Genomic DNA, 56,596 nt, shown 5'->3' on the forward strand with positions numbered 1-56,596 from the left:
ATTAAATAGCGTAAGTGAAAACATGTGGCAACGTAATGCGTATCAGCGCGTTTATTGGACCGGTGTTGCGTTTTTTATTGAAGCTGAATCTCAGTTGAAAGCGCAAGATAAACCTGACTTAGTGTCACTAATTAAGCAGTATCAAATGTGCTGTCGTGAAAACGAACAATATGCAAGTGATCAGCAAGCCAAACAGTTTTTGCAATCGCTCGATAGATTATCACGCTCAGGTATTTTTACGTCGCTTTACCGTCGTTATCAAACACGAGAAGATTTTCCGGTAATTTCCAAATCTCAAATAGCCTCGCTAATTACGCCTTTTACACCTAAATCGCAATTGCAATAAGTAAGTTCATTTAAGGTTAACTTTTAACCTGCTAATTTTTCTTTTGAAAGTGTGTAAATACAAAGCGTTTTAGGAAAACTAAGGTGAATATGCAATTAAGCCGTGAAGAATTAACCATGTTATTGGGTGATAACAATCATGTTGATACTGTGAATGTTGAGCAAAATGACGAACTGTCATCCCTTATCTCACGCTTTGAGGGGTTACAGTTGGAGTTACACAATCTGTTGTGTTGCAACGTTGAAAAAGGCGATAAAGCTGCATTGTTACAACAACTCAATCGCCTAACAACATTAAATAATGAATTTATAAATGAACTTAATCACTAACTATTTAGCGAGTACTTCAGTCATTTGTGAACTCGTTTGATAATCATTTTGGTGTACGCTTGATAGTAAATGCCATTCGCTATGCGCTTTTTCAGCGGTAAATGTTACTGTCATAAAACCACGCTGATGGATATTGGCATATTCAAGGTCGTCTACTAACAATTTAAGTGCTTCCGCAAATTGTAATGCCATTTGCTCCGGTAATTGCAGGTAGTATTCAAGTCCTGGCGAGCTTACAGAGCTTGTTGCAAACTCATAGCCACACACATTACCTTTCCCGTCTTTTAGTTGTCCACCCCACGCGTTGTGAGTATCACCTGCAAGCGCAATTAAATTCTTATTAAATTCATTGGCGGTTTGTAAAATTAACTCGCGTTCAACTGGGTAGCCATCCCACGCATCTAGATTGTATGGTGCTACAGTGGTAACGCGGGCTTTTTCCATTTCTGTTAGGGTAGGATCGCCTGCCAATAATCGACCTTTAATTTGCGCAAGTTCTGTTAGTGTTTGAGCTGTTTGTGCACTTGGGTTAGCCAGTTCTGCAAGTAACTCTGCTGGAATATGCATACGATTCATTAATACTTGCTGGCCAAGCACTTGCCATGTTGCGTTTGAGTTAATCATGCCATCTTGCAGCCAAATTAATTGGTCAGTACCAATTAGTTTTTGCGTTGGCTCGATTAAATCTAAGATAAAGCGGTTACTATCAATTTGACCTGTTACTGGATCAATGTAGTTTGCATAATCTAACGGTTTTGCGCGACTTTCATGACGGGTGTCTAGCATATAAAGCGATACCAGATCACCATATTCAAATTGGCGATACAAACTTTCAGTTTGCCCCTTTACATAAGGACGAATTGGCATCCATTCAAAATAGGCTTGTAATGCGGCAAGCTTACGTGCTGTAAAATCACCTTCACCATCGTTGTGGTTTTCTGCACCGCTTTTAAATGAATCGTTGGCAACTTCATGGTCATCCCATACCGCAATAAATGGGCTATTGGCATGAAGCTGTTGTAATGACGTATCACTGCGATAAAGAGCGTAACGTTTACGGTAGTCTTCTAGGGTGATAATTTCGCCCGCATTATCGTCAGCTAGTTCACGGCCAAGTGCTTGTGCATTTTCTGTGGCATAGCCGCCCATACCGTATTCGTATATGTAGTCGCCAAGGTGTAATACTGCGTCAATATCCGTTAACTTAGCCGCTTCTGCGTAGGCGTGGAAATAACCTGCAGGGTAGTTTGCACATGACATTACAGCAAATTTAACCGAATCAACCGAACCTTGTGGCAGGGTTTTGAATTGACCTGTTGGTGATACTTCATTTTCGGTGACAAAACGATAATAGTATTTACTACCTGCGTTAAGGCCTGCAAAATCAATTTTTACTGTGTAGTCGTTTGATGCCAAAGCAACTACAGTTTGTTGCACTCGGTTAATGTCAAAATTTACGTCATCAGCGATTTGCAGCGTTAAATTAACCCCCTGCGGTGCGCCACTTGGGGTAACGCGTGTCCAAAGGATTATTGCATCACTAAGTGGGTCGCCGCTGGCAACACCATGATTAAAATTAATCGCAAAATCGTTTTCAGCAAGCTTGTTATCGTCGTCGCTGTTACAACCAGTAAGTGACATCGCAATTGTCGCGGCGCCAAGACCATACATAGAGGCTTTTAAAAAATTTCGGCGTGAGAAGTTGTGACTCATAAGGTGACCTTTTGTTTTTTTTATTATCATAGCTACCATATATGACAAAATTAGGTCTGGTCAAACCTCCAACCACCTCATTGTTAATGGATGTAACAATTTTATTATAAAATTCCTTAGCTTATTGAGATAACAATTTTTAAAACAACAGTTAGAACGATAACTTTTTGATGTGTCGTCAACTATAAAATTATATTACGTTGCACGTTATTTAGCGTTTCTCTGGTAAAACAGTTTATAAAACTTCGTTTACTTTATCGCTGCGAATAGTAACCAAATACGCTTAACCCAATAAGCAGCTCTCATTATACCTTTAACTTTATTTATACGGTTTGGGGGTAACAGCAGACAACGTTACCTAGCCAATGAATTGACTACAGTTCAAAGAACAAAACTAGTGGCCAATAGCGTCTATCTGTTTTAATTGCTTTCTTATAATTGAATTCAGCGCCAAACATTTCTTGTACGCCATATGGGGCATATTCAGATGAACGCCATAATAGTACGCTTAAGTGTTTTACTCTTAATTATAAATACGAATTTTGTTCAGTTTTTCTATATGATTCATTAAGTTAGGTAATTTAATGGTCGACAAGTAGGCATTTGGATATAGAAGTACGTACTGTAATTTCTAAGTTCCCACTTATACCTTTAGCTATTTAGGAAAGTAATACTAGGGCGGGCGTACCCTTAAAGCTGCTCAAAGCAAAAGGAAGTGAATATGTTTTACAAACCAAGCAAGGTTGGTATTTCCCTACACATAATAAAATATCTTACAGTAGTTATGTCGCTTGTGTTTTTATCAGCATGTGGCGTTACTTCACATGATAAAGGGGAACCGTTAAGTACTGAATCAAATAATAGATTGCCGTCTGTTAGTGCAGGGCCAGACCAAACAGTTAAAGTTCAATCAAACATTACGCTTAGCGGTAGCGGTTCTGATAGTGATGGCTCGATAGTAAGTTACCAATGGACGCAAACATCAGGCAAAGCGGTTATTATTGATAATCCAAATCGTCCAGATATTACATTTCGTGCTCCAAAAGGCATTACCGAGCAGCAAATTACTTTACAACTTACCGTAACGGATAATGAGGGTGCGACTAACTCGGATTCATTAATTATTACTGTTGTACCAATGACTCCAGAAGAAGCGGGGTTAGCACTTAGAAAGGCGCTTAAGAACGCCGGCTATTTAGCAAAAGTTGTCACCTTACCGCCTAAACCTGACAGAGAGCTGGCAATAGTCACAGTTGAAGGCATAGACACCAATAATAATGGCACCAGAGATGATTTAGAACATATCACCTATCAGGGTTTGAATATGTTAAAAGGGGTTAATTTAGATACATATAACCACATGATATCTATTATAAATATGATACAGCCGCCAGCTGTAGCAGTGGAAAATAGTATTAATAAAGTGGCCGTTTTTTGTTCTTACCAAGCGTTGCCCGAAAATGTAAAAAAGAAAATGCCTTTAAGGTTTGTGTATATGATCGTACTTAATACACAAGCCAGAAAAACAGCGCATGCCCGTTCGGTGATGTCAGCGCCGCGGAATTTAGGCCCTGAATTATGTGAACCAGCGGAATAAAGCGCTTTTATAGAAATTGAAAGCTTAGTTATTAAAAAAGGTTATATCGAGGCGTACCCTTAAAGGTGCTCAAAGCAAAAGGAAGTGAATATGTTTTACAAATCAAGCAAGGTTGGTATTTCCCCACAGGTTATAAAAAGTCTTGCGGTCACAGCAATGTTCGGCTTTTTGATTGCGTGTGACACGAGCTTAATTGATACAAAATTTAATAGTAAATTACCGTCTGTTAATGCAGGTCCAGATCAAACTGCAACAGAGCTATCAACTATCACACTTAGTGGCAGTGGTTCTGACAGTGATGGCTCGATCGTGAGTTACCAATGGACACAAACATCAGGCAAAGCCGTTGTTATTGAAAACCCAAGTAGTCCAGAAGTCTCATTTCGTGCACCAAAAGCAACGAATGAGCATCAAATCACCTTACAACTTACCGTTACGGATAAAAACGGTTGGGTTGATTCTGATTCATTAGTTATTACTGTTGTGCCAATGACAGAAGAAGAAGCGGCAGTTGCGCTTAGAAAGGCGCTTAAAGAGATCGGTAATTTAGCAAAAAAAGTCGCCTTACCGCCTAAACCTGATAGAGAGTTGGCAATAGCAACAGTTGAAGGAATAGACACGAATAATAATGGCACCAGGGACGATTTAGAACGTATCGCATACCAGGCGATGAATTTGCAAGATGGCGTTACATTAGATACATATAACCAGATGATATCTATTATGAATATGATTCAGCCACCGGCTGAAGCAGTGAAGAATAGCATTAATAAAGTGGCCATTTTTTGTTCTTACCAAGCATTGCCCGAAAATGTAAAAGAGAAGATGCCGTTAAGGTTTGTATATATGCTTGTACTTAATACGCAAGCCCGAAAAACAGCGCATGCCCGTTCGGTGATTTCAGCACCGCGGAATTTAGGCCCTGAATTATGTGCATCAGCGTAATAAAGCGCTTTTACGTTTTTATTTTTGCATCATGGCTCACGTTTAACACCGAGAAAATGGAAGATACGTTTAAGAGTGCAAACGCAAGCATATAGGGTTTAGCGCAATTGTGGTGTTTGTAGATTGATGATCAATTAACTGGAGTATACGTAACGGACCATAATATGGTCTACCGCTAGAACTTTCAGTTTAAAAGCGCACTTTTATAAACGTGCGCTTTTATTGATAACGTTACGACGATTATTCAATTACAAAATCGTAATTACTTGGTCTTTTGCTAAACGTGATTTTGGTAACGTGGCGTTGTAATCTTCGCTTTCTTCATGGTAACCAATCGCAAGCGCAACTTCACATACGTAACCGTTTAATTCATCGGCAAATAATTCGCTGATCATTTCTTTATCAACGCCTTCCATTGGTGTTGAATCAATACCTAAACGCGCTACTGTGTGCATTGTATTACCCAGTGCAATGTAAGTTTGCGCCTTAGTCCAATGCGCGTTGTTACCATGTTCGTCCGTATTTAAATCAACAAATGCAAACGCACCGAACGCTTGTTCTTTATTTTCAGCTAATGTACGGCCATTCTTTATATCAGTATCAATCACCTTTTCATAATCGCTGCGGGCATATTTAGGGTTATAAGCGAATAGTAAGGTATGAGACGCGGCCTTGATGTGCGGCTGATTAAACTGGAACTTGTTAACAAATGTTTGATGCATGCGCTGTTTCGCTTCATCAGAACTAATCACAATAATTTTCCAAGGCTGTGAGTTAATTGACGATGGTGATAAGCGAATAGCTTCTAAAATGATATCTAAATCTGATTGTGAAATTTTTTTACTCGCATCGTAACGTTTACTTGTATAACGACGATTTAGGTCAGTAATAATTGGGTGTGTCATTGATTGCTCCTAACAAACAAGGTGCTGTTAAACTTGAGCCTATTGTAAAACTTGATTATTTAAATAAAAACACGGTAATGTTTGAATCATTATCAAAAACTATTAGTTAATATGTTAATAGCCGATTTAAAACTCATTTTAAAAATTGCTGAACTTAACAGTATTTCTGGTGCGGCAGTATCCCTTGATATGCAGGCGGCAACAGCCAGTGCCGCGTTAAAACGTGTTGAGGCTGAGCTTGGTGTGGAACTGTTTGTTCGTACTACCCGTCATTTGAGGCTGTCAAACTCCGGTGAGCGGTTTTTACCGCAATGTCAAGAAGCAATAAATTTACTCTCTATCGCCAAACAGAATATTAAAGCTGATAATAAAGACATAGAAGGCGAATTATGCGTTGCTTTATCGTCCGATTTAGGGCGAAACATTGTAATACCTTGGCTCGATGAGCTACTTGATAGTTACCCAAATTTACGTTTGCGCAGTCATATAAGTGATAGCAATATCGATTTTTATCGTGACTCAGTTGATTTGGCGCTTCGTTATGGCAAGCCAAGCGATACAAACTTATATGGTTTTAAAATTTGTAATATTCCAAAGCTACTGTGCGCAACGCCCGAATATTTAAGCCAAAATGGCGAACCAATTAAACCGTCAGATTTACAAGCGCATCAAGGGCTTTTTTATCAGCTACAAGATCGCATCAACGACACTTGGGAGTTTTTAGATAACGACAAGGTAATAAAAGTAAAAATGAAAGGTCGACGTGCGGCTAACGACGGAGATTTGGTGAGACGATGGTGTTTAAAAGGCAAAGGCCTTGCTGTTAAATCAGCGATAGATATTGCCGACGACCTGATTGAGGGCAGAGCAGTGACATTAATGCCTAAATTCCCCCATAAAAGTACCGAGTTGTGGCTTATTTGCCCAAGTAGACAATCAATTACCCCTGCAGTGCGATTAGTGCGAGATGAGTGCAGAAAACGCACTAAAGTACTACTGCAAAAACTGATAGATAAAGGAATATTGACGAAAAGCGTACTTGATTAGTTATTTGAGTTAAAAAGAAAATTACGTTTAAACCTTTTTGATGGTGTGCTGCGACAAATAAAGTCAAAAGGGAGAATTACAATGAACAAATTAGTACACGCAATTTTGTTAACCTTATCTTTGTCGGCATGTGCAGAACAAGCCGTAGACTGTTCGGTATTTGAAGAACAAGCAAAATCAAAATACATCTTGCCATTTAAAAAAGGGTAATCCTACAAAGTGGAAGTGGCGACAGGCCATTACCGAGCAAGTAATGGGGGCGTAGGGTTGTATGCAGTTGATTTTAACATGCCTATAGGTACAACAATTGTTGCGGCCAGAGCGGGTGAGGTTGTAGCCGTTCGCGAGCAATTTGAAGATTGGAACGGGAAAGATTTAGCTGAAAATTTTGTCTTTATTAAGCATGCTGATGGCACTGTAGCGCGTTATTTTCACCTAACTTATTTAGGTGCCCTGGTAGAGGAAGGTGAGCAGGTAAAACAAGGTCAGATCATTGCTAAAAGTGGTAACACTGGGCAATCGGGTGGGCCACATTTACATTTTGATGTGCAAACATGCGGGCCAAATTTACCACCACACTATAACCAAAAACCATGTGGACAAACGTTACCCGTCGTTTTTGAAAATACCAAGCCCCATCAATGCGGTATTGAAGCTGGAAACGTATACAAAGCGATATAGTACGTAATAAAAATGAATAACCACAACCTTGTGGCTGTGGTTATTAATAAGTGGAGTTTAGTTAAATTAGTCTATTTGTGCCGCAATAACAGATACTTCCACTAATAACTCAGGGCGCGCCATTGCAGCTTCAACGCAAGCTCTAGCAGGTGCATGACCTTCTGGCACCCATGCATCCCATACTTCGTTCATTTCTTTGAAATACTGCATGTCTTTAATGTATACAGTTGCGCTTAACATATGTTCGCGACTGCTACCTGACTCAATAAGTAATTCATCAACTTTATCGAGCATGGTTTGCGTTTGTTCTTTAATGCCTTTAGTGGCATCTGCGCATACCTGACCACATAAATAGACTGTTTTATTGTGAATTACGATGCGGCTCATGCGCTGTTTTGTTTGCATGCGTTGAATGGTCATATTGGTTCCTAAACCTTGGTGATAAAAATTGGCAAAACTGTAGCAAAACAAACAGGTAATTAGTATTGAAAACGCAATGAAAGTTATAAAACATGGGTGTAGCTTATAACTGAATTGTTGTATATTAGTGGCTCAAATTAATAAGGCTAACTTAATGAAATTAAAATTTATCTTACTGTTTATTTTTACAACTTTGTGCTTTGGGGCTTTTGCAAATGAATCAAAACCAATGACAGAGCAACAGCAAGAAAAGGCAATAAAAGAACTCAACGAACCGCTGTATCGTCCGCTTTTGGAGCGTTACGTATTAGACGAGCTTAAATCGTTACGACAAGACCAGCAAAAGCTGCGTGAAGACACAACAAAACAAATTACCCATACGGAATTAAGTGCAGCAGACAGAGCGCTTGATTATACTAATGACACCATAAACAATGTGATGTTTATTATTACTGCAACCGCGACAATTTTGATTTTGGTTGGTTGGAATTCGTTGCGCGATGTGAAAAACAAAGTAGAAAGCATTGTTAACGAACGGGTGAAAAGTATTACCGAAGAGTATGAAAGCCGTTTAGGTGTGCTTGAAAGTGAATTAAAAGAACGCTCAGAAGAGATCATTAATAACCATCGGAAAATTACCATTACCAATGAAGTACATTCGCTATGGATGCGTGCAACACTAGAAAGCGATGTTAATTCGAAAATTGAAATTTACGATGAAATTTTAAAGCGTAAGCCTGATGATGTAGAAGCGATTACCTACAAAGCTGATGCATTATTAGAGCAAGGTAAAACGGTTAAAGCAATTGCGCTTTGCAATCAAGCAATTGAAGAAGAAGAAGATTATGGCTATGCCTATTGGCAGCGTGCGTGTGCCTATGCACAAGAAAATCGTTTAAGTGATTCAATGGATGATTTGCATATGGCGCTTAAGCTATCACCAAATTTAAAGAACGAGCTAGTAAACGAAGTTGCGTTTGAAAACTTACAAGTATTACCTGCATTCTTGAAATTATTGGACGACGCCGGTGTAAAACTGGGTGAATAATCGCAATTAGCATTCGCTTATTGACGCGATATCAATTTGGGAAATTGTTAATCTGATATCGCGTTAGCCGATAAAACTGCTCAAAAATCTGAGCCTACTTTATCTCACTTTGTTAGCTAGGTTGAATACTTACGACCATCATTGCAATTGGGCAAACTAGGCCAATAAGCCATACGCTTGAACGTAACACATGCCAATTTACGTAGTAACACACACAGTATAAAACCCGTGCAATCAAATAAATAATTGCCAGCGTTTCAGTTGTAGCTGTGATGGTGTTAGAGGCAAAAACAACAACTAGTGCAATAGTAAAAATAAGTAATGACTCAAAGCTGTTCTGATGTGCCGCTAATGCGCGTGCACCAAATCCGGTAAGCTTACTTTGTTGTGCGCGTGGATGACGGTTGTCATAGCCATCGAGCTTGTTCATTGCAATTGCGACAGGTGCTTTTGCTAAATAGGGAAGTAAGGCGGCAATAATGGCGCAAACGATGAGTGTATTCATAGTTACTCTTTAATAAATGTGATGTTAGTGACACCCAGCTTTCTAAAGTACTCATCTCTAAAGTTACGAATTGCCGCTTGGTCTTTAGCGTACAACGTTACTTGATGCTCCATTTTGGAATACTCCGCAATATCGAATCCTTCTGCCGCGGCGATTGCCTCAAACATTGAATTATATTTGTCTTGTGCGAAGTTAATTAACTTTTGCTGCTGGTTATATGTGTATTGAATTTTCTTAGCCATGTTAAACCTAAGGAATAAATTTACCTTCATTGTACTTAACAGGTAAACGGGTTGATATACGTACGCGCTAATTTAATCGATTAATTGCATTTAAGTTTATTTGCTAACGCTTGATACGCATGTAACGCGACTAGTGCGTCTTGATTGTTTCGGCTTACGTTTTGATAGTGCTTTATCAAGCGCATGAGGTACTGCGCTTTTTCGCATTGTTCAGCGCGATGCCATAGCTTGTCGCCAATAGGGGATATTGCTACACCTTGGCGCTTATTGCGTGTTACGTGAATAATTTCGTAAAACCGTTTGTTTTCAGAAATAAGCGATTCATCTATTAATGAGTAGTTTAATGCAATTAATTGCTGACGAAGTGTAAACGTATGATGCACTGGGCAAATGATAAATTCGAGCGCTACATCACCAAATCGCGCCGTTAATTGTTGAATAAATTCCGCCGCTAAATCACCGCCCACGCCCGCAATAATTATCAGGTGACAACCTTGGTATTGATCAAGTGGAAGATCGTTAACACTTATTGTATGGCACTGCCAATTTTTATAAGGCAACTGCTGAGAGTCAGGCTGCGTACTTAGCCCATTTTCCACGCCTTTCATAATGTGCGCAGAAATATCAACAAAGTGTATGGTGCTAGATGGGTAAGTCGCGAGTAAAGACATGCCTAAGTAACCGTGATCACAACATGTATCCCAAATATGGTGATACGGATTTTTGATTGTATTGGCGATGGATTGCAGGCGGTAAGATAATGGCATAACTAAATTAGGCGAAAATAATAAATTTAAACAGCTGCATTTTAACAAGTTCTCATTTATAAATCACAACCCTGTGTGTATATTGTATCCAAGCTTGGTGTTGGAGTTAATATGAATATAGTGATTGTTAGTGGAAGCGGTCGACCAAATTCAAATAGTTTGGAGTTAGCAAACAAGATAAGCGAACACCTTGTACGATTAGACATTGAATGTGATTTAGTCGATTTAAGCGAAATGACGCGACTACTGCATCATTACGAAGCGAATGATGATGAAGTACTTAACAAGCAAAAAGCGCTACTTCTTGAAAAATTATATTCAAGTGATGGCATTGTGATTGTGGCACCGGAGTGGGGCGGTATGTTACCGCCGGTGCTACATAATTTTTTATTGCTCAGTGCTTATGGCTCTGCTTCTGGCTTTCCGCTCGGTCATAAGCCTGCGTTAGCCATTGGAATATCAACGTCAGGCGGTGGGCACAATCCAGTTAGTTTATTAAAAGGCTATAGTGCTAAAAATTCACACTTGGTTTGGTTGCCATTCCACGTGATCATTAACAATGTCGATGAGTTTATTGTGAGTTTTACTGAAAAAAATAACGCGCTTTGCAGCAGGCAAAAAAGCATATTTTCGCGTTTAGAAGTTTGCTTACAAGCGCTAGTAATCTATGCAAAACAGCTCGCCCCAATTCGACATGAGCTCACTCAGCTTTCGATTAAACACCCATTTGGTCAATGAGTTAATAAGGGCTGTATACACGCAATAAATGCTTGTTCAAATGTTCTGCCATGACAGATATTGAGTTGTTTTAGTCGACTATCTTGCAGTGCACAGTTATGCGGCCTGCTTGCAACTTGACTTGGCTCGTTTATTGGCGAAAGTGTTGTTTCATCGATTTCAAGTTGCTTTGCTACTATACATGCTATTTGATACTTGGTGTATGCTTGATTATCTGAAACGTGGAATATGCCGCCAATGTTTATGTTGGTTACTTGGCATAAATCAACAAGCGTTAAGGCAATGTCGTCAACATGGGTGGGATAACGAATCGCCCAATTGTCATGTGCATGGTTTGATCGTTGTTTAACTTGGTGTGCGATAACCGTTAGTGCTGACTCACTCAAGGTTTCAACTTGCCCATAAAGCACAGGCACACGAATAACGGTATGTGTTTTACACGTGTTTAAAACTATTTGCTCCCCCTGTGCTTTAGTTTCACCATAAAAATTAAGCGGGTTTAGCGTATCAGTTTCAGTGTATGGCGGCGTTTTTCCGTCAAATACGTAGTCAGTACTGATAAAAAAGAATTGTGCGTTTAAACGAGCCGCTTCGTGAGATAGATGCTCGGTTACTGAAAGGTTAAGGGCTTTGGTATGGGCGTGGTTATTTTCGCATACATCTGGTTTTCGCTCAGCTGCCGCGTGAATAATAATATCGGGTTTAGTTTCATCAAGAAATTGCGTTACCGTTAGATGCTGCGTTAAATCTAACTTAACAATTGGGCTTTGTGCACGACTAAATCCTGTGCCGATTACGTCAAAGCCGTTTTCATTAAATATACGCATCAGCGCTCTACCAAGTAGGCCAGTTGCACCTGTTATCAATACTTTTTTCATGAATTTCCTAACACTCTTTTGGGGCAACTAGTGTAAAACAAAGCGCAGTTTAACCCCATTTTTTAAGCAAAACTTAATGTATTATTTTGTTAAAAGGCGGTTAAAATTCGTAACCTAGGCTTACAACAAACCGATAATCGTTTTTATCTGGGGTCGATGTGTCGGTCGGTTTCGGATTTTCGATACGATCTAAATAGAATGTGAGGTCTAAATCAAAGTCGCCAATCAGATCTACTTCAAAGCCAGCTTTAAGGCGATGAATATATTCACCAGCTTCTTCACTTACAATTTTAACTTGGTAATCTGCGTCAAATTCAATGTCTTTGGTTATATCCCACTGAACGGCGGTACCTAAGTTTAATACACCGGATGTTTCTTTGTCGTCTTCGCCGGCTTCAACGGTAATGTAACGAGTAGATTGATAGCTAGGACCTGCACTTATTTCCCAAACAAAATTACCGGTATCAAGCACCTCATAACCAACACCAAAACCCAATGTATGACGGTTATCTATGTTGCCGAGTTCATCAGCGAAATATTCATAATCGGCGACGCGAATAAAGGTTTTGGGAGAGAAAAACCAATCGAAACTAGTTGAGAGCCTTTGGTCGTTAGTGGTTTGTTCTTTTTTACCGGTATCTTGACTTACTCTTTCGCTAAAATTACTAACAAACTCGCCAGATAAGCGCGTTGTTGCGGTACGCCTTTGTGCTTCACCGCTTAATGTGTAGTCAGATTGCTCGGAATTACCTCGGCGAAAGTTAGTGCCAAAGTTAATTTCGCCGTCCCAATAATCACGTTCGTTACCATTTGCAGAAGCGATTGATAAAAGATTATTTACTGCAATTTGTTGCTTTTCCTGACCATTGGTTAGCGTTAGAAGTTTGTTTTGAATTACTAGCTTGCCAGTTAACACCGTGCCATCGTTTAAACGAATACTTTGCTTGCCTTTAGTATAAAGCTCAGCAACATCATCGATATCGATTGTTTGTATGCCGAATTCATCTGAATCAAATTCGATGTCTTCATCATACAGGGTAATTAAGTCGCCTTTTAACCACTCACCTGAGGCGGTTTTAAGCCAATCATACTTTTGCTTAAAGTCGCCGCTTTTTGGTTTCCAAACAGGGGTTTGATTTGCTGACGAGACAATCGGGAATAAAAGCGATGTGGTTAATAATAAAAGCGAAATAGATTTCATAAAAACATCCTGTTAACTATTATCCATATTATAAGTGCATATTTATTGTGTAGTGGTCAATCATCAACACGCAGTTAGCTTGCAGCCGATAAAGGTAATTCCATAAAAACACTGAGCGGGTTATCACGATAACGACCAAAGCATTCGCAACGTTCAAAACCAAGGCTTTCGTAAAGGTTAATGGATTCGGTTTGCTTACTACCGGTTTCCAAACGTAGTAATGGGATCTGCGCTTGGCCGGCCCAGTACATTAAGTTTTGCATAATACGACGAGATAAGCCTTTACCACGGTGTGTTGGTTTAACATAAACACGCTTAATTTCGCCATACAGGCTTGATTCAAATTTCTTTACAATCGCACCGCAGGCGATAATGCCTTCATCTGTTAACAAACCAATCGCATGTACATTAGGTTGGTTTAATTCAGATAAAGGTAAGGATTGGTCACTTGCAATTGGGTAGAGTGAATTCATAAGGCGGTCTATTTCAGCAAATAGACTAATTACATGTGGGTCGTTGGCATCTAACGAAACTAACTGCATAGTGTCCTCTAACAACTTTATTATTGTGCTTTAGATACGTTGGGGCAAATAATTAAAAATCAAGTTAACAAAAAATACAAGTTTGATTTTCATCATTATGTATTTACTAACAGAGCATATTTTTGTAGGGTCTGCATAAATTGACACAATGAGAATTAGAAATGCCTAAAGCAAGTGAAATTAAAAAGCATGCAGCCATTGAATACAACGGTCGAGTGATGATTGTACGTGATATCGAACGTTCAGTTCCTCAAGGGCGTGCAGGCGGCAGTTTATACCGCATGCGTATGTATGATGTCGTAAATGGCGGTAAAGTTGATGAAACGTTTAAAGCAGACGAAATGTTAAACTTCGCTGATTTAAATCGTCGCCCAGCGGTGTTTTCGTACGTTGATGGTGAAGAATATGTGTTTATGGATGAAGAAGATTACACACCATACAACTTAAACAAAGAGTCAATTGCTGAGCAACTTTTGTTCATCGATGAAAATACCAAAGGTTTATTGGTCGTAGTGGTTGAAGGTAGCCCAGTATCGATTGACTTACCGTCAAGTGTAGAGCTGGTAATTGAAGACACCTCACCTTCAATTAAAGGTGCTTCAGCAAGTGCACGTACAAAACCTGCAACAATGACAACAGGTTTAATCATTCAAGTGCCAGAGCATATTTCAGCCGGTGATAAAGTAAAAATTAACACCTCTGAGCAAAAATTTATGGGTCGCGCTGAATAATTCGGTTTGGTTTTGTAAAAAGGCTTAGCAAATTTGCTAAGCCTTTTTTGTTTATATGGTGGTATGGCAACATAATACGTTAACTATCTTATTGTATTTTAATCGAAACGTGTTTGCGTGATTGACATTTCGTAATTAAAATTAGGGTATTAAATTTTATGCGCAATACACTTCTCAATCTCTATTACTGTGGAAACGACCCGATTTGGGCATTAAAGGATAACAATGAACATTACGATCGCAGGTACTGGCTACGTTGGACTATCAAACGCGGTTTTATTAGCGCAACATAACTCAGTAATCGCTTATGATATTATCGATACAAAAGTTGACCTGATTAATCAAAAAAAATCCCCCATTGCCGATCCTGAAATAGAACATTTCCTTGCAAATAAAAAGTTAGATTTAGTTGCGACAAGCGACAGCAACAAGGCGTTTCAAAACGCAGATTACGTTATTATCGCAACACCTACGGATTATGACGAGGTAACAAATAAATTTAATACATCGTCGGTAGAGGCGGTTATTCATGAAGTTAACAAAGTCAATCCTTCAGCAATAATGGTAATAAAATCAACTGTGCCGGTTGGTTTTACTAAACGCATTAAGCAAAAGTTATGTACTAGCAATATTATATTTTCGCCTGAATTTTTACGTGAAGGTAAAGCGCTATTTGATAATTTACACCCGTCGCGCATTATTGTTGGTGAGAAATCAGAGCGGGCACAAAAATTCGCTGAGTTATTGGCACAGGGCGCGTTGAAAGAGGACATTGATATTCTCTTAACAGGTTCTACAGAAGCTGAGGCGGTTAAACTTTTCTCTAACACTTACTTAGCAATGCGTGTGTCATATTTTAATGAACTTGATACTTACGCTGAAAGTCACGGATTAGATACAAGAGAAATTATTGAGGGCGTAAGTTTAGACCCTCGAATAGGCAACCACTATAACAACCCATCGTTTGGTTATGGCGGTTATTGTTTACCAAAGGACACCAAGCAGCTTCGCGCAAATTTTGAAGATGTGCCAAATACACTGATTAATTCAATCGTTGAATCTAACACTGTACGAAAAGATCATATCGCATTTTCAATTATTAATAAGCAACCAAAAGTAGTCGGTATTCACCGTCTGATTATGAAAAGCGGTTCCGATAATTTCAGAGCGTCTTCGGTACAAGGCATTATGAAGCGCATTAAAGCAAAAGGAATTGAAGTTGTGGTGTATGAGCCTGTGATGCAAGAAGACTCCTTTTTTAACTCACGCGTAATAAAAGACCTTGAAGAGTTTAAACAAATATCGGACGTAATCGTATCAAACCGAATGGAGCCATGTCTTAAGGATGTTGCTGACAAAGTCTATACACGGGACCTCTTCGGTAGCGATTAAGCTTTATATCGTAACGCTTTTAAACTTGGCTTTTATGATTTTGAACTAGCGAAATAACGCTAGTTCAGATAGCATTAGCGTTTTTGCTCTCTCGGATAATTCATGGCTCAGCTGTACTTTTATTACTCTGCAATGAACGCAGGTAAATCAACCACGTTATTACAATCTGCTTTTAACTACAAAGAACGTGGAATGGAGCCATTAATTTATACCGCAGCAATTGATACACGCTATGGTGAAGGTAAAGTAAGTTCGCGTATCGGCTTAGCCGCAGATGCATCTTTGTTCTCGCCTGAATCTAATTTATCCGACGAAATTGCCACGCAGCATGCAGTTAAAAAAGTTGATTGTGTACTTATTGACGAGGCCCAGTTTTTAACTAAAAAACAAGTAGAAGAACTGTGTATTGTTGTTGATAGGCTAAATATTCCAGTCTTGTGTTATGGATTACGTACCGACTTTCTCGGCGAATTATTTGTTGGTGCCCAGTATTTACTGGCGTGGGCAGATAAGCTAATTGAATTAAAAACTGTGTGTCATTGCGGGCGAAAAGCCAATATGGTGCTTCGTACCAATGAACAGGGTGTACCAATTACCCAAGGTGAGCAGGTTGAAATTGGTGGTAACGACCGATATGTGTCAGTGTGCAGAAAGCACTATTTTGAAGGGCTTGAAAATCAGGTAGCAATACCGAATTAGCATTAACTATCTTAAGTTAGTTACCCAAAAGGCTTGTGAATGTATCGCAAGCCTTTTTTTGTTTTACACCAATACGCTTAGGTAGGTGAGTTGTTAAAACGCCAGCACAACACGTGCATTACTTTTTGGCCGTGGGCTAATGGCATTACTTTAACCTCAGATTTAGCAAAGCGTGTTAATTGCGATTTAAGCTTTGGCAAGTTCTCTTTTTTTGATACTAGCGATGTAAACCAACCTACTTGGTCTTGATAGTCAACGCTTTCGTTAATCATTGTCGTAAGAAACGCGATTTCACCGCCTTCACACCACAACTCAGCTTTTTGACCTGAAAAATTAAACCCTTTGTTTTCGTGTGAGAGGTTTTTCCATTTTCGTTGGTTAGCTTTTTCAGCGTGATCTAACGAACTATGAAAGGGCGGGTTGCAGCAGGTGATATCAAAAAAGTCGTTTGCGTTAATCACACCGTGAAATATGTTGTCAGTTGATTTTTGCTGACGCAATTTTACGGGCAGCTTATTAAATTGCGCTAAGTTCTTAGCTTGTTTAATGGAGTTTTCATCAATATCGGTCGCTACTGCTTTCCAACCATAAATCTTGTTGGCTAAAATAGGGTAGATAAGTGATGCGCCCGTACCAATATCGAGTAATTGCGTGTTTTTTCCGGTCGGTACATCACCGTTATTTTGTTCGGCGAGTAAATCTGCGAGCGTGTGAATTAAATCAGCGCGGCCAGGTACGGCAGGGCATAAATTTGTTTCTGGAATATCCCATACGAGTAACTGATAATCTACAACCAAAAGCGCTTGGTTAAGTGCCTTTACTGCTTTTGAATCGCTAAAATCAATCGTCGTGTTACCAAATTCATTTTTGATTAAGTATGGTGTAAGTGTCGGGCTAAATTTCGCTAGTTTTGCTAAATCATAACCATTGAGGTGAATATTTCGCGAGTGATGTTTTTTTTCCATCGTTATGGGGCAATTCAAAAGTGTTACATAACGCTGATTTTAACATGCTAGCCTTTGAACGCTTGTATTTATTCATTTTTGTTTTTAGTATCGTTCTGGTACGACCAGCTCAAAGGCAATACTTATGATTACGCAAGCCTCACATTTCGTTCCTTTAAAAAATGGCGACAAAGTTCATTTGCGCCAAATTTACAAAGACCAAAACGGTCCCATTGTCTTTTTTATGCATGGTGCTGTTGAAAATGGCCGCATTTTTTATACCCAATCAAACAAAGGATTAGCGCCGTTTTTAGCAGACGCGGGTTTTTATTGTTTTGTTGCTGACTTGCGTGGCCGCGGGTTAAGTGAACCAAAAATCTCCAAACATAGCAGCACAGGGCAAAGGGATTCCATTGTTGAAGAGATCCCAGCGATGTTGGAATATATTAAAGACTATTCTAAACAGCCTATTGTCTATTTTTGCGCACATTCATGGGGTGGGGTATTACTTAACTCTGTATTGGCACGCTTCCCAACTTACCTAGATGATTTAAAAGCGTGTGTTTATTTTGCTTCTAAACGGACAATATATAACCGTCACCCATCAAAATATATTCAAGCAAATTTAGTGTGGTACTTAATTTCCCCATTGCTAATTAAAAGATATGGCTATTTACCTGCAAAACGCTTTAAGTTTGGCTCGGATGATGAAACTCGTTTGTCACATAAAGAAGGGGTTGAATGGGTTAAGAAAAATCCTTGGGTATGTCCATTTGATCAGTTCGATTACGGTAAAGCACTTGAAGACATTGCACTTCCGCCTGTTTTACATATTGGCGCAGTAAATGACAAAGCGCTAGCACAAAAAATAGATATAGAAGCATTTATCAAAGAGAGCGGAAGCGGTGAACAAGTACTAAATATGTATGGTAAACGCTACAACCATAAAATTGATTATGACCATATAAATATTCTCACGTCGCCGTTTGCTAAAAAAGAAACTTACCTAGATACATTAAATTGGTTTAATCGATTTGAATAAGCCAAATAAAGGCATCGGAGCAGTCTAAAACGGAGAGACAATTAAAAGCAGTCTACTCGCCGTACTCAAGGTGAGTTCCGCTTATTCCTGATTTTTCAATACAAACAACTTTTTACAGATTTCGCTTATACCTTTTCTGATTGTTGTGCGAAAATGTAATTATGCGTACGATGAAATATTTCCATAAAGCCCCTGTTCGGGTGCTTAAAATCAAACAGCAACGAAGTCGCTTGAAAGTGCGCCGTCAGATGCTGCAAGTTAAGCATGCGCTTGCACAAGAAAAGCAAGAAACCATCGATATGCTGATCACCTACCGCAACTACACCCAAGGCAAAGCAAATAAGGCAGAATTAAAACAAGCAAATCAACAGTTTCTTGATGTACTTAAAGGCGTAGGTTTAGGTATTTTTGCAATTTTACCGTTTGCGCCTATTACCATTCCATTAATTGTAAAACTCGGAAAACTTGTTGGTGTTGAAGTATTGCCCAGTGCTTTTAACAAAACTGATAATAAATAATCTTTAACATTGCCTTTATTGCGCCGATATAACAGGCGCTATCCTATTAAATTCTATCGCGAATGTAAGACAACACGAACCATAGTTTGTTATGCTATAGCCAAAGTGTGTAAATTATAAAGGCCAAAATATGACGCAAGCCCTAGTTAATAAATCTGAGGGGATCCCGCTTAGCATTAAATCAAGTTCAGAATTTGACGCGTGGCAAGAAAAACAATCTGACGTAATTAAAAACTGGCTTAAATCACTAAGCTTTGAAGGCCGTGGTGTGTTGTTAGTGCCAAATTTTGAAAGTGGCACATTAAGCGAAGCCGTGTTCTTTTGTAACGATACTAACGAACTTTGGTCATGTGGCGACCTCGCTTCGCAGTTACCAGCGGGTACTTATTTACTCAATAATGATGCAAACACAAACAAGTTGGTAGCAACCAGCTTTGCGTTAGGTGCTTATGACTTCACACCCTACAAAGAATCTAAACCAGTAAGCGTAAAACTCGCTATTGCTGATAAAGCCTTGTTTGATGAAGTTACAACGTATGTAAAAGGTGTTTCAATTGTTCGCGACCTTGTGAACATGCCTGCAGGTGACATGATGCCACAACACCTTGCAGAAATAATGTCTGATATGGCTGATGAGTTTTCCGGCGAGTTTTCTCAAATCGTTGGCGATGAATTATTAGAGCAAAATTACCCAACAATTCACGCAGTAGGCCGAGCAAGTGCAAACAAACCACGTTTACTTGATTTACGTTGGGGTGATAAAAATGCGCCGAAAGTAACCTTAGTGGGTAAAGGCGTGTGTTTCGATTCAGGCGGGTTAGACTTAAAACCAGCATCAGGCATGCGTTTAATGAAAAAAGACATGGGTGGCGCTGCACACGTACTTGGTTTAGCGCATATGATTATGGCGTTTAACTTACCAATTAATTTACGTGTGATGATCCCTGCGGTTGAAAATGCAGTGTCGGATAATGCATTACGTCCGGGCGATGTTATTAAAACACGTAAAGGCATTACCGTTGAAATTGACAATACCGATGCAGAAGGGCGCTTAGTGTTATGTGATGCACTCGCTGAAGCGGTAACAGAAAAGCCAGATACGCTCATTGACTTTGCAACGCTTACCGGTGCATGCCGTATTGCCCTTGGCACAGAGTTACCGGGCTTTTTCAGTGATGATAAATCACTTGTTGAGGGGCTAGAATTAGCTGCAGATGACGTACAAGATCCGGTATGGCATTTACCACTACATAAAGCCTACAAAGATTTGTTAAACAGCACGGTTGCAGATATGACAAACTGCGCGTCAGGCCCATTTGGTGGTGCGATCACCGCTGCACTTTACTTACAAGAATTTGTTGAACAAGATATTTCATGGGTGCATTTTGATGTAATGGCGTGGAATATCCGTAAGTTACCTGGCCGACCTGTTGGTGGTGAGGCATTTGGTGTACGTGCGGTTCTGAAGTATTTACAAAATAAATATAGCTAACGCGAGATTACTTGGCGCCGATATGATCTAACAGTGAATCAATCGTTAGATCATCACCTTCGGCAAGTTCTGCAATTAATAAGCGCAGAATATAAGATTTAGATAACCCTGATTGCTTTGATAGCGCATCGAGCTGTTTAATGTGATCAGGAGAAAGGGTGAAAGTAGCATTTTTGTACTTTCGCCCTTTTTTTATGTGGCGTGATTTATCAAGGGTTGCGTCTTTACCTTGTGCATAAAGGTTTGCTTGCTCAATAAATTCATCAACCGAAATCTTTTTCTTTCGGTTGTTACCATGTCCTTTTTTTAAATCAATTAAACTCATGACCGTGAACCACTTCCATCGTTAGTAACTCATCAACAATGGCTTTAATTTCGAGCGCAGCTTTACCATCAGGTTCAATTTCAATCACAGATTTACCGTTTTCTTCGCTGTCATCGTAGATGTTTCTGCTGTGGGTTATTGAATTAAGTACCGGTATACCATATGACGCACACACTTCTTTCGCTTCTAAAATACGCGACGCCTGATTAGGCAACGAAGGGCACTGGGTAATAACAAACGCGGCTTAAGTTTTGGGTTAACCATTTTGCAGGTTGTAAGTATATCTTCCATATGGGGAACTGTTTTTAAATCCCTGCGCTTTGGCCTGAGTGGAATAAGTGTGTGATCAGCAACCGACATCGCAGCGCGTAGCGCTAAGTTATCTTGCCCACCACAATCGACGATAACATAATCATAGTGGTTTTCAAGACTTAGCAGGTCATTGCGGATTTTACCGTACAGTTGCACACAATTAATCAGTGGCAATTGTGGATTCGTATTACGAGCTTGTATCCAATCTGATGAAGTTCGCTGTGGATCACAATCTACAATCAAAACGGTATAATTTTGTAGGGTAAGGTATACAGCTACATTTTGCGCAAGACAGCTTTTACCGCTACCGCCTTTTTCACCGCCAACAAGAATAATCATTTATCCTCTCCTTGTTCGACAAATACCATAGCTACATCATACCAATCGTGAACTTCGCTCTCGCGTAACACTGTTGCATAAAAATGATTCGAAGCACCCAATTTATCGCGAAACGTGACTTTAATTGGTTGATTTGTAATGATAGGTCGGTCGATATTTACTTTTAATCCACCGTTCGAAACATCAATGCACATTGCTTGGCGTTTTATTATTTTGCCATCTTCGCATTGCCACTCTAATCCAATGAGTTCTTTTTCCATGTCGAGCCGTAATGAGCGTCTTTTTTCAATGTTGGAAGTTTGCTCATGCATAGTAATACCCTTTAAACAATCGCTAAATTGCACTCCATTACACTTGGTATGGCGCATATATCACTATTTAAAGCGTAGTGTTAAAAGGGAATTTTGCAAATAAGAAAGCCCGCATAAACACGGGCTTAAAGAAAGGTTATTGGCAGTGTTTTACCGCATCGGCTATTAGTTCTAGCCCGCTTTTGTCGCAAGGGGTTAAACTATGACTTGCTGGAATAATCGGCGTTACGCGCTCACCCCATTGAATAAAACTTGCAGCCCATGTTAGACCTGCACCAAATGCGGCAGAAATTACGCGGCTGTTTTCTTTAATCAGGCCATTTTCAACAGCTTCACAAATCGCAATAGGAATGGTTGCTGCAGAGGTATTGCCGTATTTATCAATATTTACCATTACTGCGTCATCGGGTAAATTAACTTTAGATTGAATTGCTTGAATAATACGTAGGTTCGCTTGGTGAGGAATAAGTACATCAATGTCGGTAATTTCGCTGCCGACTTGCGTTAATACATCATCAACTGCAGTCGTCATACCTTTTACCGCACGCTTAAATATCTCGCGACCTTCGAATAAAAGGTCAGACGGGCCAACTGGCTGATATTTATCGGTGTTGGTACCTGAATTTGTAATGTGTAGAATTTCTCTATCTTCGCTGTCACAACCTGTCTTAGTGCCGAGAAGACCTGTTTTGTCATCGCTCGCCTCAAGCACCACAGCACCGGCACCATCACCAAAAAGTACACCGCTATCACGACGTTGCCAATTAACGTACCAAGTCATACGTTCAGCGCCAATGACAACTGCTTTTTTAATCATGCCTGATTGAATTTGTGCGGTTGCGTTTTGTAATGCGTACAAAAAGCCAGAACATGCCGCATTTACATCACATGCAGCTGCACCCGTTGCATTTAGGTTTTTTTGAACTTCTGATGCCGTGTTTGCAACCATGGTAGACGGAGAGCAGGTTGCTAAAAGTACTAAATCTATTTCGTCTGCGTTTTTGATGCCAGCACAATCAAGTGCATTTTTTGCTGCGATAGTGGCAAGTTCTGCGGTACTTTGATGAGAGATGCGCCTTTCTTTTATTCCTGTACGTGTGGTGATCCATTCATCGTTGGTGTCCATAATTTGGCTTAGATCATCATTTGTCAGTTTTACTGGCGGAATGCATTTTCCCCAACCGGTAATTTTGGCATACTTCATTAGCAACCCTTATTGTGATTTCTTTGTGTGTTGAACTGGTTATACCAGATACAGTGCGTTTTGTCTTTGTTTAAACGAGTTAGTTATGACTTTGCTTGCTAAATTTCTTAGTGCTGAACCGGCGCAGGCTTATCGAAAACCGATCAGCCGATTGTTATTCTTACGAACCGTGTCTATCGCTATTCAGCTCATTAGCGTCATTGTGCTGCATTTTTCGGTTAGCAAAAATGATTACGTTGGTGTACTACTGCTGGTTATTGCGTTTGAAACCTTATTCCATTTAGCAAGTATTGTTTATTTTTCGCGTCTTAATGCGACTAATTTTGCATTGGCACTTCAAATATTGGCTGATATTTCGTTCTTGAGTTTGCTATTACTTTATAGTGGCGGGGCAACCAACGCGTTTGTTTCGTTATTATTACTTCCGCTTATCATCGCTGCGGTGTGTTTGCCGCTTCGCTGGCTTGCTGTGTGCTCGCTTACCGCTGTTAGCTTTTACACATTATTGGTGTTTAATATGCCAAAACACGCGATGCATCATATGGATATGCAAGAGCATTTTCTGGGAATGTGGATTAATTTTGTATTGTCTGCGCTGGTTGTTACCACCACAATTAGTGCATTGGTTAAAGCCAATGCCAATAAAGAACGCCAGATGGCAATACAGCGGGAAGAAACGTTACGCAGTGAACAATTAATGGCTCTGGGTACAGCTGCTGCACAAGTGACACACCATTTGGCAACACCGATTGCCAACCTACAAATGATCTATGAAGATTTACTCGATGAAATCGGCGAAAACAATTCACTTATAAATGAAATGGCGCAGCCACTGACTCAATGTACTGAACAATTGGCTTATTTTCGTGATTACGCAAGCCAAATTAAAGAAAACAAAATTAAGGAAAAATGTGTTAATACGGTGATTAATGAGTTTTATGATGCGTGTTTATTACATTTTCCTGAGCAGCGAATCGTGTTAACGAATTTAGCCTCAACATCAAGTAAAATCAGCTCGGATAGTTTATTACTTTCAGCGCTGATTAACTTAGTGCAAAACGCTGTCGATGCGAATAGACAAAATCAAAGTAATCAAATCGAAATAAATGTCGGCGAAAGTGACGGTCAATTGAATATAGACATTGAAGACACCGGCGCTGGCTTTGATTTAGATCTACTTGATTCACTAGGACACGAAACGATTAAAAGTCAAAAAGGCATGGGCATAGCGCTCTTTTTATCAAACACCACGGTTAACAAATTAGGCGGTAAATTGATTATTGCAAATAATCAAGATGTTGGCGCAAAAGTAAGTGTAAGGTTGCCATTACTATGAAATTATTAATTGTTGAAGATGATAATGCATACGGTCAAACACTTGCCAGGCGTATGACTAAACACGGGTTTAGTGTAGAGCGCGTTACTCATGCTGACGAGGTGCTGATCAAGGCAAGGCAGTACTTGCCAGAATACATTCTTCTTGATATGAAACTTGGTGCTCAAATTAGTCTGCCATTAATTAAACCGTTAAGGGCGTTGTTACCGAATTGCAAAATTGTATTGCTAACAGGCTTTGCCAGCATTGCAACAGCGGTAGAAGCGATACGACTAGGCGCAAATGATTATTTAGCAAAACCTGCTGATACTAAATCCGTTGTTGCTGCCTTAACGGGCGAAAAAGCCGAAATAGCCTTTGATGAAACACCCATATCGAGCGAGCAACTAGAATGGGAACACATTAATCAGGTATTAAAAATTAATAATGGAAACGTATCTGAAACAGCACGACAACTCGGTATGCACCGCAGAACCTTACAGCGTAAACTACAAAAAAAACCGCAACTGACTAAAACAGAACATTATGGCTAAACCGAACAAAAAGTTACCTGAGCGCGTGGTTAAAGTAGTGTGTGCAGGTTGTGGTGCTAAGCTATTTAAGTATCACAAAAATGGTAAAGGCGCGTTAGTTAAGTGTTTTAAAGAGCGCATAGCCGTAAATTACTGTGAAAACGCATGCCACTGCCCAAATTGTCATCAAATGTTTGCCCGTGAGCAGATTATCCGTGGAGCCGCTGCATATAAAATCATTGGTGGTAAGGCCAAAATAGATTAATGCAAATAAGCACTAATAGGGGACATATGTCATGGTAACGACCTACCGGTAAGATAAAATTATTCGGTTTGAGGATTCGCCTCAACTACAAGCTGTTTCATGGATGAAAATCGCCCTCCCCACGGAAAGGGCCAGCAAATTTGGGCGCTAAAGCTTGGAGTTTTCAATTGATCTCAATAATTTTTGATATTATCGGTATGACCGGTACGTTTCTTGTCGTTGGTGCGTTCTTTTTATTACAGTTAGAGAAAGTAAAACCAACGGGTATCGGTTACAACATGATGAATCTGTCTGGTGCAATTTTATTACTTATAAGCCTCTGTTATAATTTTAATTTAGCAAGTTTTGTAATTGAATTGTTTTGGATAGCAGCGTCACTAATTGGCCTTTATAAGTACTTTAAGGCACCAAAAGAGGCGATAAGCTAACGTCCCAATAAGGAGAGGGAGTGTTATTAAATTCTTGTAGTCGATTATCTATTCTGACGTTATTAGTAGTCCCTTTCCTGTCTCAAGCGAGTAACTCCGCCTCCAGAGAAAAGTCCGCAAAACCACCATTAACACTGGAAGTTAAAAAAACGGTTACGGATAGCGCAACGTTTTTACAAAGCCAGCTTAATACCCATATGCAAAATTCTGCGCAGTGGCTTGATCAATTATTGGTAAGTGAAGGTAGCGAAAAAACACGCGCAACAGCTAAGGGCTATGTTTCACTAGGTTTTGCGCCAAGAGCAAGAGACTTATCGGATTTTGATAATCAATTTAAAGTATCACTCGATTTACCTAATTTAGAAAACAAGCTAAGCGTTATTATCGATAATGACGAAGCAGAAGAAGATCGACTTCCTTTTCAAAGTACCTCAGGTCAAGATCAAGATAACCATGTTAACGCAGCATTAAACTGGTATATGTTGCAAAAGCAGCGGTTAAACATTGAGCATAGAATCGGTGTTAGCCGCTCAAATCTTTATGCACAAAGCCGCCTCAAATATCAGCAAAAAATTGAAAAATGGCGCTTTACCGTTTCGCCAAGCATTGAATACTACCTTGAAGATGGGTGGGGAGCGCGTGTTAATACACGACTTGATAGACAAATAGAAAGCGATCAGACTCTAAACGTCGCATTTAACACCCGCTATGTTGAAAGTGAACCGACTAATCGTGTGTCGCTTGGTATTTTCCACAGTCATACTTACAACAATGATCAAGCGGGTGTAACAGGTGTGTGGCTAAAAGATAGTTTCAGCGGAGAGCGAAGCTATTATGCATCTTATCGCTGGCGAACGCGCTTTTTTGAGCATTGGTTATTTTTTGAAGCTGAACCATTTGTTGAATTTAGAGAGCGCTATGATTATGACGATGAACCCGGGATTGCGCTTCGATTAATTGCCTATTACGGCGTGTAGCGCTTTAAGTCTCAGTGTAAATACGTCTATTAGTCTATCGCGATAAGTTCAATTTCAAATACTAATAATGACGCTGGCGGAATTTTTCCAACAGCGCGTTTACCATACGCTAAGTTATAAGGAATAAAGGCTTTTACTTTTTCGCCACACTTCATTTGTTGTAACATTTCCGTCCAGCCTGGGATCACTTGGTTTAATTTAAATGAGAGAGGCGTGTTACGTTCAACCGAAGAATCGAATACCGTACCATCAAGTAATGTACCGTGATAATGGCAGGTCACATTTGACTGCATTGTGGGGTACTCTCCCGAATCACACGGTGTGATCACTTCATATTGCAGGCCTGACGCAGTTTCTACGATTTCGCTACGTTTTTTGTTTTCTGATAAAAACGCTTGTTGTGACTCAATGTTTATCTTAGCTTGTTTAGCATTTTGAACTGAAGATTTAATAATAAGCGCAAGTAACGCACAAATAACGAGGAAAAGTATGAAGTTAAGCACAGGCGGTCCTTAAATTAAGAACCATGCCTGTAATTGTGATAAATTGCAATTAGATACGACGGTCGTCACCGTAGTACTTACCTGCTAGGATTTTTTGATAGAGCTCATTCGCTTTTTCAGATGCTTCTTTTACTTGCGATGGCGACATTTTTCGCTCATCAAGCTTACGACTATGGCTGGCATCTTTATGGCCATTAAATTCAGCGACTGTATTCCAAATAAATGACATTTCAATGCTTTTATCCACACCTTGACCTTCAAAATAAAGTAGTGCGAGATTAAATTGTGCGGCCGCGTAGTTTTGCGCGGCTGCTTTTGTGTACCAATCTTTTGCTGCATAGAAGTCTTGGATAACACCGGTGCCGTTGGCATACATGACACCTAAATTAAATTGCGCTGCAGCCAGACCTTTTTTTGCCGAACTCTCGTAAAGCGAAACGGCTTTTTGTAGGTCTTTTTTAACGCCTTTGCCGTCTTGATATAAGGTTGCAAGTGCAAACATCGCATCGGCTTCACCTAGTTTTACGCCCTTAGCATACAATTCTGCTGCTTTTTTGGGATTACGTGGTAAACCATAACCAAATTCATGCATTTGGCCTAAGTGATACATAGCAGGGCCATAATTATTTTCGACTAAATAATTAAAATGAAATAGCGCCGTTTCAAAGTCTCCTTCATTCGCAGCATCAATGGCTTGTTGTAAATCGGCTTTAACTAAACAACTTGTAAATGCGAGGCAGATCGTGATTATTTTTAATATGTGTTTCATTTTTTGATTTCCCTACTTTACGGAATGAAGTTTATGTCGCGGCATTGGTTCGTTTTCCGGTAGCCATATATTGGTACCTGTTGCCGCGATATGATTTAAATTAGTACGCAATACTTTGGTGCCAACGTTATTTGAAGTTTCTGGTTTTGATACTAAATAGCCTTGCACACATTGGATACCCATTTTTCTTACGAGTTCAAATTGTTCGGCACATTCAACGCCCTCTGCAACCACTTTAAGGTTGAGATCTTTACCCAGCTCACTAATTGAATTAAGTATTTTATTATATTTCGGATTATCATTCGCCTGATCAATGAATAATTTATCAATTTTAATAACATCGACGGGTAATTCAGCGAGAGTGCACAGTGAACTAAAGCCTGTACCAAAGTCATCTATTGCGATGGTAATGCCTTTTTCTCTAAGTTTTTGTAGGCTTTCAGTGGTTTCACGCGACGCTTCAATAAAGCACGACTCAGTGATTTCCAACATCAGTGCTTTTGGCGGTAACCCCGCTTTTTCGATGGTTTCTATTACCCAATCATAGAGTTTACGGTGTTTTAACTGCACGCCTGATATATTGACAGAAATGCGAACCTTCGTCATACCTGCGTTATACCACGCTGACATTTGGCGGCACGCTTCAAATAAAATCCAGTCACCAAGTTCGAGAATTAAATTAGACTCTTCAGCAATAGGGATAAATTCAGTGGGCGTTATGGTCCCCTCGACTGGGTGGTGCCATCTGACTAAACATTCGAAATAATCAATGCTGCAATCATCAACATGCACAATTGGTTGAAATGATAACGAAAAGTTATTACTGCCTAACGCGAGACGCATTTCTTCAAGCAAGTAATGATAGCGTCGCATTTTACTGCCCATTTCAGGCGAGTAAACGCGGAATATACCGCGCCCGTCAGTTTTGGCGCGATACATAGCGACGTCGGCCATTTGTAAAAGGGCAAATGGACTTGAAGCGCTATCCGGATAGATGGCAATGCCAATGCTCGCGCCAATTTTTACCACTTTATTGCCCAATACAAAATCACGTTCAATTTCATGTAATACATTTTGGGCAACGTTAACAGCCAGTGATGGCTCAAGTAAATCACTGATAAATATTGAAAATTCATCACCACCTAAGCGCGATAAATTTTGTTCTATACCATTTATTGGGTGTTGAGATGACAGGTTATGATTTCTTACTATCGTGCGCAAACGCTCTGCAACTTGGATGAGCACTTCATCGCCAAAACTATGGCCAAATGAGTCGTTAACTTGTTTAAACCCGTCGAGGTCAATAAACAGTAATGCTTGTTTTTTTGCTGCTTGCTCAGCATGGTTTAGCTGCTCTTTTAAATGCCCTAAATACGCGTGACGATCAGCAAGTCCTGTCAGTTTATCTTGAAATATACTGGTTTCGGTGTCTTTTTTATAACGTTCAACGGCATCGGTGAGTGAGCTAATAGAATGGTTTAAGCGTGCTAGGTTATTCTCTGTTTCGTACTTTGGTAAATCCAGATTAAATGCGCTAAGCAAGTTATCGGTTTTGTTATTAAGAATCGAAATCGCTTTATTTAGTGACTTTTGCTTTTTAGATGTGATGGCGAACGGCATTAAGATTGCAAAGCCTAATAAAATGAGTAGCGGTAGATTGGAAAATAACAACATGTCACTGAACATTTTACTAAGCGGCACGGCAACTACATGTTTTTCTGTACTTTCGAGCTGCACATACAACTCACCATCACTGCTAATAATGTCAATATAACTAAATAAAGAGGAGAAAATATTGGGCTGATTTGCATCTAGGTCGTTAGGGTTAAGCTCGACCGTATTTACCGGGGAATCCTCATGGTGTGATAATGCAACACCTTGCGTAAGCGACAAGGCTAATACTAAATATATAGCAACAATAAACCCAGTTGTGAATAACGCAACGCGGGAGAGAGTTTTCATCATTTGCACTTTTTAATCCTGCACGGCTTTCGCAAATTCCATACGTTAACATTAAGCAAGTATAGTTTATGAACGCGCCGTTACCAGTTTTTATTTTACCCGCGAACTTTAGCATATATTGAAAAATAAATCTTTATAATCATTGAGTTAGGTCAAAGTATGACAACTTATTTTTCAACTTTGCAGATGCCCCTAACGGCGCAGGCATGATTTAAATTTTTACTTGATATTAACTTAAATAAATCGATTTATTTTTAAAAGCGGACAATTGACCTTAGTATTCCATTTACAATACCAGTAGTGTGAACCGCCATTTTTTGAGTTTTCATTAAATATGCAAGCGAATAATAATTTTGAAACGGTGTTATCGGATTACACCAACAATAAGTCTTACTTAACTCATCAAGAACTCATTTCACTTAAGTCTCAGTTCGATAGCGAGCAATCATTCTATGACGCGTTATTAAAATGGGTGTCTGAATATGCAATTGCACCGGTTTCACAGTTTAAAGTGGCAGCCCTAGCGATTGAAAGCGGTGGTGAAGGGCGCTTATTTTTCGGCGCTAATTTAGAATTTTCCCATCAAGCCTTGAGTCTGGTCGTTCATGCTGAACAAAGTGCTATTCATAACGCATTGTTACACGGGGTTGAAGCAATTAAAAAGCTCGTGATTAATGCTTCACCTTGTGGCTATTGTCGTCAGTTTATTAATGAAATTCAGTTAGACAAACAACCATTAATAAATGTGCACGGTGTTGAGAAAACTATACAGCAATACCTGCCCGACGCTTTTGGCCCAAGTGATTTAGATAACCATACACCATTGTTTAGTCAGTCTTTAACACAGTGTCGCGACTTAAATGCGTATGTTGAACAAAGCTATGCGCCATACTCTGGTAATTTTTCAGCGTGTCAAATTAAGCATGTAGATGGGCACCAATACTTTGGTGTCTACCTTGAAAATGCGGCGTACAGTCCAAGCTTATCGCCTTTGCAAGCAGCGCTCAATCAAGTGCAGTTACATAATAGAGAAACTGGATTACATGGAATAAGCGAAATAGTGATTAAGCAAACAGCAGGTAAAGCAAACCAACAAGGGGTTGCTAATGCGGTTGCGATGAGTCTTGGTAGTAATATTAAGGTAACAATTGAGGAAGTGTAATCACTTCCTCATTTTTATGGTGTAGTATCGCTAAACTATACCAATAATTCAGCGGCTTTTATTACAGCGCTAACCGCTTTCTTTTCAACGATTTGATGGTCAACATCAGGGATCTCACTGCGCGTTCTATTAACCAGCACACCGGCAACACAGGCTGCTTTTAAACCAAGAGCAGAACACATCGTAAATAACGTAGCTGATTCCATTTCGTAGTTCATCACACCGAGTTTTTGCCATTCGTCAAAACTACCTTGGAAGGTTTTTGTCACATAGCCTGAATAGGTGTCGTAACGTTCTTGTCCTGGGTAGAAGGTATCTGATGAAGCCGTTATACCCAAGTGATAGGTTGCACCTAATTCGTCACACGCACTTACCATCGCATTGGTTGCAAAGAAATCGGCAACGGCTGGGTATTGAATTGGTGCAAAATGTTGGCTTGCACCATCTAAACGAACAGATGCATGACTAATTAATAGATCACCTTCGTTAATGTTTGGCTGAATTGCGCCCGTTGTGCCAACGCGCAAAAACGTTTTAATTCCAAGCTGAGCGAGTTCTTCAACTGCGATAGACGTACTTGGCCCGCCGATACCGGTAGAACATACGATTACCGGCTGTTGATTGATATAGGCCAAAAAGACATGATATTCACGTGTTTTTGCAAGTGCGATAGGGTTATCAAGCTCGTTCGCAATGCGTTCTGCGCGTGCTGGATCACCGGGTACGATAGCGAGTTTAGCACCTTCAACTTGTGCTTTATCTAATCCTAAGTGGAATACTTTTTTCATCCTGTATGCTCTAACTTGGCAAATATTAATAACAGTTTGAATTAGCGTGCAAAATTGTAAAGGACAATGGTCCGTTAATTTGTTAGTGTGCTGCAAAAAATGTATAGAGAATTGTATGAAAGCCAAGCATACATTGATGGTTCAAGGCACAACCTCAGACGCTGGGAAAAGTGTGTTGGTTGCGGCACTTTGTCGTATATTAGCCAACCATAATGTCAAAGTAGCGCCGTTTAAGCCGCAAAACATGGCGCTTAATAGCGCGGTTACCGCAGAGGGGGGCGAAATTGGTCGTGCGCAGGCTGTACAAGCTGATGCGGCAAGAATAGAACCTCATGTTGATATGAATCCTGTGTTGTTAAAACCAAATTCTGATATTGGCGCGCAAGTTATTGTGCATGGTAAAGCAATTGGTAATTCAGATGCGGTTGATTATCATCAAATGAAGACGCAATTACTTGGTGCAGTACTCGATTCACATCAACGATTATCACAACAATTTGATGCAGTGATTGTCGAAGGCGCAGGATCGCCTGCTGAGATTAACTTACGCGATCGTGATATTGCTAATATGGGCTTTGCAGAAGCGGCAGATTGTCCGGTAATTATCGTTGCCGATATAGATAAAGGCGGTGTATTCGCACACCTTGTTGGCACATATGAACTGTTATCTGATACAGAAAAAGCCCGAGTAGTTGGATTTGTGATTAATAAATTTAGAGGGGATATAAATTTACTGCTACCGGGCAACCAATGGCTCGAAAAAAAGTTAGGTATTCCGGTACTCGCAACAATTCCATATATACCTGATTTATATATAGAGCCGGAAGATGCACTCGATTTTAATCAAATATTAAGCACAAATAATGCAATTAATATTACGGTAGTGGTTTACCCTCGCATATCAAATCATACGGATTTTGATGTGTTAAGATTGCATCCAAACGTCAATCTAAGATATGCCCGTACGCCAAACGCGGTAGATAAGTGCGACTTGCTTATCTTACCTGGTTCAAAAAGTGTCATGGATGATCTGTCGTTTCTTGTTGATAACCAATGGCAGCAATTTATCGCGCGTCATTTACGCTATGGCGGCAAAGTATTTGCGATTTGTGGTGGTATGCAAATGTTAGGGCAACGACTTTATGATCCTCAACATATTGAGTCTAATAGAGATGAAATGGTTGGCCTAAATTACTTGCCAATTGAAACCACTTTACAAGGCGCTAAAACCTTAAGTAAAACAAAGGCACATTGCTTAACGAGTGGAAGTGCTATTTCAGGCTATGAAATTCATGCAGGTAAAACAATTGAAACCGCAACGGTAAAACGATTGTTTAAACTCGCAAACGGTGAATTCGAAGGCTATGAATCACAAGATGGGCAAATAAAAGCGACGTATTTACACGGTGTACTAGACAACCCACGCTTTTTATCACAACTCCTCGAGTGGGCGGGGTTAACCGGTGCAACTGGATTTGACTATGAAAGTGAAAAAGATAATCAGATAGAGAAACTTGCGACAGAAGTCGAAAAAGTACTGCCTATTGACGTGATAAAACAGTTATTAAGTTTAAATTAAAACGAAAACATCAATACACTCAAGTAATTCATTTACCAAGGAATTCGTTGCAACAGTATGTCGCGAAACATAAGCCAGTCGCATACAAAACTATAAAGAGGGTATTGAAATGTGGCTGGCCTGTTTTTTTCAAATACAAAGTGTCCAATCCAAGCGAACAGATAGCCAACGCCAATACCGGCTAAGATCAACCAGTAGTTTTGGTTTAGCACAGCAAAAAGCAAACAAAATAGGCCAATTAACGAACCGCAAAAATGCAGTCTTCTACACAGAACGTTAGTGTGTTGCGATAAATAAAATGGGTAAAATGCTGCAAGTGAATGGTATTCTTTCGCCATCGCAAAACCTTTGACTTAACGTTTAAGTTGTTTATTGTATAATTTTTAACAGTAAATCAATTTGGGAATGTAATCAATTGCGAAACTGGTACGTAATCGTTTTGTTATTATTTTCTACGCAATTTTGTTATGCGTTAGCTGAGCCACTTTCTGAAAAAGACATGCGCGCCCAAGTAACACAGTTTATTACGCTCAATGATTCAATTGATAAGCAAAGTACAATCGTTCGCTTATCTCAGTTAACAGCAACGCAATTCGAATATTATCAACCAAGTTTCCAAATTCATTTAAACAAAGAGCAGTGGGTGAATGCACTTAATGAACGCATGAAGCAAACGCGCACGCGTAATGTAAAAACTGAGATAATACATATCGAGTTCGCGTTAAATGCAGCATTTGTTAAGCAAAAAAGTACTTGGCAACAACGTGTTAATGGTAAATGGTATGCGCGTTCAAGTGACAATATTGTAAGTTTATTTGAATTCTCTAACGGTAAAATAATTGCCGTTAGAGAATATTGGTAATTAGAACGTGTTGACCTTTGTAGTCGATTTCTACAGCTGTTTGTTTGGCATTTAGACGAAGTAGAGAGATTGTAGTGTAATTATTTACATAAATGAGCGATAAAGGCGTTGTGCTATTACCCTGCAACCCACAGTATAAACGCCAAGCAAGTGCTGTTTACAGTTTCACCCAAAGTGTTTTGTTCTTTGTTGTTGCTTCTTAACGTAGCCCGCAAGGCTACAAAGCAACGCCGCAGCCAAAAAGCTTTGGATTTGAACAGAATTTAGACTATAGAGACCAATACGCTCTCGGTATACCTCTGCACTTTTATGCAGTTGGTATTATTTAAAGCGTTTGGCCTTTTCAATTCGCTCTTTTATAGCAGGGTGCGAGCTTAGGTACTTAAGAAAATCACCTGAGCCGTTTGCATCAAAGCTATCCATGGCATCGGCAAAGGCAGTGGTTGAGTAACCTAATTCAGCTAAATGTTGAAGTGCAAAATCATCCGCCTCACTTTCCATATCCCGTGAAAAGCTAGCTTGCACTAAGGTTGAGCTGGCACCAACAAATAGCTCACCTACGGTTTCGAGATCGCCAAATAACAGCGCAAACACAATGGCATTTGATAAAGACTGCGCGACTAAACGCATACCGTGTTTACCTTCAACATGACCAATTTCATGCAAAATAATAGCCATTAACATGCTATCTAACTTGTTTTCATCATATTCGCGTAATTGCGTAATAAGAGCGTCGGTTACGATTACAGTACCGTCAGGTAGCGCAAGTGCGTTAGCACCAAAGTACGCACTTTGGTAAGTAAATATTTGATAGCGCTGTTTGTCTAAATGCAAAGCCGTTGTGGCATTTGAAAATAGCTGTTCGATATGTTGTTGTGTGGCTTCATCAAGTTCAGATGGCTCAAGAAACGCCTTCTCTAAAATCGTAAAACTTTGCTCGCCCATGTAGTTCGGCACACTTGGTGGCAACCAATCAACACTTTTGCTGGCAAGCGCAGGCATAGCAACCATAATAAGCCAATAAATGAGTAGCGGCGCTAAAATGATACTGGCAAACACACTGATTTTATGACTTTCTAACGTGCTAAGCAGTGAACCTGTTTGGCGTTGAACACGCCAAGATTTGTCATTGGGAATAAACATGTCGCCATTTTCAAAGCGAACTTCGGTTGCGACCCCGGGAATTGCATCACTCAACGAAATTGAGCTTAAATTATGGGCTCCATATTCAACACCGTCTTGAATGATACTGATATGAGATTCTGTTACTACCAGCTTAACAGCACACGAACGTGTGCTGCCAGCGTGATAGAGTTTACCATCGACTATTTGACTCATCAGGTGATGGCGATATCTAAGTCGAATACTTCTGCGATTTCTTCGCCAATAGCGGATTGATCACTGGTCATATCATCAATTACGTTATCTGCGTTTTCATGGATTTCTACAAACGTACCGTTTGCCAAATAACGTGCTGCACGAATTTTTGCCCACGGGTAAGCTAAGCCAAGTGACAAACCAATCGCGATTAAGTTAAAGAATACTAAACGTGCAAATTGCATCTCAGTAATCGTTGACTCAAATTTAGCAACGTCTTTGATTTCGCTGTTAGCAAAGTTGTGTGCGCGAATACGTGCTTGATAAATACCGGTAATAAGCGCAAACATACCGACATACAACAGCGCCGTAATTGGCGCAATTACAAATGCAGCAGCACTCATGCCAGCTGAATCTAAATTAGCCATATCAACAGTCGCACCAAAAATAGCGGCGCCGATACCGATAACAATTGCAAAACCAAACATGGCACCAATTGACACTACAACCACTAACAATGCGGCAACATAGTAATCGGTTGTAGACAGTGTTGCCTCAACCTTGCGATCACCATAAGTAATGTTGTTTAAAATATAGGAATTAATTTTCTTCATCACCCAAGGCACTAACAGGTATAAGGTAAACACCGATAAAATTGGGAAAATAATGAAAACAAGAAACGCTTCGCCATAGCTGCCGTTAAAACCAAAACGTACATTTCGATAGCTTGTCATGCGGTGTTGGAATCGCATACTGCGGTTAATAACCCAAGGCATTAAAAATAGTGCGATTAGCATAATAAATAAGCCAAGAATTGGAACAAATTGAACGCTACCAACGTATATAGCAAATAATACGACGGCAATAATGCGGCCAATTAAAATTTGGATCGGATTAGCAAGATAGGTAAATTGGTGTCCATCGACACTGGTATTACTGTAAAAGTAGCGATGTGTTCTGACTTTAGCCCAAGCAGAATAAATGCCGAGGGTGAGTACAGTAAGCACTATATTAACTATCCAGATTGAAAAAAATTGGCCAGTTTGACCTGCGAATTGAACTTGCGAACGGCGAGTTTGCGGCGCTGTGTTTAGTTCCATTAAACGTTTCCTGATTGTATGTAATTGTTAAGCGAACGCATTATAAATCATTTAGTTACAAATTAGAACTTGATAATTATATGAAAAGCTATGCAGTTAGCTTGAATAAATCTTCAGGTGATTACGGGTTGTTTCTAGTAGTTGATTTGACATTCAAAGGCAAAGCCTCTAAGAAAGGGGCATGTAGATTATTGTTGGGTTTATCGACTAAACCAATTTTTAACAAATACAACGAGTTAAAAATTAAAGACCATTAAATGATACCTTGCTTAGTTTTGTAACGAGCGGATTTAGTAACAAATGGTATTTCCAGCAATAAATTTTTAATCTATGCATAATTATATGACTGATTATGCTTTGTTCGGAGCTGAATATGAGCGACTCTAAAAACGCATTTATAGAAAAAGTAACAAATTGCTTATGCCCACCGGGTAATGGTGTTTTCACTGTTAACACGGCAAAAGAGCGAAAAGAAGCGCTGCACCAGTCAATCTATGGTCAGACCGAAAACATCGACGCGCTGTGGCGTGATAGTCTGCAAACTATTGAACAAAGTGAATATAGCGCAGTAACGTTAGGCATTAGTTCAGATTGCGGCGGTGGCATTTTACGCGGCGCAAACTGGGGACCGCTATTTTTACGCAGCACCTTAATGGAACAACAACCAAATGCGAAAACATTCGACTTAGGTGATGTGCGCGTTATTCCACACCTGCTACATGATAAATACTTAAACGACGGTACGATTTCAAACTGTCAAAAAGCGCTTTATCAAGATGAAAGCAGCGATTATCACGTAAGCCCATTATCAATTACCGAAGATGTCTGTGATGACTTTTACGCCAATTTCCCAGATAAAGGGATTTTTGGTATTGGTGGCGACCACTCAATTAGTTACCCATTAACTAAGTCGTACTTAAAGGCAAAACGTGCGCAGGGTAAACGCACTGCAATTATTCACTTTGATGCACACACCGACCTACTTGTTGAGCGTTTAGGTATTGATTTATGTTTTGGCTCTTGGTGTACACATATTCTGGAGTTTTTACCGGCGCCACATCATTTAATTCAGTTTGGTATTCGCTCAAGTGGTAAAGATAAAACTCATTGGGAATCAACATTTGGTGTTAAACAGCATTGGGCGCATGAGATTCGAGAAAAGGGCGCACAAGCGATTGTTGACCAAGTAATTGCACAGCTAAAAGCAGATAATGTCGACGAGCTTTACGTCAGTTTTGATATCGATGCTCTTGATGCAACATTTGCAGCGGCAACGGGTACACCTGAATACGATGGTATGACGCCAGATGAAGCAATGCTAATTTTAAATGCACTTGCTAAACAGTTTCCAATTACGGGCGCAGATATGATGGAAATTGCGCCGTTTACCGATGCATCACACAGTGGTAAACAAGCCTCTGAAAGTACATTGCGAGAGGGAGCAAAAATTTCAGCCTTGTTAATCGATGCGATGAACAGTAAGTAAATAAAAAAGGTGCCAAATGGCACCTTTTTTGCTCTTATAGTTTCTAAAGTCAATAACAGGGTTTACACTTAACAGTATGAAACCCCGTGATTTATCAAAAAGGTAAAGATGGTAAACCGATTAGCTGCACTGTATGTCTTATTATGCTTAATGCCTATTAGTGCGTTCGGTAAACTGACGGTATTCACTGAAAATTTAAGTGGCTTTCAATATTACAATGAGCACGGGAAATTTGTCGGGCCCAATTTCGATAAAGTACATCGTGCGTTAAGTGCTGCAAATATTGATTATGAGCTAAATGTACTTGGCTGGTCACTCGCTTATAACGGGGTGTTACGCGACCCAAATGCGTGTATCTTTTCGCTTGCTCGTTTACCAATGCGTGAACCTCATTTTAAGTGGGTTGCTAAATTAAGCCACTTTACGGCTTATTTTTATGCCTTACCCGAAAAACAAATTAAATTAGAGTCAATTCTCGCCGCAAAAGAATACAAAACCGCGGTAATAGAAAACAATTTTAGCCATCATTATTTAACGCAACATGGGTTTAAATTAGGTGCGCAATTATTAGTGATTGAGAATGTCGATAGATTGTTCCACATTATGAAGCAGCGTAAACACGTACTTGATCTTATTGTATTGAACGAAAAGCAATACAAAACGCAGCGCGAAATTGACAAAACCACTCCTGAATTAACCAAGGTATTCAAATTTAAACAAGAAGCAACGAGTTTATATTTTGCATGCAATACTAAAATTAGCGACGATATGATAACTAAACTAAAAGCAGGATTTGAAGCGGTAAATTAGTTTTAAAAGGTCTTTATTGTTGGTTTGGTTATTGAGCAATGCAAATTAGATTAATTACGTTACATTAAGCCAGCATTGATTACATTTAAGCGCCCATTTAATGAGCGCTTAACTAATCGCTTTTAGCTTAATCAAACAGCGCAACAGTTTGACGACTCATAGCTAACAATTCACCCGCCTGATTATAAATATTCGCTTCTTCACAAGCATACCCATCGCGACTATGATGGGTAAACGCATCAAAACCAAGCCAAGCGTCAGCTGCTAATGGCTGGTGAGGTAAAAACTCAATATACCAAGACATTGAACTGGCAGGAGCAACGTTTGCATACATTTGTAATTGTGCAGGTGGCCACGCATCTGTCAGCGCTAATATATGCGCAACAGTTAAATCTCTCGGTGTTTCTTTTAAACGCATCCATCCTGCAAGTTCGCCATTCGATGCATTTGAAAACGGCATAGCCCCTTTTTGAATATTAAAACTCATGTGTTGGAAAAATTGGGGAGTTACGCCTTCTATATAAGGGGTAAGGTTTTCTTCATTAACCGGTTCCAACGGGCATGTCGCTTTATTTTCAACAATCACATTTGAATCACGTTTTATTGCAAAGCATGCAAGGGCAATCACCGCGACTTTTTCGTCTTGAATAATTCTTGCTTCAATCTGTGATGCACTTTTACCTTCACGCAAAAGTGAAAGCTCAATATTAAATGGCACATCGGCGATCAGCGGGCCAACAAAATTAGTACTCAGTGACAGTAACGTACGTTCGTCATTAGATACTGTGCGCATTGCGGTGTACAGCATAGCAGCAGAAATACCACCGAAGGCTGTGCGGCCTTGGCACCAGTTAGCAGGGAAGGTTAACTGGGTAAGGCGTGAATTAACTTGGTCTAATAATTGGTCAAAATGCATAAGAGTTTCATTTGTTATTGTAACTAGTTTGTTTATAACAAAAATGAAGTGGTATGACCACTTGTTGTATTAAAATTCATCATTGCAAAAAAAATTTCAAAATTTTAAAAAAAATTTACGTTTTACAGTTGAATTGTCATTACCCCACCCCTATTAAGTAACCATCTAAACGAATTAATCATTTTTTGATACAGAATTAAAGAAGTAGGAGAGGTTCCATGGGTAAGATTATTGGTATCGACTTAGGCACAACAAACTCATGTGTTGCAGTATTAGACGGCGATAAGCCACGCGTAATTGAAAATGCAGAGGGTGATCGTACAACCCCATCAATTATCGCATACACTGACGAAGGTGAAACGCTTGTAGGTCAACCTGCAAAGCGTCAGGCGGTAACAAACCCAACAAATACATTATTCGCAATTAAGCGTTTAATCGGTCGTCGTTTTGAAGACGAAGAAGTACAACGTGATATCGACATCATGCCATTCAAAATTGTTAAAGCAGACAATGGCGATGCATGGGTAGAAGCGAAAGGCGAAAAACGCGCTGCACCACAAATTTCAGCTGAAGTTCTTAAGAAAATGAAGAAAACAGCAGAAGATTTCTTAGGTGAAGCGGTAACTGGCGCAGTAATTACTGTACCGGCATACTTTAACGATGCTCAACGTCAAGCGACAAAAGACGCGGGTCGTATCGCGGGCCTTGATGTTAAACGTATTATCAACGAACCAACTGCTGCTGCACTTGCATACGGCATGGATAAGAAGCAAGGCGACAACGTAGTTGCTGTTTACGACTTAGGTGGTGGTACATTCGATATCTCTATCATCGAAATTGATGAAGTAGAAGGCGAGCACACGTTTGAAGTATTAGCAACCAATGGTGACACGCATTTAGGTGGTGAAGATTTCGATAACCGCGTTATCAACTACCTAGTTGAAGAATTTAAGAAAGATCAAGGCATCAATTTAAAGACGGATCCACTTGCGATGCAGCGTGTTAAAGAAGCTGCAGAAAAAGCGAAGATCGAACTTTCAAGTGCACAACAAACAGAAGTTAACCTTCCGTATGTAACTGCTGATGCGTCAGGTCCTAAGCACATGAACGTTAAACTAACGCGTGCTAAGTTAGAGTCACTTGTTGAAGATCTCGTAACGCAATCACTAGAGCCACTTAAAAAGGCATTAGCTGACGCAGATCTTTCTGTTAGCGATGTTAACGACGTAATTCTAGTGGGTGGTCAAACACGTATGCCACTAGTACAAAAAGCGGTTACTGATTTCTTCGGTAAAGAGCCTCGTAAAGATGTAAACCCTGATGAAGCAGTAGCTATGGGTGCTGCGGTTCAAGGTGGTGTTTTAGCGGGTGACGTAAAAGACGTACTACTACTAGACGTTATTCCTCTTTCGCTAGGTATCGAGACAATGGGTCAGGTTATGACTGCATTAATCGAGAAGAATACAACGATTCCAACGAAGAAGTCACAAGTATTCTCAACTGCTGAAGACAACCAAAGTGCGGTAACAATTCACGTACTTCAAGGTGAGCGTAAGCAATCAAGCGCGAACAAATCACTTGGTCAATTCAACCTAGAAGGTATTCGCCCTGCACAACGTGGCGCGCCACAAATTGAAGTAACGTTTGACGTTGACGCTGATGGTATCTTACACGTATCTGCAAAAGATAAAGACACGGGTAAAGAGCAAAAGATCACAATCCAAGCATCTTCAGGTCTAAGCGATGATGAAATCGATGCAATGGTACGTGACGCGGAAGCAAACGCAGAAGAAGATAAGAAGTTTGAAGAACTAGTACAAGCGCGTAACCAAGGTGACGCAATGGTTCACGGTACACGCAAGCAAATCGAAGAAGCAGGTGAAGCACTACCAGCTGATGATAAAGCAGCGATTGAAGCAGCACTTTCAGAGCTAGAAACAGCAGTGAAAGGCGATGACAAAGCTGAAATCGAAGCGAAAACGCAAGCGCTTATCGAAAAATCGCAAAAACTAATGGAAATTGCGCAAGCAAATGCACAAGCGCAACAAGCTGGCGGCGACGCAGGCCAACAGCAACAAGCACAGCAAGATGACGACGTTGTTGACGCTGAGTTTGAAGAAGTAAAAGACGATAAAAAGTAATTTACTTTAAAGAGGGCGCGCGGGTTTCGACTCAGACGCGCCCTTAGTGTATCTAAAGGTTTTATGAATTTTGAGGCTAAAGACCCCGCTGGGGCAATGCAAATGCAGTTAGCCAACTAACGGGGAAAGCAGTAATTATGTCAAAACGCGATTATTATGAAGTACTAGGCGTTGCAAAAGACGCTAGCGATCGTGATATTAAAAAGGCATACAAACGCCTTGCTATGAAGTATCACCCAGATCGTACCGCAGGCGACAAAGACTTAGAAGCTAAGTTTAAAGAAGTAAAAGAAGCATACGAAATACTTGGCGACAGTCAAAAACGTCAAACATACGACCAATTTGGTCACGCAGCCTTTGAACAAGGCGGTGGCGGCGGTCACGGTGGCTTTGGCGGCGGTGCAGATTTTGGCGATATCTTTGGTGACGTATTCGGCGATATTTTTGGTGGCGGCGGTGGCCGACGTCAATCTCGCCAACAACGTGGTGCTGACTTACGCTATAACCTAGATTTAAGTCTAGAAGAAGCAGTTCGCGGTAAAGACGTTGAAATTAAAGTACCAACTTGGGTGTCATGTGAACCATGTGATGGTTCTGGCGCGAAGAAAGGCTCTAAGCCACAAACATGTGGTACCTGTCATGGTCATGGCCAAGTACAAATGCGCCAAGGCTTCTTTGCTGTTCAGCAAACATGTCCAACCTGTAATGGTAGCGGTCAAATTATCTCAGATCCATGTAATAAGTGTCATGGTCAGGGCCGCGTAGAAAAAACCAAGACCTTGTCTGTGAAAATTCCGGCAGGTGTTGATACTGGCGACCGTATTCGTTTAGCTGGCGAAGGTGAAGCAGGGCAACACGGTGCACCAGCAGGTGATTTATACGTGCAGGTTTCTGTTCGTGAACACCCAATTTTTGTTCGTGACGGCAGTAATTTATATTGTGAAGTACCTCTTAGCTTTACCACAGCAGCACTTGGTGGCGAGATTGAAGTACCAACGCTAGACGGTCGTGCAAAACTGAAAATTCCTTCAGAATGTCAGACGGATAAAATGTTCCGTATGCGCGGTAAAGGCGTTAAGTCTGTTCGCGGCGGTGCAGTGGGTGACTTAATCTGTAAAGTTATTATTGAAACACCGGTTAACTTAAACGAACGTCAAAAAGAATTATTACGTGAATTAGATGAGAGCATGGGCGGTGATAGCTCACGCCATCGTCCAAAAGAGCAAGGATTCTTTGATGGTGTTAAGAAGTTTTTTGATGACTTAACTAAGTAATCTAGCTTAGTAACTTAGCCTATTAGTTTAGCTAAGTAAAAATACTAAAAAGGGCTCACAACTGTGGGCCCTTTTATTGACTTTATATAATGAATATATGGACTTATTTTTTAATTAAACCACCAACTTCAAAGGATGTTTGCCACGTTTTATTATACTTGGCGTTTGTTTGTCCGCTTTGAATGCTAATTACCGCATCGTGCTCGGCGTTTTTAAATGTAGTTCGTTGGCTTTGATTTTGTGCTGTGTTATTTACTTGCCATTGGCTGCCCAAACATTGTGCTACTTGATTTACGGCTAAGTCAAACGCGTCACGGCTTTGTGATTCGTTATCGTATTGCTTTGCGCACTTGTAAGACACTCTTTCGTTATTCATACCGAGAATTTGACAACTATTGCCTAGCAAATGGTACTTTGGTGTCCACACATCGCCGAACTTAGTTTGAACACGTGTTGCTTTAAGCGGCTCGAATTGATTTTCAAAACCATCAACTAAACCTTGAATTTTTTCACATGGGGTTAAGTTATCGACGTAGGCTGTTTGTGTCGGAGTGAGTGTTGAACCGCAGCCAACTAAAAGCAAAAACAGCGATGCAGCAGAAATTTTACGAAACATAATGCTATCCCTAATAATTTGTCACCAGCATAGCGAGACTTAAAAAGAAAATCTATGCTTAACGTATGCAATATTGTGATTTATCAATTATCAACAAGTGTATTGTTTAGCATTTAATCAAGCTTAAAATTAATTGTTAAATTTGCAATAAACAAAAGCTAAATCAAATACTAATTTTTAATTTAGATTTAAAATTGTGGCATAGGAAAATGAGCCGTTCGGCATTACAAAACGTACAACTCGTGTTGTATTACCGTTTATTTATGAGCACTATTTGGAAGTTTAAATGAATTACCCTTGGATTGAAAAAGCAAACCGGATCTTCTCTGCCGTATTAATTGGCCAGTTTATTATTACGTTAATTATCGCATTCTTTACTGATACCTGGTTTGAAGGTATTGCAATTGGCCTGCTAATTGTCGCATTGCCACTATTTTTAATTAACACTGCCCCGTTTGCATCAGTTACCCGCCATGCTGTCGGTATAGCGGTTCAGTTATTTGCAGCACTCCATATTCAACAAGCCATGGGGTTAACGGAATTACACTTCGAAATATTTGTAATGCTGGCATTTTTAAGCTTCTACCGCGATTGGCAAGTGATTTTGTCGAGCGTATTATTTATAGCCGTTCATCATATTCTGTTTTTTATTGTGCAGTCGCAAGGCGCCTCGATTTACATATTTGAACAAGGCCATTTAGCGTTTTACATTTTGACTATTCATGCGCTTTTTGCGGTAACCGAAGGCGGCGTATTAATGTATGTCGCTAAATTAACGCATAGAGAGGCGGTAAGTGCATATAAATTATCAAAATCAATACATGATGTGTTGAGTAAAGAGGGTACGTTCGACTTAACCGCGTTTACCAAAGAGCAATCAGATGACTCTGATTATCATAAGTTAATGACCTCATTAAGTGGATTTATAAAACAAACCAAAACGGTCAGTGAAGGCGTGTTACTACGCTCTGAAGCTGTGTTAGATTTAACTAACGATGTAGAGCGTGCGACCGACGAAAATGTCAGTCAAATCAACTTAATTGCAACCGCAACGGAACAAATGACAGTAGCAAATGCGAACGTTGCGAGCCAAGCAAGTGAAGCAAACGAAAGTGCAAGCGATGCGTTTAACCGTACTGATAAAACAAAGCAAATTATTGATAGTTCAGCGCAAAATATCGAAGGGCTTAAGGGTGACTTAGCGGCGACATCGCAAACAATTGGTGAACTTGCGTTAAAGTGTAATCAAATTGAAGAAGTCATGAATGCCATTAAATCGATTTCAGATCAAACCAACTTATTAGCGTTAAATGCTGCAATTGAATCAGCTCGCGCCGGTGAACACGGCCGTGGATTTGCAGTTGTTGCAGACGAAGTGAGGCAGCTTGCGATGAAAACGCGTCAAAATGCAGAGCAGATCAGTGAAATTACTGCGGCGTTAATTAATGAGGCGTCGTCTTCGGTTGAGCAAATGGACAAGTGTTTAGTTCAAGCAGAAGACACGGTTGCACAGGCAAAAGACGCATCTAACATGATGCTGGGCGTGGTTGATAATATCGAAAGCATGGTTAATAACATGGCGTCGGTTGCAAGTGCTGCAAACGAGCAAGCAACGGTGTCGGCGAGTATTTCTGAATCGACACAGCGCTTATCACATAATTCAGAGCAATTAAAACACAATACTAATGAGTCCGGCCAACGCTTTAAAGAAATGAAGAACGATATTGAAAACTTAAACCGCGAGTTATCACGCTTTGAGCTTTAAATTACATTGGGTTGTGTTAGCGGTATGGTCAATTATTTTAACCAGCAGTGTGTTGTACTTGTCGACCTTAAAAGCAAAGCAATTTGATGTAAATGGCTTGCTATTGAGTAACGCGATGGACACCGAATTTGACCATCGCTTTACATCGCTTATTGAAGAAACCCTAGATACAAGGAATGGGGCAGTAGTGCACTTTACAATGGATAATTGCTTTTGTGAGCATGTTGCCGAAAGCCACGTAACTTCGGTGAAAAAATTAGCGTCGGAACACGGCTTTAAAAATCATGTTATTACGCTTAATAGTACTAGTCGTTTTAATATACCTTCGGTACCTGCGGTCGCAGTAATCAACCAAAAAGGTAAGCTAACCTATCTTGGTCCTTATTCAACAGGAATGTTTTGTAGCGAAGGCCAAGGCCTTGTCGAGCAGTACATCAACGACAATAAAGAGCACAACGCATTAGGCGCGACTATTTTAACTGATGCCCAAGGTTGCTATTGCAACCTTGGTTAAAGCGTAGACCTTATTTATGTCTATTTTTTAGCACATTAACAACTTGGCTAATATCGAGGTTTTGTCGTTGTAACAAAACTAATAAGTGATACAATAAATCAGCTGATTCATTGAGTAACTCTTCGTTGTCATTTTTCATTGCTGCTAAGGCAACTTCAACACCTTCTTCGCCAACCTTTTGACAACTTCTACTCAACTCTTTGGCAAATAAACTTGCAGTGTAACTTTCGGCTGGGTCGTCATTTTTTCGCTTTGCAATAACACTGTTAAGCGTACCTAAAAAGCTTAAGTCGGTGCTCGCATCACCAAAACAACTTTGTGTACCTAAGTGACACGTTGGACCTTGCGGTTTTGCGAGTATTAATAACGAATCTTGGTCACAATCAGTATGCATTGATACCAATTCCAGATAGTTGTCAGAGCTTTCGCCTTTTGTCCATAAACGCTGTTTTGAACGGCTGTAAAAAGTTACTTTACCAATTTCTAGAGTCGTTTGAACTGCCGCTAGATTACAAAAGCCCTGCATTAAAATTTGCCCCGATTGCACATCCTGTACAATCGCGGGCATAAGCTCACTTTTATCAAAGTCTAGCGCTGAAATATTACTTAAATTTAATTTCATAATCGTACCGGAATAGTCTGTTGATTCAGGGTTTGTTTTAGCTCGGTTATATCAATTAAGCCTTTGTGAAAAACCGATGCGGCAAGTGCACCATCAACATTACTTTGTAAAAAAACGTCGGCAAAGTCTTGAATTTTACCCGCGCCGCCAGAGGCAATTAAAGGAACGTCACAAATCGCGCGTATTTCACTTAATTGTCGATTGTCATAACCCTTTCTTACGCCGTCTTGGTTCATGCAGTTAAGTACAATTTCACCGGCACCTAAGTCTTGCACTTGCTTAACCCATTCATGGGTTTTATAGCGTGTTTGGCTTGATGCGTTAGGATCGCCCGTTAGTTGATATACGAGGTATTCGCCTGTGGTTTCATCATAAAAACTGTCGATACCAACCACAACACACTGTTTACCAAACTCATCATGTAACTCTTTAATAAGCTCGGGCCTTGCTATTGCAGGGCTATTAATGCTGATCTTATCCGCACCCATTTCGAGTACTTTTGCAGCGTCGGCGACCGATTTAATGCCGCCCGCAACACAAAATGGGATATTGATATAACGGGCAATTTGCTCCACCCAAGTGACATCAAGTAAACGCTTTTCGACGCTCGCCGTAATTTCATAGAAAACTAGCTCATCGGCACCTGCTTGCGAATATGCCTCGGCAAGTTGCAATATATCGCCCACGATTTCGTGCTCTTTGAATTTAACGCCCTTTACGACTTGATTATTTTTTACGTCTAAACAAGGAATTATGCGTTTTGATAACACGTTACAGCCTCCTTAGCGCTAAACGCATTATCAAGTAATGATTTACCTAAAATGACACCGCCTACGCCAAGCGCTTTTAACTGCTTAATATCCTCAAGGGAACTAACACCACCTGATGCTTGTACGCGAATATCATCAAACTTTAAAAGAATGTCTTGGTATAGCTTAAATGAGGGGCCGGTCATTGTGCCGTCTTTACTAATGTCAGTGCACAAAAAGTCTTTTACGCCCAATTCTTTATAGAATTCAATAAATTCAAACAGATCGTAAGGCGATTTTTCGAGCCAACCGTGGGTAGCAGGGCGCCAGGTCTCGCCGTCTTTGTTAACATCCAGTGCGATTACAAATTTAGCGGCGCCGAATGTGTTTATCCAATTCTTTACTTGGCTCTTGTCCGTCACTGCTTTCGAGCCAATCACCACTTGATGTACGCCTGCGTTCAGCCAAGTGGATATGTCTGACTCGCTTCGAATGCCGCCGCCGATTTGAAAGGGTAGTTTGAGCTCGTTTGATGCTTCTTGTATGAACTGCCATTGCTTTTTGTCCGGATCACGGGCGCCTTCAAGATCAACAATGTGAATTCGTTCAGCGCCTGAATTTGCGTACTCTGTTAACCGTTGTTTAAAGTCAAAATCATAAAATTGTGCCGTGTCGTACTTGCCTTGGTATAGTCTAACAATTCGATTTTGTAAAATATCTAATGCGGGAATAATCATTATTGTTCCTATAACGCTAAAAAGTTTTTCAGCAAACGTTCACCAACGCGGGCTGATTTTTCAGGGTGGAATTGCATGCCAATAAAATTATCTTTGGCAATAATAGCTGAAAATTCAGTACTATAATTGCTTGATGCCAATGTGTATTGATTCGGCACATGAGCAAAACTATGCACGTAATACACTTGGTCGTTGCCATTGATGCCCGCTAAAATAGGGTGCTCTGATTTTAAATCTAAATTATTCCAGCCCATATGCGGTAGTGTTAGGTTCTCGCTTTTAAGCGCATTTAGTTTTCCAGGAATGAGGCTAAGGGTCTTCACTCCACCTTCTTCAGTTTCGTCGCACATTAACTGCATACCCAAACAAATGCCTAGTAAAGGCTTTTTGTAATTGCGTATAGCATCTTGCCAGTTGTTATCAATTAAGCGTTTCATTGCTACAGAAGCATGACCTACACCAGGCAGCACAGCACGAGGAAAATCGTTAAGTTTTTCTGGCTCTGTGATAATTTCAACCTGAACGCCTAAACGCTCAAATGCAAATCGAACCGAATTAATGTTTGCACAACCGGTGTTAATTATGGCTATCATAAACATCCTTTAGAACTGGCGGTGGTTTGGGTAACATCTTTGGCAATTGCCATGCGCAGTGCACGTGAAAACGCTTTAAATAGCCCTTCAACTTGATGATGGCAATTACCGTCTGACACACTTAAAATTAGGCTAATTGCTGCATTATCAGTGAGGCTTTTGAAGAAGTGCTCAACCATTTGCACATCCAAGTCTCCCACTTTTTCGCGTGAGAAATTAGCATTTAGTACGAACGAAGCACGACCCGATAAATCAATCTGTGCGTCTGCTTTACACTCATCCATTGGCAACGAAAAACCATAGCGGCCAATTTGTGTTTTGGTACTCAGCGCTTGTTTAAGTGCTTGACCAAGTGCAATACCAACGTCTTCAACAAGGTGATGTTCATCAATGTGTAAATCACCCGATGCCTTAATATTAAGGCCGATATTACTGTGCGTACGAATTTGGTCGAGCATGTGGTCAAAAAAGCCAAGTCCTGTTTGTACTTGCCCTTGTTTACCCGAATCAAGGTTTACGCTAACTGAGATTTGGGTTTCGCTGGTGTTGCGATTAACTTCGCCGGTACGATTACGCGTCGTGAGTTTAGTAACGATCTCAGGCCAGTTGCCTGTATACAAAATACCTTCACAGCACAGGTTTTCAGCAAGTTGAATATCGGTTTGGCGATCGCCAATCACATAGGAGTTTGCTAAATCGACATTGCCAGATTGCATCAGCTTTTTTAGTAACCCTGTTTTAGGCTTTCTGCAAGCGCAATTTTCATCGTCAAAGTGTGGGCAAATTAATACCTCATCAAAAGTGATGTTCGATGCGCTAAAAACCTGCATCATTTTATTGTGCGGTGCGTCAAAGTCGGCCTTTGGGAAACTATCTGTGCCTAAGCCATCTTGGTTAGATACCATAACCAGTTTATAACCAGCTGCTTGCAGTTGTAACAGCGCAGGTATAACGCCTGGCTCAAAAACTAACTTTTCGAGTGTATCAAGTTGTTTGTCGATAGCTGGCTCTTCTACTAAAGTACCGTCTCTATCTATAAATAAGTAAGGAACTGCCATAATTATTATCCGTTTATTTCTACTAGCCAGTTGAATACAACGTTAAGCTCTTGTTCTGATCCAATACTGATGCGTAGCCAGTTATCTTCGCCATAAAGTGTAAAAGGGCGCATAATTAAGCCACTTTGCATAGCTGCTGCGATGTGTGCTTTATCGCTAAGCTGGATAGTGACAAAGTTTGCAAAACTCGGTAGTACCTTACGCACGTGTTTGCACGCGGATAACTGATTAATAAGTGTTGCACGATTGTTGTTTATAATTGACACTTGGCGTTTAACGCTACTGATGTTGCAGCTTGTAAGCGCTTGTTCGGCTATTGCGGCAACCACACTCGATACAGGGTACGGCGCTAGCACCTTGCGCATGGTATTAATTAACTCTGGATTGCTTAACACAAATCCGGTGCGTAAACCTGCTAATGCAAATGCCTTTGATAAGGTTCTTAAAACCACCAGGTTTTGATACTTTTCGATTAACCCTGCCGCTGTAAATTCTTCACAAAATTCAATATAAGCTTCGTCAACGACGACAATAGCTTTATCTTCAAACGCTTTTACAATCTCTTCGATTCGAGACAGTGGAAGCACGTTACCGGTTGGGTTATTTGGGTTACAGACAAATACCATCTTGGCGTTACCAACACAATCTAAAAGCTCTGACTGTGGTGCATCAATTAAAAGCGCTTGGCTTAAATCTACTAGCGCAACATTGGCACTTTCTGCGGTTACCTTATACATGCCGTAAGTCGGTAAAAATTGTGCGATGCTGTCTTTACCATTTTGACAAAAGGTACGTACCAATAACTCAATGCCTTCATCTGCGCCACGTGTCATCAAAATGTTTTCGCCTGCAAGATTGCTATAGCCCGCGTACGCGTTGATGACGTTTTCAGGTTGCGGATCTGGGTAACGGTTTAAGTTATCTAAATTTAGTGCATACTCTTTTGCATAAGGGCTTTCATTGGCGTTTAACCACGTTGAACCAGTTAGTTTTTCGCTTTTTGCAGAGCTATACGCTTTCAGTGATTGAATATATTCTGGGGCAAATTCACGGCTCATAATTTGGCCTCCTGTAACCTGATTGACACCGCGTTTGCGTGTGCGTCTAACCCTTCAGCTTCCGCTAGCGGCAAGATACTGTTTGCAAGTTGTGCTAAGCCAGACTGTGAAATGGTTTGCACTGTATAGGTTCTAAAGAAGTCCATTAAGTTAAGCGCGGAATAAACTTGGCTATAGCCATACGTCGGTAACACGTGATTTGTACCAGAGGCATAGTCGCCAGCTGATTCAGGCGTATAATCGCCAACAAATATCGAACCAACGTTATAGAATTTATCTACAATATCTGCAGCATTTCGTGTTTGTACAATTAAGTGCTCCGGCCCATATTGGTTTGACACCTTAATCGCACTCTCAATGCTATCAACTAATATAAAAGGCGAGTTTAACAATGCTTTTTGAGCAATCGCCTTACGCGAAAGCGTACTTAGTTGCGCGTCAATCTCACGTTTGGTTTCGTTTATTAACGTTTCGCAGTTTGATATTAAAACTACTTGAGAATCTTCACCGTGTTCGGCCTGTGATAGTAAATCTGCGGCAACAAAAGTGGGGTTTGCCCCTTCATCGGCAATTACAAGCACTTCAGAAGGACCCGCAGGCATATCGATTGCAACACCAGTAGCTTGCTGAGCAACTAACTGTTTTGCCATCGTCACATAGCTGTTACCCGGGCCAAAGATTTTATTTACTTTGGGTACGGAATCCGTACCGAAAGCCATTGCTGCAATAACACCTGCACCACCTGATTTAATAAGCGTGGTCACACCACATAATTTTGCAGCATACAAAATGGCAGGATTAATCGCCATATCGCCTTTAACCGGTGTTGCTAACACAATGGTTTTAGCGCCACTGAGTTTTGCAAGCGCTCCTTGCATTAATACCGACGAAGGCAGGGGAGCAGTACCACCAGGTACATAAATTCCAACTGCTTGAATTGGTTGATAACGCAGCTCGCAACACACGCCAGGTTGTGTTTCAATAATTTTCGTACCGGGTAATTGTGCTTGGTGAAATTTAGTAATGTTATTAAACGCAATATCAATAGCATTTTTTAATTCAGTACTTAATAGCGCTGGTGAATTATCAATTTCGGTTTGTGGCACAATAAGCTGTTCACTTTGGTTATTATCGAACTGCTGATTAAAATCAAGTAGCGCTTTATCGCCATTTTCTTTGACGGTATCGATAATAGTTTGAACACGCGCTTGCAGTGCGCTCTGATCTTGTTGAGCAGGGCGCGTCAATAAAGCGTCTTGTTGTGCAGCGGAAAGTTGCGACCAAACGTTCACGGTTTACTCCATCATCTTTTCGATTGGCATTACAAGAATCGAGCTTGCACCTTTTTCTTTTAATGCTTCCATGGTTTCCCAGAAAAGCGTTTCACTAGAAACCATGTGCAACGCAACTAAATCGTCAGTGCCGGCAAGTGATAATACGGTTGGTTTGCCGGTGCCTGGTAACAACTCGCAAATTTCGTCTAATCCCGCTTTAGGCGCGTGAAGCATAATATATTTACTTTCTTTAGCTTGGCGCACCGCTTTTAAACGAGGTAGTAAAGTATCAAGCAATGCTTGCTTTTGCTGGTTATCCATTGAAGGGTTTTGAATTAAACAAGCGTTAGACTCTAAGATGGTTTCGCCTTGCAAAAGACCATTTGCTTCGAGTGTCGCACCCGTTGAAACCAAATCACAAATCGCATCGGCAAGGCCTGCACGCGGCGCGACTTCAACTGATCCTGAAAGTAGCACAGTCGATGCGTTGATCCCTTGATTTTTAAGATATTGCTTTAAAATCTCAGGGTAGGTAGTCGCAATCTTTTTGCCTTCAAACCAACTCAACGGCAACTGACCTAACTCTTGCGGCCAGGCAAGTGCAAGGCGGCAGTAACCAAAATCGAGTTTTGCAAGTTTAGTAACCTCGGCATTTAGACTTTGTGCAGCACGTTCAGCTTGGCTTTCAACGAGAACGTTTTCGCCGACGATACCTAAATCACACACGCCGTCCATTACCAACCCAGGGATATCGTCATCACGTACTCGTAATACGTCAATTGGCATGTTTGTAGCGTGTGCAATTAGGCGTTGTTCACGTAAATTTAGTTTAACACCTAGTTGTTTAAGTAGGTCTTGGCAGTCTTTTGATAAACGCCCTGATTTTTGAATCGCAATGCGTAGACGGTTGTTATCACTCATTTTCTCATTCCCAATATTTAATTCTAATAATACGTTAAATTTAATTTGGGCTATAAAAAAGCCCGAGGTTGTCCTCGGGCTCATTTTTGTTGATTACCAGAGGACATATTTTCGGAATAGCCCTCCAGCGAAATACCTGAAAGCTACTCCGTTGTATGATGGTGATGAATAGTGTTCAGTATATTTAGCATGATATAAACCTTTTGAATAATAAGCCTGTTTGGCTTTTGTATTTATAGAAAAACATGAATTTTAATGCTTTGCAATAAAAAATAGCATCTAAATTGTGAATACTATATTTCAAAAAATAAAATACGCATAAAAACAAAACCTTAATCTTGTTGGTTGACGTTTTAAAATTAGCTTGTATAGGCCTGTATATACAAGTTAAATTGTCATTTTTAGGGTGTTTTGGAGATTAAATTGGTCAAGGGGGTGTTTTGTCTTGTTTGATGGTTTATGTTTAACCTGACGACAAAATTAGTCGAATAATTAGTATCAGATTTGATTAAGAAAGCAGCTTATCAAAGGGAAAATTATCAGCACTGCAATTTTAATGTACTCAATAGCTAATACATTCATGTTGAAAGATAATTAAAGTAATATGAACATTTTAAATGCAACAGAAACTCCCTAATTAAAAATAAAAGTATTAGGTCAAATTACGCTTGTTTTATTAAAATAGTGTTTAATTTATCACTAGGGCTTAGCGTAAAGCGCAATTTGGACTTAGTTTGTTTGATTGGTTATAAAATAGCCGTTTCAACAACAGCGTTAGATTAGTTAATTGAGGTTAGATGTGAGTAAAACTTTGTGTGAATGGAAGCGCAAAGAAATTGAGCAAAAGCTAGAAAAGCTAGCGGCGTTAGTTAATACCCCTCGCTTTGTCTGTAAAAAGTGCGCGCGCTGTGCAAATGACAAAAAGAGTTTATGTAAACCCATGCCATTATAAATGGATTTTATTGGACTCGTTTGGCGCGTTTTTTAAGTTACTGTTAACACGTAATAATTGTGCAATAAAAAATACATAAACTAATCTATAAGTTAATTGCATAAATTAGTTTTACATGGAAATGGAATCTAATATCTCGGCGACGCCGTTATATTTTGAAAAAGAATTAAGTTGGTTGTCTTTCAACGAACGCGTGTTACAAGAAGCAAAAGATCAAACTAACCCGATTATTGAGCGGATTCGCTTTTTAGGCATATTCTCTAATAATCTTGATGAGTTTTTTAAAGTACGTGTTGCCGATGTTAAACGCAGAATTTTACTCGATGAAGTTAAAAAGCTTCCTTCTACGCACATTCATTTACTTTCCGAAATTCAAGAAAAAGTACTCAAGCTCAACGAGAAGTTTGACGATATTTACCAACAAATTTTAATCGATTTAGCGCGTTATAATATCTACATCTCAAAGCCAGAACAGCTAGATGAAGCTGCACGAGCATGGTTAAGCGAGTATTTTATAAATAATGTGCTCGATCACATGACGCCAATTAAAGTCAGTGACGCACCAGAGAAAAAAATCCACCTAAATGATTCGTGTGTTTATATATTGGTTTCGCTTAACGGTGAGCGAGAGCAATATGCAGCACTTGAAGTGCCACAAACCATTAATCGCTTTGTCATTTTACCTAGCAAACGTAACAAAAAAGATAAGCACATTGTCGTAATAGATGACTTAATAAAGTACTTTTTGCGCGATATTTTTACCGGGCTTTATAAGTTTGATGAAATATCAGGTCACGCGTTTAAACTGACGCGCGATGCTGAGTACAACCTTGATGATGAAGTAGACGAAGGTTTACTTGATAAAATGTCTAAAGGGTTAAAACAACGCTTAAACTCTGAGCCTACACGCTTGGTATATGACGATGATATGCCCGAAGCAATGCTACGAATTTTGTGTAAAAAATTGGGTGTTAAACAATATGATTCGACTATTGGTTCGGCACGGTATCGTAATTTTAAGGACTTTATCGGTTTTCCTAATGTTGGGCGTAAATACCTTGAAAACCGTCCATTACCGGCTTTAAAAAATAAAGAATTTAGCCTGCAAGATAATGTTTTTAAAGCGATTAGTCTTGGTGATATTTTGCTTTATTATCCCTATCATACCTTTAATCACCTCACGGAATTTTTAAGACAAGCAAGTTACGACCCAAAAGTGACGCAAATTAAGATCAACATTTACCGAGTTGCAAAGCACTCACGTGTGATCAGTGCGCTACTCAACGCGGCGAGAAATGGTAAAAAAGTAACTGTGATGGTGGAGTTAAAAGCGCGCTTTGACGAAGAAAATAATATTGAATGGTCTCGATTGTTAAAAGAAGCGGGCGTAAAAGTAATATTTGGTATTCCAAGTTTAAAAGTACATTCTAAATTATGTTTGGTGTACCGTAAGGAAAAAGGTGTGATTGAAAAGTATGCGCACATTGGTACTGGCAATTTTCATGAAAAAACCGCAAATATTTATACTGACTTTAGCTTGTTTACTAAACATTCTGACCTAACTCGCGAAGCCACCGATGTTTTCCGTTTTATTGAATACAGTTACAAGTCGTTTAACTTTGAACATTTAATGGTTTCGCCAGTAAATGCTCGTGAAAAAATCTACCAACTAATCGACAGCGAAATTAGCCAAGCAAAGTTAAAGCAACCAGCTGCAATTACGCTTAAGGTCAATAACTTAGTTGATACAGGCTTGGTTGATAAGCTTTACGAGGCGTCGACCTTTGGGGTGCAAATTCGCATTATCGTTCGCGGCATGTGCAGTTTAATTCCCAATATTAAGGGGATTTCAGAAAATATTCGCATTATCAGTATCATCGACCGATTTTTAGAGCATCCTCGAGTCATGGTTTTTCATAATTCGGGTGACGAAAAGGTCTATATTTCGTCGGCAGATTGGATGACGCGAAACCTCGATCATCGAGTTGAAGTGGCGACACCAATTTACGATAATGCGTTAAAACAAATAATAATTGATATTCTTGAATTGCAATTTAAAGACCGTGCTAAAGCGCGGTTAATCGACTCGAGCCAACGCAACCATTACGTTCGTAGAGGCAATAAAATGAAGCTTCGCTCTCAAATTGCAATTTATGATTACCTGAAAAAGCGAGAAAACTCTTAATGAAAAGCACTGCAACAATTGCTGCGTTAGATATTGGTTCAAATAGTTTCCAGTTGATTGTTGCAAGGCAAATAAGCGGCCGTTTAGAAATCTTACACAAAGAAAAACTAAAAGTTCATTTAGCTGAAGGGTTAGACGCAGCCGGCAATTTA

The 56,596-nt window shown here is 40.0% G+C and carries 61 protein-coding genes and 1 pseudogene (2 of these 62 running past the window's edge); 31 read left to right on the plus strand and 31 right to left on the minus strand.

Features of this window, described 5'->3' with window-relative positions:
- Together C2M30_RS18655 and C2M30_RS18660 are read left to right on the plus strand one after the other, a co-directional pair.
- Positions 1–346, plus strand: the final stretch of a protein-coding gene (locus C2M30_RS18655; protein WP_105172835.1) for a M61 family metallopeptidase. The gene continues 575 nt to the left of window position 1, outside the view; 346 of the gene's 921 nt are visible here — the last part of the coding sequence; its start codon lies off the left edge, out of view; its stop codon occupies positions 344–346.
- 83 nt (positions 347–429) lie between these two features.
- Positions 430–675: a hypothetical protein gene (locus tag C2M30_RS18660; protein ID WP_105172836.1), complete on the plus strand. Its 246-nt coding sequence runs from the start codon at positions 430–432 to the stop codon at positions 673–675.
- Here C2M30_RS18660 and C2M30_RS18665 read toward each other — a convergent pair whose 3' ends face one another.
- Positions 676–2,388 carry an alkaline phosphatase D family protein gene (locus tag C2M30_RS18665; RefSeq protein WP_234004783.1) on the minus strand — a complete coding sequence of 571 codons (1,713 nt, stop codon included), beginning with the start codon at positions 2,386–2,388 and terminating at the stop codon, positions 676–678.
- 721 nt (positions 2,389–3,109) lie between these two features.
- On the opposite strand from C2M30_RS18665, the gene C2M30_RS18670 reads away from it, so the two are divergent.
- Together C2M30_RS18670 and C2M30_RS18675 are read left to right on the plus strand one after the other, a co-directional pair.
- Positions 3,110–3,985, plus strand: a complete 876-nt coding sequence (locus C2M30_RS18670; RefSeq protein WP_158683575.1) for a PKD domain-containing protein — start codon at positions 3,110–3,112, stop codon at positions 3,983–3,985.
- A 90-nt stretch (positions 3,986–4,075) separates the two neighbouring features.
- On the plus strand, positions 4,076–4,930 hold the full coding sequence (locus C2M30_RS18675; RefSeq protein ID WP_105172838.1) for a PKD domain-containing protein: 855 nt from the start codon (positions 4,076–4,078) through the stop codon (positions 4,928–4,930).
- Between the two features lie 248 nt (positions 4,931–5,178).
- Here C2M30_RS18675 and C2M30_RS18680 read toward each other — a convergent pair whose 3' ends face one another.
- On the minus strand, positions 5,179–5,835 hold the full coding sequence (locus C2M30_RS18680) for a nitroreductase family protein (RefSeq protein WP_105172839.1): 657 nt from the start codon (positions 5,833–5,835) through the stop codon (positions 5,179–5,181).
- 111 nt (positions 5,836–5,946) lie between these two features.
- Between C2M30_RS18680 and C2M30_RS18685 the strand changes: the two genes are divergently transcribed.
- The 3 genes from C2M30_RS18685 to C2M30_RS18690 all read left to right on the plus strand — a co-directional run bounded on the left by C2M30_RS18685 (position 5,947) and on the right by C2M30_RS18690 (position 7,563).
- The gene (locus tag C2M30_RS18685) at positions 5,947–6,882 is read left to right on the plus strand and encodes a LysR family transcriptional regulator (protein ID WP_105172840.1); all 936 of its coding nucleotides are present in this window, start codon (positions 5,947–5,949) and stop codon (positions 6,880–6,882) included.
- Between the two features lie 81 nt (positions 6,883–6,963).
- Entirely contained in the window at positions 6,964–7,092 is a 129-nt protein-coding gene (locus C2M30_RS22010) for a hypothetical protein (RefSeq protein WP_267894217.1), read from the plus strand.
- Positions 7,093–7,101: 9 nt separating this feature from the next.
- Positions 7,102–7,563: a M23 family metallopeptidase gene (locus C2M30_RS18690; protein WP_234004784.1), complete on the plus strand. Its 462-nt coding sequence runs from the start codon at positions 7,102–7,104 to the stop codon at positions 7,561–7,563.
- Between the two features lie 66 nt (positions 7,564–7,629).
- Here C2M30_RS18690 and C2M30_RS18695 read toward each other — a convergent pair whose 3' ends face one another.
- The gene (locus tag C2M30_RS18695) at positions 7,630–7,983 is read right to left on the minus strand and encodes a RidA family protein (protein WP_105172841.1); all 354 of its coding nucleotides are present in this window, start codon (positions 7,981–7,983) and stop codon (positions 7,630–7,632) included.
- Positions 7,984–8,137: 154 nt separating this feature from the next.
- On the opposite strand from C2M30_RS18695, the gene C2M30_RS18700 reads away from it, so the two are divergent.
- Entirely contained in the window at positions 8,138–9,031 is an 894-nt protein-coding gene (locus tag C2M30_RS18700) for a tetratricopeptide repeat protein (RefSeq protein ID WP_010559089.1), read from the plus strand.
- A 112-nt stretch (positions 9,032–9,143) separates the two neighbouring features.
- Here the strand turns inward: C2M30_RS18700 and C2M30_RS18705 are convergent, their stop codons facing one another.
- From C2M30_RS18705 to C2M30_RS18715, 3 genes are all read right to left on the minus strand, one after another.
- Positions 9,144–9,536, minus strand: a complete 393-nt coding sequence (locus tag C2M30_RS18705) for an MAPEG family protein (RefSeq protein WP_010559090.1) — start codon at positions 9,534–9,536, stop codon at positions 9,144–9,146.
- Positions 9,537–9,538: 2 nt separating this feature from the next.
- Positions 9,539–9,778 carry a DUF2960 family protein gene (locus C2M30_RS18710; RefSeq protein ID WP_105173007.1) on the minus strand — a complete coding sequence of 80 codons (240 nt, stop codon included), beginning with the start codon at positions 9,776–9,778 and terminating at the stop codon, positions 9,539–9,541.
- An 80-nt stretch (positions 9,779–9,858) separates the two neighbouring features.
- Positions 9,859–10,545 (minus strand): tRNA (adenine(22)-N(1))-methyltransferase, encoded by a 687-nt coding sequence (locus tag C2M30_RS18715; protein WP_105172842.1) that lies wholly within the window; start codon positions 10,543–10,545, stop codon positions 9,859–9,861.
- 111 nt (positions 10,546–10,656) lie between these two features.
- Between C2M30_RS18715 and C2M30_RS18720 the strand changes: the two genes are divergently transcribed.
- A complete protein-coding gene (locus C2M30_RS18720; RefSeq protein WP_105172843.1) occupies positions 10,657–11,283 on the plus strand; it encodes an NAD(P)H-dependent oxidoreductase in 627 nt (208 codons plus the stop codon).
- Here the strand turns inward: C2M30_RS18720 and C2M30_RS18725 are convergent.
- From C2M30_RS18725 to C2M30_RS18735, 3 genes are all read right to left on the minus strand, one after another.
- Positions 11,277–12,161, minus strand: a complete 885-nt coding sequence (locus C2M30_RS18725; RefSeq protein ID WP_105172844.1) for a dTDP-4-dehydrorhamnose reductase family protein — start codon at positions 12,159–12,161, stop codon at positions 11,277–11,279. The genes C2M30_RS18720 and C2M30_RS18725 overlap by 7 nt on opposite strands.
- Positions 12,162–12,261: 100 nt before the next feature.
- Positions 12,262–13,362, minus strand: coding sequence for a DUF481 domain-containing protein (locus C2M30_RS18730; RefSeq protein ID WP_105172845.1), 1,101 nt, complete (start codon positions 13,360–13,362; stop codon positions 12,262–12,264).
- Positions 13,363–13,436: 74 nt separating this feature from the next.
- Entirely contained in the window at positions 13,437–13,904 is a 468-nt protein-coding gene (locus C2M30_RS18735; protein WP_105172846.1) for a GNAT family N-acetyltransferase, read from the minus strand.
- A 161-nt stretch (positions 13,905–14,065) separates the two neighbouring features.
- On the opposite strand from C2M30_RS18735, the gene efpL reads away from it, so the two are divergent.
- The 3 genes from efpL to C2M30_RS18750 all read left to right on the plus strand — a co-directional run bounded on the left by efpL (position 14,066) and on the right by C2M30_RS18750 (position 16,726).
- The gene (efpL, locus tag C2M30_RS18740; protein ID WP_100915255.1) at positions 14,066–14,635 is read left to right on the plus strand and encodes an elongation factor P-like protein EfpL; all 570 of its coding nucleotides are present in this window, start codon (positions 14,066–14,068) and stop codon (positions 14,633–14,635) included.
- A gap of 225 nt (positions 14,636–14,860) precedes the next feature.
- The gene (locus tag C2M30_RS18745; RefSeq protein WP_105172847.1) at positions 14,861–16,027 is read left to right on the plus strand and encodes a nucleotide sugar dehydrogenase; all 1,167 of its coding nucleotides are present in this window, start codon (positions 14,861–14,863) and stop codon (positions 16,025–16,027) included.
- A 102-nt stretch (positions 16,028–16,129) separates the two neighbouring features.
- The gene (locus C2M30_RS18750) at positions 16,130–16,726 is read left to right on the plus strand and encodes a thymidine kinase (RefSeq protein ID WP_010559099.1); all 597 of its coding nucleotides are present in this window, start codon (positions 16,130–16,132) and stop codon (positions 16,724–16,726) included.
- A 77-nt stretch (positions 16,727–16,803) separates the two neighbouring features.
- Here C2M30_RS18750 and rlmF read toward each other — a convergent pair whose 3' ends face one another.
- Entirely contained in the window at positions 16,804–17,691 is an 888-nt protein-coding gene (gene rlmF / locus C2M30_RS18755; protein WP_105172848.1) for a 23S rRNA (adenine(1618)-N(6))-methyltransferase RlmF, read from the minus strand.
- Between the two features lie 124 nt (positions 17,692–17,815).
- Between rlmF and C2M30_RS18760 the strand changes: the two genes are divergently transcribed.
- From C2M30_RS18760 to C2M30_RS18770, 3 genes are all read left to right on the plus strand, one after another.
- Positions 17,816–18,712, plus strand: a complete 897-nt coding sequence (locus C2M30_RS18760; protein WP_105172849.1) for an alpha/beta fold hydrolase — start codon at positions 17,816–17,818, stop codon at positions 18,710–18,712.
- A 161-nt stretch (positions 18,713–18,873) separates the two neighbouring features.
- Positions 18,874–19,230, plus strand: coding sequence for a hypothetical protein (locus C2M30_RS18765; protein ID WP_054978783.1), 357 nt, complete (start codon positions 18,874–18,876; stop codon positions 19,228–19,230).
- A gap of 130 nt (positions 19,231–19,360) precedes the next feature.
- Positions 19,361–20,722: a leucyl aminopeptidase family protein gene (locus tag C2M30_RS18770; RefSeq protein WP_105172850.1), complete on the plus strand. Its 1,362-nt coding sequence runs from the start codon at positions 19,361–19,363 to the stop codon at positions 20,720–20,722.
- A 7-nt stretch (positions 20,723–20,729) separates the two neighbouring features.
- On the opposite strand, the gene C2M30_RS18775 is transcribed toward C2M30_RS18770, so the two are convergent.
- The 4 genes and pseudogenes from C2M30_RS18775 to C2M30_RS18790 form a co-directional block, all read right to left on the minus strand.
- Positions 20,730–21,047, minus strand: coding sequence for a ribbon-helix-helix domain-containing protein (locus C2M30_RS18775; protein ID WP_105172851.1), 318 nt, complete (start codon positions 21,045–21,047; stop codon positions 20,730–20,732).
- Positions 21,034–21,698 (minus strand): annotated as a pseudogene (locus C2M30_RS18780) (AAA family ATPase). Before C2M30_RS18780 ends, C2M30_RS18775 begins: the two are co-directional and overlap by 14 nt.
- Entirely contained in the window at positions 21,695–22,009 is a 315-nt protein-coding gene (locus C2M30_RS18785) for a PilZ domain-containing protein (RefSeq protein ID WP_157813568.1), read from the minus strand. Before C2M30_RS18785 ends, C2M30_RS18780 begins: the two are co-directional and overlap by 4 nt.
- A 136-nt stretch (positions 22,010–22,145) precedes the next feature.
- Positions 22,146–23,213, minus strand: a complete 1,068-nt coding sequence (locus tag C2M30_RS18790) for a ketoacyl-ACP synthase III (protein ID WP_105172852.1) — start codon at positions 23,211–23,213, stop codon at positions 22,146–22,148.
- An 85-nt stretch (positions 23,214–23,298) separates the two neighbouring features.
- Between C2M30_RS18790 and C2M30_RS18795 the strand changes: the two genes are divergently transcribed.
- The 5 genes from C2M30_RS18795 (at position 23,299) to C2M30_RS18815 (ending at position 26,731) form a co-directional block, all read left to right on the plus strand.
- Positions 23,299–24,549 carry an ATP-binding protein gene (locus tag C2M30_RS18795; protein ID WP_105172853.1) on the plus strand — a complete coding sequence of 417 codons (1,251 nt, stop codon included), beginning with the start codon at positions 23,299–23,301 and terminating at the stop codon, positions 24,547–24,549.
- The gene (locus tag C2M30_RS18800) at positions 24,546–25,082 is read left to right on the plus strand and encodes a response regulator transcription factor (protein WP_105172854.1); all 537 of its coding nucleotides are present in this window, start codon (positions 24,546–24,548) and stop codon (positions 25,080–25,082) included. The genes C2M30_RS18795 and C2M30_RS18800 overlap by 4 nt, the downstream gene beginning before the upstream one ends.
- The gene (locus C2M30_RS18805; protein ID WP_105172855.1) at positions 25,075–25,326 is read left to right on the plus strand and encodes a hypothetical protein; all 252 of its coding nucleotides are present in this window, start codon (positions 25,075–25,077) and stop codon (positions 25,324–25,326) included. Before C2M30_RS18800 ends, C2M30_RS18805 begins: the two co-directional genes overlap by 8 nt.
- 167 nt (positions 25,327–25,493) lie before the next feature.
- Positions 25,494–25,754, plus strand: a complete 261-nt coding sequence (locus C2M30_RS18810; protein ID WP_054978850.1) for a CBU_0592 family membrane protein — start codon at positions 25,494–25,496, stop codon at positions 25,752–25,754.
- Between the two features lie 20 nt (positions 25,755–25,774).
- Positions 25,775–26,731: a hypothetical protein gene (locus tag C2M30_RS18815; RefSeq protein WP_158683577.1), complete on the plus strand. Its 957-nt coding sequence runs from the start codon at positions 25,775–25,777 to the stop codon at positions 26,729–26,731.
- A gap of 29 nt (positions 26,732–26,760) precedes the next feature.
- On the opposite strand, the gene C2M30_RS18820 is transcribed toward C2M30_RS18815, so the two are convergent.
- The 3 genes from C2M30_RS18820 to C2M30_RS18830 are packed head-to-tail and all read right to left on the minus strand — an operon-like array spanning position 26,761 to position 29,965.
- Positions 26,761–27,234 carry an FKBP-type peptidyl-prolyl cis-trans isomerase gene (locus C2M30_RS18820; protein WP_105172857.1) on the minus strand — a complete coding sequence of 158 codons (474 nt, stop codon included), beginning with the start codon at positions 27,232–27,234 and terminating at the stop codon, positions 26,761–26,763.
- Positions 27,235–27,283: 49 nt separating this feature from the next.
- Positions 27,284–28,003 carry a tetratricopeptide repeat protein gene (locus C2M30_RS18825; RefSeq protein ID WP_105172858.1) on the minus strand — a complete coding sequence of 240 codons (720 nt, stop codon included), beginning with the start codon at positions 28,001–28,003 and terminating at the stop codon, positions 27,284–27,286.
- A 12-nt stretch (positions 28,004–28,015) separates the two neighbouring features.
- Positions 28,016–29,965 (minus strand): putative bifunctional diguanylate cyclase/phosphodiesterase, encoded by a 1,950-nt coding sequence (locus tag C2M30_RS18830; protein WP_105172859.1) that lies wholly within the window; start codon positions 29,963–29,965, stop codon positions 28,016–28,018.
- Between the two features lie 334 nt (positions 29,966–30,299).
- On the opposite strand from C2M30_RS18830, the gene cdd reads away from it, so the two are divergent.
- Complete coding sequence (gene cdd, locus C2M30_RS18835) at positions 30,300–31,127, plus strand: cytidine deaminase (protein WP_105172860.1); 828 nt, start codon at positions 30,300–30,302, stop codon at positions 31,125–31,127.
- A gap of 35 nt (positions 31,128–31,162) precedes the next feature.
- Here the strand turns inward: cdd and udp are convergent, their stop codons facing one another.
- The gene (udp, locus tag C2M30_RS18840; RefSeq protein WP_105172861.1) at positions 31,163–31,915 is read right to left on the minus strand and encodes a uridine phosphorylase; all 753 of its coding nucleotides are present in this window, start codon (positions 31,913–31,915) and stop codon (positions 31,163–31,165) included.
- Between the two features lie 115 nt (positions 31,916–32,030).
- Between udp and C2M30_RS18845 the strand changes: the two genes are divergently transcribed.
- Entirely contained in the window at positions 32,031–33,494 is a 1,464-nt protein-coding gene (locus tag C2M30_RS18845; RefSeq protein WP_105172862.1) for a cobyric acid synthase, read from the plus strand.
- 32 nt (positions 33,495–33,526) lie between these two features.
- Here C2M30_RS18845 and C2M30_RS18850 read toward each other — a convergent pair whose 3' ends face one another.
- Entirely contained in the window at positions 33,527–33,832 is a 306-nt protein-coding gene (locus tag C2M30_RS18850) for a DUF962 domain-containing protein (protein ID WP_105172863.1), read from the minus strand.
- Between the two features lie 101 nt (positions 33,833–33,933).
- Between C2M30_RS18850 and C2M30_RS18855 the strand changes: the two genes are divergently transcribed.
- Positions 33,934–34,356, plus strand: a complete 423-nt coding sequence (locus tag C2M30_RS18855; protein WP_105172864.1) for a hypothetical protein — start codon at positions 33,934–33,936, stop codon at positions 34,354–34,356.
- 321 nt (positions 34,357–34,677) lie between these two features.
- On the opposite strand, the gene C2M30_RS18860 is transcribed toward C2M30_RS18855, so the two are convergent.
- Positions 34,678–35,694 carry a M48 family metallopeptidase gene (locus C2M30_RS18860; protein ID WP_105172865.1) on the minus strand — a complete coding sequence of 339 codons (1,017 nt, stop codon included), beginning with the start codon at positions 35,692–35,694 and terminating at the stop codon, positions 34,678–34,680.
- Positions 35,694–36,773, minus strand: a complete 1,080-nt coding sequence (locus tag C2M30_RS18865; protein WP_105172866.1) for a YjgN family protein — start codon at positions 36,771–36,773, stop codon at positions 35,694–35,696. The genes C2M30_RS18860 and C2M30_RS18865 overlap by 1 nt, the downstream gene beginning before the upstream one ends.
- Before the next feature lie 373 nt (positions 36,774–37,146).
- Between C2M30_RS18865 and C2M30_RS18875 the strand changes: the two genes are divergently transcribed.
- Together C2M30_RS18875 and C2M30_RS18880 are read left to right on the plus strand one after the other, a co-directional pair.
- Positions 37,147–38,259 (plus strand): arginase family protein, encoded by a 1,113-nt coding sequence (locus tag C2M30_RS18875; RefSeq protein ID WP_105172867.1) that lies wholly within the window; start codon positions 37,147–37,149, stop codon positions 38,257–38,259.
- Between the two features lie 108 nt (positions 38,260–38,367).
- The gene (locus C2M30_RS18880; protein WP_105172868.1) at positions 38,368–39,069 is read left to right on the plus strand and encodes an amino acid ABC transporter substrate-binding protein; all 702 of its coding nucleotides are present in this window, start codon (positions 38,368–38,370) and stop codon (positions 39,067–39,069) included.
- Positions 39,070–39,196: 127 nt separating this feature from the next.
- Here the strand turns inward: C2M30_RS18880 and C2M30_RS18885 are convergent, their stop codons facing one another.
- On the minus strand, positions 39,197–39,985 hold the full coding sequence (locus C2M30_RS18885; RefSeq protein WP_105172869.1) for a thioesterase family protein: 789 nt from the start codon (positions 39,983–39,985) through the stop codon (positions 39,197–39,199).
- A 218-nt stretch (positions 39,986–40,203) separates the two neighbouring features.
- Here C2M30_RS18885 and dnaK point away from each other — a divergent pair, with 218 nt between their 5' ends.
- Both dnaK and dnaJ read left to right on the plus strand, forming a co-directional pair.
- On the plus strand, positions 40,204–42,126 hold the full coding sequence (gene dnaK / locus C2M30_RS18890) for a molecular chaperone DnaK (protein ID WP_105172870.1): 1,923 nt from the start codon (positions 40,204–40,206) through the stop codon (positions 42,124–42,126).
- 137 nt (positions 42,127–42,263) lie between these two features.
- Positions 42,264–43,400 carry a molecular chaperone DnaJ gene (gene dnaJ / locus C2M30_RS18895; RefSeq protein ID WP_105172871.1) on the plus strand — a complete coding sequence of 379 codons (1,137 nt, stop codon included), beginning with the start codon at positions 42,264–42,266 and terminating at the stop codon, positions 43,398–43,400.
- Positions 43,401–43,503: 103 nt separating this feature from the next.
- Here the strand turns inward: dnaJ and C2M30_RS18900 are convergent, their stop codons facing one another.
- The gene (locus tag C2M30_RS18900; protein ID WP_105172872.1) at positions 43,504–44,016 is read right to left on the minus strand and encodes a hypothetical protein; all 513 of its coding nucleotides are present in this window, start codon (positions 44,014–44,016) and stop codon (positions 43,504–43,506) included.
- Between the two features lie 286 nt (positions 44,017–44,302).
- On the opposite strand from C2M30_RS18900, the gene C2M30_RS18905 reads away from it, so the two are divergent.
- A complete protein-coding gene (locus C2M30_RS18905) occupies positions 44,303–45,781 on the plus strand; it encodes a methyl-accepting chemotaxis protein (RefSeq protein ID WP_105172873.1) in 1,479 nt (492 codons plus the stop codon).
- Positions 45,771–46,295 carry a DUF6436 domain-containing protein gene (locus C2M30_RS18910; protein WP_105172874.1) on the plus strand — a complete coding sequence of 175 codons (525 nt, stop codon included), beginning with the start codon at positions 45,771–45,773 and terminating at the stop codon, positions 46,293–46,295. The genes C2M30_RS18905 and C2M30_RS18910 overlap by 11 nt, the downstream gene beginning before the upstream one ends.
- A gap of 10 nt (positions 46,296–46,305) precedes the next feature.
- Here C2M30_RS18910 and hisIE read toward each other — a convergent pair whose 3' ends face one another.
- From hisIE to hisG, 8 genes are read right to left on the minus strand one after another with little or no spacing between them, the layout of a single operon-like run.
- Positions 46,306–46,917: a bifunctional phosphoribosyl-AMP cyclohydrolase/phosphoribosyl-ATP diphosphatase HisIE gene (gene hisIE / locus C2M30_RS18915; protein ID WP_105172875.1), complete on the minus strand. Its 612-nt coding sequence runs from the start codon at positions 46,915–46,917 to the stop codon at positions 46,306–46,308.
- Complete coding sequence (hisF, locus tag C2M30_RS18920) at positions 46,914–47,687, minus strand: imidazole glycerol phosphate synthase subunit HisF (protein WP_105172876.1); 774 nt, start codon at positions 47,685–47,687, stop codon at positions 46,914–46,916. Before hisF ends, hisIE begins: the two co-directional genes overlap by 4 nt.
- The gene (gene hisA, locus C2M30_RS18925; protein ID WP_105172877.1) at positions 47,669–48,403 is read right to left on the minus strand and encodes a 1-(5-phosphoribosyl)-5-[(5-phosphoribosylamino)methylideneamino]imidazole-4-carboxamide isomerase; all 735 of its coding nucleotides are present in this window, start codon (positions 48,401–48,403) and stop codon (positions 47,669–47,671) included. Before hisA ends, hisF begins: the two co-directional genes overlap by 19 nt.
- A gap of 8 nt (positions 48,404–48,411) precedes the next feature.
- The gene (gene hisH / locus C2M30_RS18930) at positions 48,412–48,996 is read right to left on the minus strand and encodes an imidazole glycerol phosphate synthase subunit HisH (protein ID WP_105172878.1); all 585 of its coding nucleotides are present in this window, start codon (positions 48,994–48,996) and stop codon (positions 48,412–48,414) included.
- On the minus strand, positions 48,993–50,054 hold the full coding sequence (gene hisB / locus C2M30_RS18935) for a bifunctional histidinol-phosphatase/imidazoleglycerol-phosphate dehydratase HisB (RefSeq protein WP_105172879.1): 1,062 nt from the start codon (positions 50,052–50,054) through the stop codon (positions 48,993–48,995). Before hisB ends, hisH begins: the two co-directional genes overlap by 4 nt.
- Positions 50,055–50,059: 5 nt before the next feature.
- A complete protein-coding gene (hisC, locus tag C2M30_RS18940) occupies positions 50,060–51,112 on the minus strand; it encodes a histidinol-phosphate transaminase (protein WP_105172880.1) in 1,053 nt (350 codons plus the stop codon).
- A complete protein-coding gene (gene hisD / locus C2M30_RS18945) occupies positions 51,109–52,404 on the minus strand; it encodes a histidinol dehydrogenase (RefSeq protein WP_105172881.1) in 1,296 nt (431 codons plus the stop codon). The genes hisC and hisD overlap by 4 nt, the downstream gene beginning before the upstream one ends.
- A gap of 3 nt (positions 52,405–52,407) precedes the next feature.
- Positions 52,408–53,307: an ATP phosphoribosyltransferase gene (gene hisG, locus C2M30_RS18950; RefSeq protein ID WP_010559139.1), complete on the minus strand. Its 900-nt coding sequence runs from the start codon at positions 53,305–53,307 to the stop codon at positions 52,408–52,410.
- Positions 53,308–54,374: 1,067 nt separating this feature from the next.
- Here hisG and ppk1 point away from each other — a divergent pair.
- Together ppk1 and C2M30_RS18960 are read left to right on the plus strand one after the other, a co-directional pair.
- On the plus strand, positions 54,375–56,444 hold the full coding sequence (gene ppk1 / locus C2M30_RS18955; protein WP_105172882.1) for a polyphosphate kinase 1: 2,070 nt from the start codon (positions 54,375–54,377) through the stop codon (positions 56,442–56,444).
- Positions 56,444–56,596 carry the beginning of a Ppx/GppA phosphatase family protein gene (locus C2M30_RS18960; protein WP_105172883.1) on the plus strand. The gene runs 1,347 nt beyond the window's last position, so 153 of the gene's 1,500 nt are visible here — the first part of the coding sequence; its start codon is at positions 56,444–56,446; its stop codon lies off the right edge, out of view. The genes ppk1 and C2M30_RS18960 overlap by 1 nt, the downstream gene beginning before the upstream one ends.

Origin of the sequence: Pseudoalteromonas sp. T1lg24, from assembly GCF_002964745.1 — a bacterium.
In the GTDB taxonomy this organism is placed as follows: domain Bacteria; phylum Pseudomonadota; class Gammaproteobacteria; order Enterobacterales; family Alteromonadaceae; genus Pseudoalteromonas; species Pseudoalteromonas spongiae.

Excerpts from the sequence above, each read along its gene's own strand:
- C2M30_RS18665 (WP_234004783.1), bottom strand. The coding sequence starts at position 2,388 with ATGAGTCACAACTTCTCACGCCGAAATTTTTTAAAAGCCTCTATGTAT.
- C2M30_RS18670 (WP_158683575.1), top strand. The coding sequence starts at position 3,110 with ATGTTTTACAAACCAAGCAAGGTTGGTATTTCCCTACACATAATAAAA.
- C2M30_RS18675 (WP_105172838.1), top strand. The coding sequence starts at position 4,076 with ATGTTTTACAAATCAAGCAAGGTTGGTATTTCCCCACAGGTTATAAAA.
- C2M30_RS18680 (WP_105172839.1), bottom strand. The coding sequence starts at position 5,835 with ATGACACACCCAATTATTACTGACCTAAATCGTCGTTATACAAGTAAA.
- C2M30_RS18685 (WP_105172840.1), top strand. The coding sequence starts at position 5,947 with ATGTTAATAGCCGATTTAAAACTCATTTTAAAAATTGCTGAACTTAAC.
- C2M30_RS22010 (WP_267894217.1), top strand. The coding sequence starts at position 6,964 with ATGAACAAATTAGTACACGCAATTTTGTTAACCTTATCTTTGTCGGCA.
- C2M30_RS18695 (WP_105172841.1), bottom strand. The coding sequence starts at position 7,983 with ATGACCATTCAACGCATGCAAACAAAACAGCGCATGAGCCGCATCGTA.
- C2M30_RS18700 (WP_010559089.1), top strand. The coding sequence starts at position 8,138 with ATGAAATTAAAATTTATCTTACTGTTTATTTTTACAACTTTGTGCTTT.
- C2M30_RS18705 (WP_010559090.1), bottom strand. The coding sequence starts at position 9,536 with ATGAATACACTCATCGTTTGCGCCATTATTGCCGCCTTACTTCCCTAT.
- C2M30_RS18710 (WP_105173007.1), bottom strand. The coding sequence starts at position 9,778 with ATGGCTAAGAAAATTCAATACACATATAACCAGCAGCAAAAGTTAATT.
- C2M30_RS18715 (WP_105172842.1), bottom strand. The coding sequence starts at position 10,545 with ATGCCATTATCTTACCGCCTGCAATCCATCGCCAATACAATCAAAAAT.
- C2M30_RS18720 (WP_105172843.1), top strand. The coding sequence starts at position 10,657 with ATGAATATAGTGATTGTTAGTGGAAGCGGTCGACCAAATTCAAATAGT.
- C2M30_RS18725 (WP_105172844.1), bottom strand. The coding sequence starts at position 12,161 with ATGAAAAAAGTATTGATAACAGGTGCAACTGGCCTACTTGGTAGAGCG.
- C2M30_RS18730 (WP_105172845.1), bottom strand. The coding sequence starts at position 13,362 with ATGAAATCTATTTCGCTTTTATTATTAACCACATCGCTTTTATTCCCG.
- C2M30_RS18735 (WP_105172846.1), bottom strand. The coding sequence starts at position 13,904 with ATGCAGTTAGTTTCGTTAGATGCCAACGACCCACATGTAATTAGTCTA.
- efpL (WP_100915255.1), top strand. The coding sequence starts at position 14,066 with ATGCCTAAAGCAAGTGAAATTAAAAAGCATGCAGCCATTGAATACAAC.
- C2M30_RS18745 (WP_105172847.1), top strand. The coding sequence starts at position 14,861 with ATGAACATTACGATCGCAGGTACTGGCTACGTTGGACTATCAAACGCG.
- C2M30_RS18750 (WP_010559099.1), top strand. The coding sequence starts at position 16,130 with ATGGCTCAGCTGTACTTTTATTACTCTGCAATGAACGCAGGTAAATCA.
- rlmF (WP_105172848.1), bottom strand. The coding sequence starts at position 17,691 with ATGGAAAAAAAACATCACTCGCGAAATATTCACCTCAATGGTTATGAT.
- C2M30_RS18760 (WP_105172849.1), top strand. The coding sequence starts at position 17,816 with ATGATTACGCAAGCCTCACATTTCGTTCCTTTAAAAAATGGCGACAAA.
- C2M30_RS18765 (WP_054978783.1), top strand. The coding sequence starts at position 18,874 with ATGCGTACGATGAAATATTTCCATAAAGCCCCTGTTCGGGTGCTTAAA.
- C2M30_RS18770 (WP_105172850.1), top strand. The coding sequence starts at position 19,361 with ATGACGCAAGCCCTAGTTAATAAATCTGAGGGGATCCCGCTTAGCATT.
- C2M30_RS18775 (WP_105172851.1), bottom strand. The coding sequence starts at position 21,047 with ATGAGTTTAATTGATTTAAAAAAAGGACATGGTAACAACCGAAAGAAA.
- C2M30_RS18785 (WP_157813568.1), bottom strand. The coding sequence starts at position 22,009 with ATGCATGAGCAAACTTCCAACATTGAAAAAAGACGCTCATTACGGCTC.
- C2M30_RS18790 (WP_105172852.1), bottom strand. The coding sequence starts at position 23,213 with ATGAAGTATGCCAAAATTACCGGTTGGGGAAAATGCATTCCGCCAGTA.
- C2M30_RS18795 (WP_105172853.1), top strand. The coding sequence starts at position 23,299 with ATGACTTTGCTTGCTAAATTTCTTAGTGCTGAACCGGCGCAGGCTTAT.
- C2M30_RS18800 (WP_105172854.1), top strand. The coding sequence starts at position 24,546 with ATGAAATTATTAATTGTTGAAGATGATAATGCATACGGTCAAACACTT.
- C2M30_RS18805 (WP_105172855.1), top strand. The coding sequence starts at position 25,075 with ATGGCTAAACCGAACAAAAAGTTACCTGAGCGCGTGGTTAAAGTAGTG.
- C2M30_RS18825 (WP_105172858.1), bottom strand. The coding sequence starts at position 28,003 with ATGAAACACATATTAAAAATAATCACGATCTGCCTCGCATTTACAAGT.
- C2M30_RS18830 (WP_105172859.1), bottom strand. The coding sequence starts at position 29,965 with ATGAAAACTCTCTCCCGCGTTGCGTTATTCACAACTGGGTTTATTGTT.
- cdd (WP_105172860.1), top strand. The coding sequence starts at position 30,300 with ATGCAAGCGAATAATAATTTTGAAACGGTGTTATCGGATTACACCAAC.
- udp (WP_105172861.1), bottom strand. The coding sequence starts at position 31,915 with ATGAAAAAAGTATTCCACTTAGGATTAGATAAAGCACAAGTTGAAGGT.
- C2M30_RS18845 (WP_105172862.1), top strand. The coding sequence starts at position 32,031 with ATGAAAGCCAAGCATACATTGATGGTTCAAGGCACAACCTCAGACGCT.
- C2M30_RS18850 (WP_105172863.1), bottom strand. The coding sequence starts at position 33,832 with ATGGCGAAAGAATACCATTCACTTGCAGCATTTTACCCATTTTATTTA.
- C2M30_RS18860 (WP_105172865.1), bottom strand. The coding sequence starts at position 35,694 with ATGAGTCAAATAGTCGATGGTAAACTCTATCACGCTGGCAGCACACGT.
- C2M30_RS18865 (WP_105172866.1), bottom strand. The coding sequence starts at position 36,773 with ATGGAACTAAACACAGCGCCGCAAACTCGCCGTTCGCAAGTTCAATTC.
- C2M30_RS18875 (WP_105172867.1), top strand. The coding sequence starts at position 37,147 with ATGAGCGACTCTAAAAACGCATTTATAGAAAAAGTAACAAATTGCTTA.
- C2M30_RS18880 (WP_105172868.1), top strand. The coding sequence starts at position 38,368 with ATGGTAAACCGATTAGCTGCACTGTATGTCTTATTATGCTTAATGCCT.
- C2M30_RS18885 (WP_105172869.1), bottom strand. The coding sequence starts at position 39,985 with ATGCATTTTGACCAATTATTAGACCAAGTTAATTCACGCCTTACCCAG.
- dnaK (WP_105172870.1), top strand. The coding sequence starts at position 40,204 with ATGGGTAAGATTATTGGTATCGACTTAGGCACAACAAACTCATGTGTT.
- dnaJ (WP_105172871.1), top strand. The coding sequence starts at position 42,264 with ATGTCAAAACGCGATTATTATGAAGTACTAGGCGTTGCAAAAGACGCT.
- C2M30_RS18900 (WP_105172872.1), bottom strand. The coding sequence starts at position 44,016 with ATGTTTCGTAAAATTTCTGCTGCATCGCTGTTTTTGCTTTTAGTTGGC.
- C2M30_RS18905 (WP_105172873.1), top strand. The coding sequence starts at position 44,303 with ATGAATTACCCTTGGATTGAAAAAGCAAACCGGATCTTCTCTGCCGTA.
- hisIE (WP_105172875.1), bottom strand. The coding sequence starts at position 46,917 with ATGAAATTAAATTTAAGTAATATTTCAGCGCTAGACTTTGATAAAAGT.
- hisA (WP_105172877.1), bottom strand. The coding sequence starts at position 48,403 with ATGATTATTCCCGCATTAGATATTTTACAAAATCGAATTGTTAGACTA.
- hisH (WP_105172878.1), bottom strand. The coding sequence starts at position 48,996 with ATGATAGCCATAATTAACACCGGTTGTGCAAACATTAATTCGGTTCGA.
- hisB (WP_105172879.1), bottom strand. The coding sequence starts at position 50,054 with ATGGCAGTTCCTTACTTATTTATAGATAGAGACGGTACTTTAGTAGAA.
- hisC (WP_105172880.1), bottom strand. The coding sequence starts at position 51,112 with ATGAGCCGTGAATTTGCCCCAGAATATATTCAATCACTGAAAGCGTAT.
- hisG (WP_010559139.1), bottom strand. The coding sequence starts at position 53,307 with ATGAGTGATAACAACCGTCTACGCATTGCGATTCAAAAATCAGGGCGT.
- ppk1 (WP_105172882.1), top strand. The coding sequence starts at position 54,375 with ATGGAAATGGAATCTAATATCTCGGCGACGCCGTTATATTTTGAAAAA.